At 71.3% G+C, this 52,094-nt stretch carries 46 protein-coding genes and 2 pseudogenes (1 of these 48 only partly in view); 21 read left to right on the forward strand and 27 right to left on the reverse strand.

Annotated features, from left to right (window positions below; translation table 11 throughout):
• Together BMY89_RS08050 and BMY89_RS08055 are read right to left on the reverse strand one after the other, a co-directional pair.
• On the reverse strand, window positions 1-978 hold the 5' portion of the coding sequence (locus tag BMY89_RS08050) for an AAA family ATPase (protein WP_092377236.1). It extends 255 nt beyond the left edge of the window; 978 of the gene's 1,233 nt are visible here — the first part of the coding sequence; its start codon is at window positions 976-978; its stop codon lies beyond the left edge, outside the window.
• A gap of 67 nt (window positions 979-1,045) precedes the next feature.
• Window positions 1,046-2,422: a hypothetical protein gene (locus tag BMY89_RS08055; RefSeq protein ID WP_092377608.1), complete on the reverse strand. Its 1,377-nt coding sequence runs from the start codon at window positions 2,420-2,422 to the stop codon at window positions 1,046-1,048.
• 168 nt (window positions 2,423-2,590) lie between these two features.
• Here BMY89_RS08055 and BMY89_RS08060 point away from each other — a divergent pair.
• Window positions 2,591-3,089: pseudogene (locus BMY89_RS08060) on the forward strand (beta-1,3-glucanase family protein); the annotation flags it as partial.
• Between the two features lie 64 nt (window positions 3,090-3,153).
• Here the strand turns inward: BMY89_RS08060 and BMY89_RS08065 are convergent.
• From BMY89_RS08065 to BMY89_RS31450, 4 genes and pseudogenes are all read right to left on the reverse strand, one after another.
• Complete coding sequence (locus tag BMY89_RS08065; protein ID WP_092377238.1) at window positions 3,154-4,812, reverse strand: ABC transporter permease; 1,659 nt, start codon at window positions 4,810-4,812, stop codon at window positions 3,154-3,156.
• Window positions 4,809-5,726, reverse strand: a complete 918-nt coding sequence (locus BMY89_RS08070; RefSeq protein WP_092377241.1) for an ABC transporter ATP-binding protein — start codon at window positions 5,724-5,726, stop codon at window positions 4,809-4,811. Before BMY89_RS08070 ends, BMY89_RS08065 begins: the two co-directional genes overlap by 4 nt.
• 156 nt (window positions 5,727-5,882) lie before the next feature.
• A complete protein-coding gene (locus BMY89_RS08075; protein ID WP_332455093.1) occupies window positions 5,883-6,356 on the reverse strand; it encodes a hypothetical protein in 474 nt (157 codons plus the stop codon).
• A gap of 33 nt (window positions 6,357-6,389) precedes the next feature.
• Window positions 6,390-6,563, reverse strand: a pseudogene (locus BMY89_RS31450) (TetR/AcrR family transcriptional regulator); the annotation flags it as partial.
• A 246-nt stretch (window positions 6,564-6,809) separates the two neighbouring features.
• On the opposite strand from BMY89_RS31450, the gene BMY89_RS08080 reads away from it, so the two are divergent.
• Genes BMY89_RS08080 through BMY89_RS08090 form a run of 3 tightly spaced genes read left to right on the forward strand, consistent with a single transcriptional unit; the run spans window position 6,810 to window position 9,828 of the window.
• Entirely contained in the window at window positions 6,810-7,034 is a 225-nt protein-coding gene (locus BMY89_RS08080; RefSeq protein ID WP_092377247.1) for a hypothetical protein, read from the forward strand.
• Complete coding sequence (locus tag BMY89_RS08085; protein WP_092377250.1) at window positions 7,031-7,738, forward strand: RNA polymerase sigma factor; 708 nt, start codon at window positions 7,031-7,033, stop codon at window positions 7,736-7,738. The genes BMY89_RS08080 and BMY89_RS08085 overlap by 4 nt, the downstream gene beginning before the upstream one ends.
• Window positions 7,735-9,828, forward strand: coding sequence for a M48 family metalloprotease (locus tag BMY89_RS08090; protein WP_198413974.1), 2,094 nt, complete (start codon window positions 7,735-7,737; stop codon window positions 9,826-9,828). Before BMY89_RS08085 ends, BMY89_RS08090 begins: the two co-directional genes overlap by 4 nt.
• A gap of 42 nt (window positions 9,829-9,870) precedes the next feature.
• Here the strand turns inward: BMY89_RS08090 and BMY89_RS29815 are convergent, their stop codons facing one another.
• From BMY89_RS29815 to BMY89_RS08110, 4 genes are all read right to left on the reverse strand, one after another.
• A complete protein-coding gene (locus BMY89_RS29815) occupies window positions 9,871-10,335 on the reverse strand; it encodes a DnaJ domain-containing protein (protein ID WP_111313851.1) in 465 nt (154 codons plus the stop codon).
• Window positions 10,332-10,937 (reverse strand): hypothetical protein, encoded by a 606-nt coding sequence (locus tag BMY89_RS08100; RefSeq protein ID WP_198414527.1) that lies wholly within the window; start codon window positions 10,935-10,937, stop codon window positions 10,332-10,334. The genes BMY89_RS29815 and BMY89_RS08100 overlap by 4 nt, the downstream gene beginning before the upstream one ends.
• A 286-nt stretch (window positions 10,938-11,223) precedes the next feature.
• Entirely contained in the window at window positions 11,224-12,861 is a 1,638-nt protein-coding gene (gene abc-f / locus BMY89_RS08105) for a ribosomal protection-like ABC-F family protein (protein WP_092377258.1), read from the reverse strand.
• A gap of 207 nt (window positions 12,862-13,068) precedes the next feature.
• The gene (locus BMY89_RS08110) at window positions 13,069-14,340 is read right to left on the reverse strand and encodes an APC family permease (protein ID WP_092377261.1); all 1,272 of its coding nucleotides are present in this window, start codon (window positions 14,338-14,340) and stop codon (window positions 13,069-13,071) included.
• A gap of 71 nt (window positions 14,341-14,411) precedes the next feature.
• On the opposite strand from BMY89_RS08110, the gene BMY89_RS08115 reads away from it, so the two are divergent.
• Window positions 14,412-15,395, forward strand: coding sequence for a GlxA family transcriptional regulator (locus BMY89_RS08115; protein WP_092377264.1), 984 nt, complete (start codon window positions 14,412-14,414; stop codon window positions 15,393-15,395).
• 10 nt (window positions 15,396-15,405) lie between these two features.
• On the opposite strand, the gene BMY89_RS08120 is transcribed toward BMY89_RS08115, so the two are convergent.
• Complete coding sequence (locus tag BMY89_RS08120) at window positions 15,406-16,587, reverse strand: PucR family transcriptional regulator (RefSeq protein ID WP_232521122.1); 1,182 nt, start codon at window positions 16,585-16,587, stop codon at window positions 15,406-15,408.
• Between the two features lie 86 nt (window positions 16,588-16,673).
• Here BMY89_RS08120 and BMY89_RS08125 point away from each other — a divergent pair, with 86 nt between their 5' ends.
• The 3 genes from BMY89_RS08125 to BMY89_RS08135 all read left to right on the forward strand — a co-directional run bounded on the left by BMY89_RS08125 (window position 16,674) and on the right by BMY89_RS08135 (window position 22,740).
• A complete protein-coding gene (locus BMY89_RS08125) occupies window positions 16,674-18,968 on the forward strand; it encodes an aminotransferase class III-fold pyridoxal phosphate-dependent enzyme (protein ID WP_232521123.1) in 2,295 nt (764 codons plus the stop codon).
• Window positions 18,969-18,972: 4 nt separating this feature from the next.
• Window positions 18,973-20,586 (forward strand): xylulokinase, encoded by a 1,614-nt coding sequence (locus BMY89_RS08130; RefSeq protein ID WP_092377267.1) that lies wholly within the window; start codon window positions 18,973-18,975, stop codon window positions 20,584-20,586.
• Window positions 20,587-21,051: 465 nt separating this feature from the next.
• Entirely contained in the window at window positions 21,052-22,740 is a 1,689-nt protein-coding gene (locus BMY89_RS08135; RefSeq protein ID WP_232521124.1) for a hypothetical protein, read from the forward strand.
• A 66-nt stretch (window positions 22,741-22,806) separates the two neighbouring features.
• Here the strand turns inward: BMY89_RS08135 and BMY89_RS08140 are convergent, their stop codons facing one another.
• Together BMY89_RS08140 and BMY89_RS08145 are read right to left on the reverse strand one after the other, a co-directional pair.
• Window positions 22,807-24,270 carry a cation:proton antiporter domain-containing protein gene (locus BMY89_RS08140; protein ID WP_232521125.1) on the reverse strand — a complete coding sequence of 488 codons (1,464 nt, stop codon included), beginning with the start codon at window positions 24,268-24,270 and terminating at the stop codon, window positions 22,807-22,809.
• A 65-nt stretch (window positions 24,271-24,335) separates the two neighbouring features.
• The gene (locus BMY89_RS08145; RefSeq protein WP_092377277.1) at window positions 24,336-24,563 is read right to left on the reverse strand and encodes a cation:proton antiporter regulatory subunit; all 228 of its coding nucleotides are present in this window, start codon (window positions 24,561-24,563) and stop codon (window positions 24,336-24,338) included.
• Window positions 24,564-24,791: 228 nt separating this feature from the next.
• Here BMY89_RS08145 and BMY89_RS08150 point away from each other — a divergent pair, with 228 nt between their 5' ends.
• Window positions 24,792-26,033: a chymotrypsin family serine protease gene (locus tag BMY89_RS08150; RefSeq protein ID WP_111313850.1), complete on the forward strand. Its 1,242-nt coding sequence runs from the start codon at window positions 24,792-24,794 to the stop codon at window positions 26,031-26,033.
• Window positions 26,034-26,100: 67 nt separating this feature from the next.
• On the opposite strand, the gene BMY89_RS08155 is transcribed toward BMY89_RS08150, so the two are convergent.
• Together BMY89_RS08155 and BMY89_RS08160 are read right to left on the reverse strand one after the other, a co-directional pair.
• A complete protein-coding gene (locus tag BMY89_RS08155) occupies window positions 26,101-27,234 on the reverse strand; it encodes a cupin domain-containing protein (RefSeq protein WP_092377283.1) in 1,134 nt (377 codons plus the stop codon).
• A gap of 4 nt (window positions 27,235-27,238) precedes the next feature.
• Window positions 27,239-27,529 carry a hypothetical protein gene (locus tag BMY89_RS08160; protein WP_092377286.1) on the reverse strand — a complete coding sequence of 97 codons (291 nt, stop codon included), beginning with the start codon at window positions 27,527-27,529 and terminating at the stop codon, window positions 27,239-27,241.
• Window positions 27,530-27,821: 292 nt separating this feature from the next.
• On the opposite strand from BMY89_RS08160, the gene BMY89_RS08165 reads away from it, so the two are divergent.
• Complete coding sequence (locus BMY89_RS08165; RefSeq protein WP_092377289.1) at window positions 27,822-29,213, forward strand: helix-turn-helix transcriptional regulator; 1,392 nt, start codon at window positions 27,822-27,824, stop codon at window positions 29,211-29,213.
• Window positions 29,214-29,311: 98 nt separating this feature from the next.
• On the opposite strand, the gene BMY89_RS08170 is transcribed toward BMY89_RS08165, so the two are convergent.
• The gene (locus BMY89_RS08170; RefSeq protein ID WP_092377293.1) at window positions 29,312-30,769 is read right to left on the reverse strand and encodes a glycoside hydrolase family 43 protein; all 1,458 of its coding nucleotides are present in this window, start codon (window positions 30,767-30,769) and stop codon (window positions 29,312-29,314) included.
• 167 nt (window positions 30,770-30,936) lie between these two features.
• Window positions 30,937-31,062 (reverse strand): hypothetical protein, encoded by a 126-nt coding sequence (locus tag BMY89_RS31295; RefSeq protein WP_269766848.1) that lies wholly within the window; start codon window positions 31,060-31,062, stop codon window positions 30,937-30,939.
• 198 nt (window positions 31,063-31,260) lie between these two features.
• Here BMY89_RS31295 and BMY89_RS08175 point away from each other — a divergent pair, with 198 nt between their 5' ends.
• Window positions 31,261-32,040, forward strand: coding sequence for a VOC family protein (locus BMY89_RS08175; RefSeq protein ID WP_198413976.1), 780 nt, complete (start codon window positions 31,261-31,263; stop codon window positions 32,038-32,040).
• A gap of 120 nt (window positions 32,041-32,160) precedes the next feature.
• Here the strand turns inward: BMY89_RS08175 and argS are convergent, their stop codons facing one another.
• Window positions 32,161-33,891, reverse strand: a complete 1,731-nt coding sequence (argS, locus tag BMY89_RS08180; RefSeq protein ID WP_092377297.1) for an arginine--tRNA ligase — start codon at window positions 33,889-33,891, stop codon at window positions 32,161-32,163.
• 419 nt (window positions 33,892-34,310) lie between these two features.
• Here argS and BMY89_RS08185 point away from each other — a divergent pair, with 419 nt between their 5' ends.
• Both BMY89_RS08185 and BMY89_RS08190 read left to right on the forward strand, forming a co-directional pair.
• Window positions 34,311-35,594 carry a hypothetical protein gene (locus BMY89_RS08185; protein WP_092377299.1) on the forward strand — a complete coding sequence of 428 codons (1,284 nt, stop codon included), beginning with the start codon at window positions 34,311-34,313 and terminating at the stop codon, window positions 35,592-35,594.
• Between the two features lie 93 nt (window positions 35,595-35,687).
• Entirely contained in the window at window positions 35,688-36,233 is a 546-nt protein-coding gene (locus BMY89_RS08190; protein ID WP_092377301.1) for a hypothetical protein, read from the forward strand.
• On the opposite strand, the gene BMY89_RS08195 is transcribed toward BMY89_RS08190, so the two are convergent.
• Entirely contained in the window at window positions 36,228-36,854 is a 627-nt protein-coding gene (locus BMY89_RS08195) for a DUF1349 domain-containing protein (RefSeq protein ID WP_092377304.1), read from the reverse strand. The two genes, BMY89_RS08190 and BMY89_RS08195, sit on opposite strands and share 6 nt — an antisense overlap.
• Window positions 36,855-37,109: 255 nt before the next feature.
• Here BMY89_RS08195 and BMY89_RS08200 point away from each other — a divergent pair, with 255 nt between their 5' ends.
• Together BMY89_RS08200 and BMY89_RS08205 are read left to right on the forward strand one after the other, a co-directional pair.
• A complete protein-coding gene (locus tag BMY89_RS08200) occupies window positions 37,110-37,781 on the forward strand; it encodes a winged helix-turn-helix domain-containing protein (RefSeq protein WP_092377307.1) in 672 nt (223 codons plus the stop codon).
• Complete coding sequence (locus BMY89_RS08205; RefSeq protein ID WP_092377310.1) at window positions 37,778-39,103, forward strand: sensor histidine kinase; 1,326 nt, start codon at window positions 37,778-37,780, stop codon at window positions 39,101-39,103. The genes BMY89_RS08200 and BMY89_RS08205 overlap by 4 nt, the downstream gene beginning before the upstream one ends.
• On the opposite strand, the gene BMY89_RS08210 is transcribed toward BMY89_RS08205, so the two are convergent.
• A complete protein-coding gene (locus tag BMY89_RS08210; RefSeq protein WP_092377313.1) occupies window positions 39,054-39,557 on the reverse strand; it encodes a COG4315 family predicted lipoprotein in 504 nt (167 codons plus the stop codon). The genes BMY89_RS08205 and BMY89_RS08210 overlap by 50 nt on opposite strands.
• Window positions 39,558-39,671: 114 nt before the next feature.
• Between BMY89_RS08210 and BMY89_RS08215 the strand changes: the two genes are divergently transcribed.
• Both BMY89_RS08215 and BMY89_RS08220 read left to right on the forward strand, forming a co-directional pair.
• Window positions 39,672-40,826 (forward strand): branched-chain amino acid ABC transporter substrate-binding protein, encoded by a 1,155-nt coding sequence (locus BMY89_RS08215; RefSeq protein ID WP_170147734.1) that lies wholly within the window; start codon window positions 39,672-39,674, stop codon window positions 40,824-40,826.
• A gap of 20 nt (window positions 40,827-40,846) precedes the next feature.
• The gene (locus tag BMY89_RS08220) at window positions 40,847-41,557 is read left to right on the forward strand and encodes a hypothetical protein (protein WP_092377319.1); all 711 of its coding nucleotides are present in this window, start codon (window positions 40,847-40,849) and stop codon (window positions 41,555-41,557) included.
• Here the strand turns inward: BMY89_RS08220 and BMY89_RS08225 are convergent.
• The gene (locus BMY89_RS08225; RefSeq protein WP_092377322.1) at window positions 41,522-42,025 is read right to left on the reverse strand and encodes a VOC family protein; all 504 of its coding nucleotides are present in this window, start codon (window positions 42,023-42,025) and stop codon (window positions 41,522-41,524) included. The genes BMY89_RS08220 and BMY89_RS08225 overlap by 36 nt on opposite strands.
• Window positions 42,026-42,147: 122 nt before the next feature.
• A complete protein-coding gene (locus BMY89_RS08230) occupies window positions 42,148-42,597 on the reverse strand; it encodes a MarR family winged helix-turn-helix transcriptional regulator (RefSeq protein WP_092377324.1) in 450 nt (149 codons plus the stop codon).
• A 56-nt stretch (window positions 42,598-42,653) separates the two neighbouring features.
• On the opposite strand from BMY89_RS08230, the gene BMY89_RS08235 reads away from it, so the two are divergent.
• Both BMY89_RS08235 and BMY89_RS08240 read left to right on the forward strand, forming a co-directional pair.
• Window positions 42,654-43,793, forward strand: coding sequence for a bifunctional NAD(P)H-dependent oxidoreductase/GNAT family N-acetyltransferase (locus tag BMY89_RS08235; protein ID WP_092377327.1), 1,140 nt, complete (start codon window positions 42,654-42,656; stop codon window positions 43,791-43,793).
• Between the two features lie 27 nt (window positions 43,794-43,820).
• Window positions 43,821-45,029: a DUF2254 domain-containing protein gene (locus tag BMY89_RS08240; RefSeq protein ID WP_170147733.1), complete on the forward strand. Its 1,209-nt coding sequence runs from the start codon at window positions 43,821-43,823 to the stop codon at window positions 45,027-45,029.
• Window positions 45,030-45,087: 58 nt separating this feature from the next.
• Here BMY89_RS08240 and BMY89_RS08245 read toward each other — a convergent pair whose 3' ends face one another.
• The 3 genes from BMY89_RS08245 to BMY89_RS08255 all read right to left on the reverse strand — a co-directional run bounded on the left by BMY89_RS08245 (window position 45,088) and on the right by BMY89_RS08255 (window position 47,278).
• On the reverse strand, window positions 45,088-45,510 hold the full coding sequence (locus BMY89_RS08245) for an OsmC family protein (protein ID WP_092377332.1): 423 nt from the start codon (window positions 45,508-45,510) through the stop codon (window positions 45,088-45,090).
• Window positions 45,511-45,695: 185 nt separating this feature from the next.
• Complete coding sequence (locus BMY89_RS08250) at window positions 45,696-46,487, reverse strand: MBL fold metallo-hydrolase (RefSeq protein WP_092377335.1); 792 nt, start codon at window positions 46,485-46,487, stop codon at window positions 45,696-45,698.
• On the reverse strand, window positions 46,484-47,278 hold the full coding sequence (locus BMY89_RS08255; protein WP_092377338.1) for an alpha/beta hydrolase: 795 nt from the start codon (window positions 47,276-47,278) through the stop codon (window positions 46,484-46,486). The genes BMY89_RS08250 and BMY89_RS08255 overlap by 4 nt, the downstream gene beginning before the upstream one ends.
• A gap of 383 nt (window positions 47,279-47,661) precedes the next feature.
• Here BMY89_RS08255 and helR point away from each other — a divergent pair, with 383 nt between their 5' ends.
• Window positions 47,662-49,800: an RNA polymerase recycling motor ATPase HelR gene (helR, locus tag BMY89_RS08260; protein WP_198413991.1), complete on the forward strand. Its 2,139-nt coding sequence runs from the start codon at window positions 47,662-47,664 to the stop codon at window positions 49,798-49,800.
• Between the two features lie 95 nt (window positions 49,801-49,895).
• Here the strand turns inward: helR and BMY89_RS08265 are convergent, their stop codons facing one another.
• Window positions 49,896-50,894 (reverse strand): glycoside hydrolase family 11 protein, encoded by a 999-nt coding sequence (locus BMY89_RS08265; protein WP_092377344.1) that lies wholly within the window; start codon window positions 50,892-50,894, stop codon window positions 49,896-49,898.
• A gap of 515 nt (window positions 50,895-51,409) precedes the next feature.
• Between BMY89_RS08265 and BMY89_RS08270 the strand changes: the two genes are divergently transcribed.
• Window positions 51,410-51,760, forward strand: a complete 351-nt coding sequence (locus tag BMY89_RS08270) for a UBP-type zinc finger domain-containing protein (protein WP_092377347.1) — start codon at window positions 51,410-51,412, stop codon at window positions 51,758-51,760.
• A 49-nt stretch (window positions 51,761-51,809) separates the two neighbouring features.
• On the opposite strand, the gene BMY89_RS08275 is transcribed toward BMY89_RS08270, so the two are convergent.
• Window positions 51,810-52,094 (reverse strand): transposase family protein (locus BMY89_RS08275; RefSeq protein WP_139217923.1); only part of this gene is annotated, 285 nt, incomplete at its 5' end.

Below are 52,094 nucleotides of genomic sequence, written 5' to 3' on the forward strand. Positions count from 1 at the left end.
GATCTGGCGCAGGTCACCCCGCTCGGGCAGCACCGCGGCGGTCGGATCGGCCAGCAGCACCTCCGGGTCCGGCAGGTCCATCCGGTCCAGGCTGGCCAGCAGCTCCAGCCCCGGCCCGTCCCCCACGGTGCCCCGTACCAGCATCGACAGGACCTCTCTGGAGGTGTCGGCGGCGGTGGCGAAGGCGATCAGGCGCAGGGTCATCTCCCAGCTGCGCGGCGACGGCCACGGGCCGCCCCGATCGGCCTCGCCGGTGGGCAGCCGGTGCACGAGCGTCGGGCGGGCCGAGAGGAGTCCGCACACCGCGCGGCGGGCGAAGGTGACCGCCTGCGGCAGTTGGTGCGGGTCGAGCCGGGGCAGTGTCGCCTGCGGCCAGGTGCCGGCCATGCCACGTACGACGACCTCGTGGTCGTGGGTCCACCGGAGGTGCACGAAGCGGTTGGCCAGCGGCGGGCTGAGTTCCCAGCCGTCGGCCGCCGAGGATCGCGGATTGGCGGCGGCCACGATCCGCACCTCGGCCGGCAGGCACAGGCTGCCGATCCGCCGTTCCAGCACGAGGCGGAGCAGGGCCGCCTGCACGGCGGGTGGGGCGGTCGACAGCTCGTCCAGGAACAGCAGGCCACGGCCGGCGTCGACCAGGCGAACCGCCCAGTCCGGTGGTGCCATCGGGACACCCTGGGTCGCCGGATCGTCACCGACGACCGGCAGTCCGGAGAAGTCGGAGGGCTCGTGGACGCTGGCGATCACCGTCGTGAGTGGCAGGTCCAGGGTGGTGGCGAGCTGCGTGAGCGCGGCGGTCTTGCCGATTCCCGGTTCACCCCAAAGCAGCACCGGCAGGTCGGCGGCGACGGCCAGGGTCAGTGCCTCCAACTGCGGGTCGAAACGGGGCTCGGTGGTCGTGTCGGCGAGCAGCGCGAGCAGGTCGGCGGCGACGTCCAACTGCCGGGTCGGGTCGGTCGAGGTACGGGTGGCACGCATGTGGGATCACCTTGTGGTCGCGACGGGGCCGACCTCAGGCCGGCCGTGAGGAAGAGGTCTCCGCTGGTCAGCGGAGAGTGGTGTGGCGCGGGTGGGAGCGACAGTCGCGCTTGGCTGTCCAGTCCCGGACGGAGGGGGGAGGTGCGTGTCCGGTCAGCCCGGCCCGGAACATTCCGTACGCGAGTCGCCGCTGCGCGGCGTTCTCCAACTCCTGCCGCAGGTTTCCGTCCCGCAGCAACGCGTCGGGTCCGAGCAGGGCCCCGACGGCGGCCAGCGCACCGGTGATGTCCCCGTGGTCCAGCCGGGCCCGGACGTCGGGAAGGCAGGCCGGGTTGCGGTGCGCCTCGTCGATCGCCCGGAGGCAGGCCAGCGGGGTACCGGTCAGGGCGGCCAGCAGCTCCTCCCGGTGGATCTCGGCCCGGTCGTGATCCAGGGGGGTGAGTACCCCGTCCACCAGGCCGATCCGGTGCCAGCCGCCCCCGCAGGCCACCATCGGCTGCGCGACCACCGGGTCCGCAGGTGATCCGGTCGGCTGGATACCGGGCACGAGCGCCGATGCCACCAGCGGGTGGAGTTGGTCGACGTCGATCAGTCCCCGGCGCAGCAGTTCGAGATCGGGCGGTATCCAGGTCGCGGCGTCCGGCAGCACCGGCAGCGTCGCGGGAGCCGCCCGGCCGGTCCGGGCCGTCCGGATGCTCGGCGAGCGGTTGGCGGCGGCCGGTGCGACGTCCAGCACGAGTCGACGTCGTGCCCCCAGCCGCACCATGACCGAACCGCTGGTCAGGCCCTCGGCCCGGAGCAGCAGGTCAGCCTCGGCCGCCCACTGGCGCACGGCGTATCCGCGGGCCCGCAGGTCGGCCCAGCACGGGGCGGGACTGTCCGCGGTGGGTACTGGCTGCACACCTGACCGGCTGGCCAACTCGTCGGCCCGGCGCACGTCCCAGAGGTGTCGGTGCAGGTCGAGACGGAACCGACGATCTGGGCGGGAGTGCGGATGCGGGCTGTGGTTGTCGTCCCGGCCTCCGGTCCACAGCGCCAGGCTGAATCGTTGGCCCGCGTCTGCCCAGGCCGGTGGCGTCCGGGCCACGAGGTGCACCGGCTCGGCGCCGTCGCGTTCGGATACCGGGTACCGGGCCAGCGAGACGGTCAGTGCCGGCCGCAGCAGCCCGTCCGGAGCGACTCGCGGCAGGTGCCAGCGCAGCAGGTCGGGTGCGAGGTGTCGGAGATCGGTTCGGAGGACGGCGGCCAGCTGCCGGCCATGCTGACGGGCCACGGCGCGCAGGTTCAGGTCGACGTCGACGCGGGCAGCGGCGCACGCCCCGGCCCAGTCACCGGTACGGCGACGAGCCGTCGCGTCCTTGATCATGGAGGGCGGCACGGCGTACTCGCGTACCTGCCGCCAGAGGGAGAGGCGGGATTCCGCGTTCGCGGCCGGGGAGCGCATCAGCACTCACCATGCACGAACGGGACCCCCAATCTGAGAGAGAGGTTCATCGCGCCGGAGCCTAACGCCTCGCCGTGGACTTCGCCACACCCTTCGGGCCGGCGGCGACACCGCGAACCCCCCGACCTCCCGATATCGCCATGCATCTATTGACAGACCAGGTTACCGGCCAACGGCGTCACCAACCGGACCGGCGACGTGGTGGCCAACGGCCGCAACGCCATCATCAACGGCATCCGCGCCCAGTCCGGTTGGGCGAGCACCGTCCACACCCGCGTCGACGGCACCGTGCTGCGGGTGCTGGCACCGGGCAAGGCGGCCGGCGCCGGCCTGTTCAGCCCCATCTACCTGGACCCGTACATCGCCTCGGCGTGGAACGCGTACACCACCCGGACACTCACCGTGGCGCCGTTCGGCGACCGGCCCGACCCGGACCCTGTGCGCGGCGCTCAACCGGGGCACCCTCGGCACCATCCACACCCAGCCCAGCACCAACACGGCCGAGTTCTACCGGAGCAACCCGACCACCCACTACGCCCGGATCATCCACGCCAACATGCGCGACGGCAAGGCGTACGCGTTCGCCTTCGACGACGTCGGGGCCTTCGAGTCGCTGGTGCACGACGGCGACCCTCGTGCGGCCGGTCTGATCCTCAGCCCGTTCTGACCGCGCAGGCCCCGCCGATCCGCCCGCCGGTGTGCCGAACCGACACACCGACGGGTCCGACGCGTCAGGCGCCGCCAGCCAGATCGCGTCGACGGAACACGGTCACGGCGGCCTGGACCAACCCGCCGGCCAGCACGGCCAGCACCACGACCGCGACCACGCTGACCTCCTCCAGGGGGTACTCCCCGACGTGCTCGAACGGCGACAGCCGCAGCGCGCCCTCCGGAATCTCGAGGATCGGGGCGAAGTACCCGGCGATCAGCCCGTAGCCGAGCACCACCCAGACCACCGGCAACGCCCTCGGGGCCGCCGCGTACAGCAGGGCGGCTGCGGCGAGGACCAGCCAGACCGCCGGGGTGTGCGCGAGGTGGCCGAGCACCAGGTCACCGAGGAGCCCCGCGTCGCCGGTGCTCACCGCCGCTCCGATCCCCATGCCCAGGCCGGCGACGAGCAGCAGCCACGGTACGCCGAGCGCCGCCACCGCCACGTGGCTGCCGAGCCAGGCCCGGCGGCTCACCGCGGTGGCGAGAACCGACTCGGCCCGTCCCTCGGCCTCCTCGGCGCGCAGGCTCTGCACCGCCAGCACCGCGTAGACCCCGACGGTGAGCGCCATCGTCAGGCCCAACATGCCGAGGAATCCGGCCAGCAGATTGTCCGCACCGCCAATGATGGCCACCAGGTCCTCGGGTGCGTTCTCGAAACCGTCGAGCATCGGCTGGGTGAACGAGCCGTAGGCCAGGCCGGCGACCAGCAGCGAGGCGCTCCAGCCGATCAGGCTGGCCCGGTGCAGCCGGAATGCCAGCGCGAACGGGCTGGCCAGCCAGGCCGCGGCCCGCGGCGAGCCCGGGCGCGGCGGCACCAGGCCGGCGCCGAAGTCCCGGCGCGCCGACAGCGCGAAGCCGATCGCGGTGGCGGCCGCCGTGAACGCCAGCGAGACGGCCAGTGGCCACCAACGATCATGGACGTACGGCGCGGTCTGCTGGGACCAGCCGATCGGGGACAACCAGGACAGCCAGGACGGGCCGCTGCCCTGCACCGCCGCCATGTCGCCCAGTCCGCGCAGCACGAACGCGGCGCCCAGCGCGGCGCCGGCCATGCCGGAGGCGGCCCGTGGGTACTCCGACAGTTGGGCGGTGACCGCGGCGACACCCGCGAAGGCGAGCGCCACCGCGCCGACGGAGGCGCCGAACAGCAGCGATCCGCCCGGGTCGTACCCCCGGCTGATCAGCAGCCCGCCGATCAGCAGCGCGACCAGCAGCGCCATCGTGGCGGCGAGGGCCAGCGCGGCGGTGAGCTGGGCGTACCGGCCGACCACGTTGGCGCGGACCAGCTCGGCCCGGCCGGAGCGCTCCTCGGCCCGGGTGTGCCGCACCACGGTGAGCAGGCCCATCAGGGCGGCTCCGACCGCCACATAGAGGCCGTACTGGCCGGCGAGGAAACGTTCGAGGGTCAGCTCGTCGAACCCGAAACCGCGCCCACCGAAGAGTGCGCCGGCGGGGCTGCCGGTGAAGGCGGTCATCCCCGCCAGGTCGGCCGGGCTCTGCACGATGGTGTCCAGCGCGGTGGCGAAGTACGTCATCAGCAGGGTCAGGCCGAGCGTCCACGCCGGGAAGCGGATCCGGTCGCGGCGCAGCATGAACCGCAGCAGGGTGCCGGTGCCGGTGACGGCGCTCGCCCGGCGGGCCAGGGCGGGCACCGAGCGGCTGGCGGTCGCGGTGGTCATGACCGCACCTGCGCAGCACCGTCGCGGACGCGCTGGTCGCCGTAGTGGCGCAGTAGCAACTGCTCCAGCGTCGGCGGCCGGACGGTCAGCCCCTGCACCCCGAGTTCACCCAGCTCGCGGACCACGGCCGCGAGCTGGTCGCCGTCGACCTCGAAGCGGACGTGGCCGTCCTGCGTGTGCAGCCCGTGCACGCCGGCCAGGCCGGCGAGATTGTCGGCCGGTCGGTCGGTCACGGCGTCCACCGAGGTACGGGTGAGGTGACGCAGCTCGGTCAGCGAGCCGGTCTCCACGATCTGCCCCTGCCGAATGATCGAGATCTGGTCGGCGAGCACCTCGACCTGGGCGAGGATGTGGCTGGAGAGCAGGACGGTCCGCCCGGCGTCCTTGGCCTGGCGGATGCACTCCTGGAACACCGCCTCCATCAGCGGGTCCAGCCCGGCCGTGGGCTCGTCGAGCAGGAGCAGCTCCACGTCGCTGGCCAGGGCCGCGATCAGGGCCACCTTCTGCCGGTTGCCCTTGGAGTAGGTGCGGCCCTTCTTGCTCGGGTCCAGGTCGAAACGCTGGCAAAGCTCGTCGCGGCGGACCGGGTCGGTGCCGCCACGCAGCCGGGCGAACAGGTCGATCGCCTCCCCGCCGGTGAGGTTGGGCCACAGTTCGACGTCGCCGGGCACGTAGGCGAGTCGGCGGTGCAGGGTCACCGCGTCGGCCCAGGGGTCGCCGCCGAGCATCCGGGCCTGACCGGCGTCGGCGCGCAGCAGCCCGAGCAGGATCCGGATGGTGGTCGACTTGCCGGCGCCGTTGGGGCCGAGGAAGCCGTGCACGGTGCCGGTCTCGACCCGCAGGTCGAGACCGTCCAGCGCCTTGACCCGCCCGAAGGACTTGTCGATGTGTTGGATGTCGATGGCAGCAGTCATGGTCGTTGACCTCGTTCGAGGAAGCCCAGGGCAGCCTGGGGTCCGGTGTGGTCGATCGCGGCGGGTACGCAGGAGGTCCGCATGCTTCGCCGTTCACGTGATTCGCGGTGTGGTTCGCGTGTTCCTGGATGAAGAGGCCACGCGGGAGCGTGGTGGCTAGCCCGCAGTGCGGTCCGGGTCGCCGGCCGGCGGCGGATCCGGTACGTACATCAGGTATTCGTCGAGCATCGACCGGTCGACGAGCAGCCCCTCGGTGAACAGCTCCAGCGCGGGCAGCGCGAGTTCCTCGACGTACCGGCGGAACAGGGCGGCGAACTCCTCAGCGGGCACGTCCGCGCCGTGCAGGGTGAACCAGAGCAGCATGCTGCCGGTGGCCTGGTAGGCCAGGTAACGGGTGCGGGCCGGGCGGTTGCGGCTGGGCCGGACCACCCCGGCGGCCTCCCCCGCGGACAGGTACGCCTCAGCGTCGGTGATCATGTGCTCGACCAGCTTGAGCGCCAGCTCCCCGCCGGCCTGCATGCTGCGCAGCAGGTACTGCACCATCGGCGCGTACTGCTCGACCCCGGCCATCTGGGCCAGCAGCATCGCCGCCGTGCCGTCGGTCAGCGCCTTGGTCTTCTCCTGGCGCATGATCTCCAGCACGCGCTCGTCGCAGGCGCGACGCAGCCCGGCCTTCGAGCCGAAGTGGTGGATGACCAGACCGGCGGTCACCCCGGCGTCGGCGGCGACGGTGCGCAGCCCGGCGCGGAAGCCGTCGCGGGCGAACCGCCGGATGGCAGCGTCGCGGATCCGGTCGGCGGTGGCGAACTCGCCACCGCTCCCCGATCCCACGCCCATCGACGTCACGACACCAGATTAAACACTCGTTCAACCGCTCGGCAAGGCCCGTCCGCCCCGACCTGCGGGGTCGGCCGGCAACGGGAACGTGACTTCGCTCACCATCAGCGACCGCGAGGGTTCCGACCTGCCCGGACGCGTCGACCTGCGGACCCCGTACGGGATCGGGCCGTCCGAGTAAACCTTCCGGGCCCGGCTGGCTGTATTCGGGTGTCGATGTCGGTAGGCGGAGAAAGGACGCGGTACATGGTGGACACTGTCGTATTGGTGATTGTGGTGGTGGGTGCCCGGCTGGCCTACTCGCTGGTGTCGCTCTACACCTGGCCGGCGAGGGCCCGCGCACGGGCGGAGAACATGGCCGTCCTGCTGTGGGTGGCCGGACCGGGCGGGGTGGTGGAGACCACCGGGCCGGACGGAGCGGTGATCGTGCGAAGGGCGCCAGTCCTACCGGCATCGGAGGTCGGCCGATGAACGCCGAGCCGGTCGGGCGGCAGCGCGACTTCACGACGTTCTTCGCATGTACCTACTCCTCCACTTTGGCGCAAGCGATCATGTTGTGCGGCGACCGGGCGGACGCCGAGGACGCGACGCAGGAGGCGTTCGTCGAGGCGTACCGGGTGTGGGACCGGATCGCCGCCTACGACACGCCCGAGGCGTGGACTCGCCGGGTCATGGTCCAGCGCCTGTGGAAGGCGTACCGCAAGCGCAAGGCCGGCCAGCAGCGGCTGCTCCACCTGCCCGTACCGGTGCAGGCGGGCCCGGAGCAGACCGCGGAGGCGCGCGAGGTGCTCCGCCTGCTCGCCACGCTGCCGCCCCGCCAGCGAATCACGCTGGTGCTGTTCTGCCTGGAAGGCCGGTCGCAGCAGGAGATCGCAACAACGTTGCGGATGAGCCGCGGCGGGGTGGCCGCCAACGTGGCCAAGGCGCGTCAGACGCTGAGGGAGGCGCTGGGGATGGCGGCCGACGAGGTGAACGGACGAGCGCCGCTGGTGGCCGGGATGAGCGCGGTATGGCGGGGCCGGTTCGAGGCGCAGCGGATCGGTGCGGGCCAGGACCAGCTGGTCCGGGTGTTGCTCGACACGCAGGCATGGCTGCGGGCGGCCGTCGAGGCCGATCCGCAGGCGCTGGAGCGGGCCCGCGCTGCTCTGGCCCAGCGACTGGCGGAGGACGGGTGAGCGGCGGCGGCCGCCCGGCGGAGCACCACAGCCGCGCCTGGAAGCCAGGTCCGGCAGGCGCGCTGCTGGCCTGGCTCCGGGGGGTGCTCGCGGTCGCGCTGCTCGCCGGGGTGTACGTGTTGGCGTTCATCCTCGTCACGGTGAACACGGCGCTCGTCGCGCTCGCCCTCTGGGCCGCGTTCGCCTCGCCGACCAGCGGCGGCAACTGGTCGCTCGTGGTCGGTGGCAGTATCTCGGCCGTCTTCGCACTGCTCTACGGGGTCGCGTCGGTCAGCCGGGTGGAGGAGCCACCACCCGGCGCGGTTCTCGTGCCCCGCCGCGAGGCTCCCGCGCTGTGGCGGCTGATCGAGGAGTTGGCCGGCCAGTTGGACACCCGGCCGCCGACCCGCATCTACCTCACCCCCGAGGTCAACGCGGCGGTGTCGGAGGAAGCCCGGATGCTCGGCTTCGCCGTCGGCGAGCGGACCATGTACCTCGGTGTGCCGTTGCTGACCCAGCTGACACCGGCGGAACTGCGGGCGGTGCTCTGCCACGAGTTCGGTCACTACGCCGGCCGGCACACCCGGTTCGGTGCGGTCACCTACCGCGGCGCGGCATCGCTGCACTCCGCGCTCTTCCGGCTGCGGATGACAGTGCAGTCGGGGCAGGGTATGACCGGGTACGCCTGGTTCTACCAGGCGGTGGTCGGCGCGTACACCAAGATCTTTTTGTGGGTCTCGCTCGCGGTGCGCCGCCGCCAGGAGCTGGAGGCCGATGCCCGCGCGGCCGCCATGGTCGGACCGGCCGTGACGGCCGAGGCGCTACGCAGGGTCCACGCGCTCGGGCACGCCTGGACCGGGTACCTCGACATGTTCGTACGTCCGGTGCAGCGGCTCGGCTTCGTGCCGGAGGATCTGTTCGGGACGTTCACCGTCATGCTGGACGATCCGTTGGTCCGGGAACGGCTGGCGGACCTGCGGGCGCACCCGGTCGAGACGAACCGCTCCTGGCTGGACTCCCACCCACCGCTGGCCCACCGACTGCAGATGATCGAGACGCAGCCCGCAGGCGACGCCGACACTGCCGAGGAGGGGCCGCTGCTGGCTGACCGGGCGCCGGTGCTGCGCGTACAGCGGAAGATGTTCGCGCAGGCAACGAGCCGGCCGACCGGGTTGCCGCAGGCCACCTGGGCCGACGCCGCCGCCGAGGCGTTCGCGGTCGAGCTCGCGAGCCTGCTGCTGGAGGCCGCGCGGGGCACCTCGGTGTCCGCGCGACCCACCCTCGACACGGTCCTCGATCTGCTGGAACAGGGCAGGCAGGCCGAGCTGGCCCGCCGGCTGACCGACGCACCCGAGCCCGAACAGCAGCTCGCCGAGGCGCTGTACGCGCTGGTCGGCCAGGCGCTGGCCGGTGCCGGACGGGCGCAGTGGGTGCTCAGCTGGACCAAGGGCTACCTCCTGGTCGCGAGCGAGGAGACCGGCCAGGAGCTGGAGGAGCTGGTGGCCGCCGCCGCCCGCAACGGTTCGGCCGTGCGCGCGCTCCGCCGGGACCTGGCGGACCGCGGGGTGGACGTCCGAGCCCCGGTGCCGCTGCTGCTGCGGACCGTGTCGGCCCCGGCCGGGCGGACCACCGGCGTGGACATCGCCGCCGGACTGCCGGACTTCGTCGCCGAGGAGGTCGCACGGCAGCGTGCCGTCCGCAATTTCACGGTGGTGGTGCTGGTGGTCCTCGGTGGAGCATGGGGGATCGCGCTGATCGGGTCGGACGGCTCGGAGCGCTACCCGCCGACCGCCGCCAACATTCCGGGCAACTGGCCGAGCTCGCCCAGGCCGACGGCGTGGACTCCGCTGCTGCCCACCGACGCGCCACCCGTCCCGTCCTGGCCGCAGCCCCTCCCCTCGCTTGTGCTGCCGTCCATTCTCCTGCGCTACGACACGGTCGTGGTCAGGCGCGGCGACACCCTCAGCGAGATCGCCTGTGAGCACCACACCACGGTGAAGAAACTGCAGGAGATCAACGACATGGGCAAGCGGACCGCCCTCAATGCCGGCCAGCGCCTCCTGGTGCCGGCCGGGCTGGGCCCCGGCGTGGTCGATCTGTCCTGCAAGTGAACCCCGGACCGCACGGTGCGATCCCCGTCGCCACCGCCACCATCACTGGGGCTTTCCCTGCCACCAGGCGAACCGGTCGCTGCGCCGCCACGAGTAGCCAGCCTGGTATGCCGAGAACGGGTCGTGGTACGCCTGCGATCCGGCGGTCCGGCGCGACCGCCCCTCGCTGCTCGGCCCGGCGCCCTGCGCCCACTCGAACGGATCCGCGGCGCCCGGCGCCCACTCGAACGGATCGGCGGCGCCCTGCTCCGGGCCGGGCGGCGGCTCGGACCGGCCCGGCGCCGTATCCGCACTGCGCCGCCGCCGGTCGTGCGCGCTCCGCCGACCCGGGTTGAGCAACGTCTCCCGGGCGCGGCACAGCAGCCGGAAGGCGTGGGCGTCGCCGCCCCGGTCGGGATGGTGGACGAGCGCCTGCAGGCGGAACGCGCGGAGGATCTCGGCCTCGGTGGCGTCGGCCGCCACGCCCAGCACCGTGTAGAAATCCGGCTCGTCCGGGGAGCGTCTCATCGTCCGGCGACCTCGGCCTGCCGGCAGATCAGCCGCCACGAGGCCCGGTGCACCGGCCCGGACAGCCCGATGCCGTGGCCGGACACGAACGTCACCCACCTGCGTCCGGCGAGGTAGGCCCAGACGTCCAGCTCGTTGCTGCCGCCATGGTAGTAACGATCGCTCTCGTCGAGCACGTCACCATTGACGAACGGCCACTGCAGTCGCGCCTGCGCCTCCGCCGGCAGGTTGCCGAGCAGGTCGCGCAGTTGCCGGGGCAACGGCACCTCTCCCACTGCCGAGGGTGCCGAGTGGCCCGCCGGCAGCTCCGGACGCCCGGCCACCCGCCGCGTGGGCTTCTGCACGACGACCGCGTGTCGCAGCGACGACGGCACGAACGGGACGACGGTGATCAGCTGCGCTGGCCCGCCCCGATCGTTGACGGTCGGCTTGGCGACGGCGAGCCCCCGCGCGCCGAACACGACCGCGTACGGGCGCCGCACGTCGGTGTGGTGGCAGTCCGCCCACCACTCGACCACCGGGCCGACCCTGGCCACCATCCGATCGCGCACCTGCTCACCGAGCTGCTGCCACCAGTGGTCGCGTCCAGGCCGGTCGACCAAGCCCAGCGTCCCGGCGTCGTGGACGGGAGTGGGAACCCCGGCGACCCGACTCGGCACCGGCTCGGCGCCGGCCCGGCCGACGAGCGGGCCGGGCGCCGTCCGGGACGCTGGCCGGCCAGCAGATCGAGGATCTGGCACGGGTAGGTGATTCGACGCCACGGCCGCCTCCCCGATCACACAGCGTCAGTACCGTCCACCTTACCGCCGTCGTGCCCGCCTCCGGTCCCCCTGCACCGCCGCGTTCTGTCCCAGGTGCGCCCGGCCAGCCGCACCCGCCAGGTACCCCTCACTCGGTCTCGGGCGCGGGAATCTCCCGCAGGTCGCCGGCGTCGAGGCGCAGCCACCGCCGCACATCGACGTCGTGCAGGAAGTGTTCGTCGTGGCTGACCACCACGAACGCGCCCCGGTAGGCGTTCAGCGCGTTCTCCAACTGGCCCACGCTGACCAGGTCCAGGTTGTTGGTGGGCTCGTCGAGCAGCAGCAGGTGCGGCGCCGGCTGGGCGTACAGGACGCAGGCGAGGGTGGCGCGCAGGCGCTCCCCACCGGAGAGGACGCCCACCGGCAGGTGGGCGCGGGCGCCCCGGAACAGGAACCGGGCCAGCAGGTTCATCCGCTCCGACTGCGGGCGGTCCGGGGCGTACGCGGTGAGGTTCTCCGCCACCGTGCGGTCCTCGTCGAGCAGGTCCAGCCGCTGCGACAGGTACGCCACCCGACCGTCGGCCCGACGCACCTGCCCGCCCTCGGGTTCCAGTTCGCCGAGCAGCAGCCGCAGCAGGGTGGACTTGCCGGCCCCGTTGGGCCCGGTCAGCGCGATTCGTTCCGGCCCCCGGATGGTCAGGTCGACACCGTCTCCGGCGAACAACGCCCGGTTGCCGTGCCGCACCTGCATCCGGTCTCCCTCGACCAGGGTCCGGCCGGCGGGCACGTCGGTCTCCGGCAGGTCCAACGTCAGCGCCTGGTCCTCCCGCAACGCCCGGCTGGCCTCGTCGAGGCGGCCCTGCGCGTCGCCGACCCGGCTGGCGTGTGCCTGCTGGGCCCGGCCGGCCGACTCCTGCGCGCTGCGCTTGAGTCCACCGGCGACGATCCGGGCCAGACCGGCGTTGCCGAGGTTACGGGCGGCGTTGCCGGCGCGACGCTCGGCCCGCTCACGAGCCTGCTGCATCTCCCGCTTCTCCCGCTTGACCTCCAACTCGGCGCTGCGCACGTTGCGCTCTGCGAGGTCCCGGGCCGCCCGCGCCGCCTCGGCGTACGCGGTGAAGCTCCCGCCGTACAGGCGCAACTGCCCGCCGTCGAGCTCGGCGATCCGGTCCATCCGATCCAGCAGCATCCGGTCATGGCTGACCAGCAGCAAACAGCCCGACCAGTCCTCCAGGACCGCGTACAGCCGGTGCCGGGCGTCGATGTCCAGGTTGTTGGTCGGTTCGTCGAGCAGCAGCACGTCGGGGCGTCGGAGCAGCTGCGCGGCCAGGCCGAGAGAGACCACCTGCCCGCCGCTGAGGGTGTGCAGGCGACGGTCCAGGGCCACCTCGCCCAGACCGAGCCGGTCGAGTTCGGCGCGGCTGCGCTCCTCGACGTCCCAGTCGTCGCCGACCGCGGCGAAGTTCTCCTCGCTGGCATCGCCGGCCTCGATCGCCCGCAGCGCCGCCAACGCCGGGGCGACGCCCAGCACCTCGGCCACGGTCAGCTCCCCGGCCAGCGGGAGGTTCTGCGGCAGGTAGCCGAGCACACCCTCGACGCTCACCCCACCGCCGGTCGGGGTCAGCTCACCGGCGATCAGCCGCAGCAGCGTGGACTTGCCGGCGCCGTTCGGCGCGACCAGACCGGTCCGGCCCGGCGGCACGGTGAAGGACAGGTCCCGGAACACCGGAGTGTCGTCGGGCCAGGAAAAGGACAGGTTGGTACAGACGACGCAAACGTCAGACATCGCAGGAGACCTCGGGAAGGATGCCGGGAACGCGATCGGCGCCCCGGACAGGCAGACAGGGCCACGACAGGACAGGCCGCCGGACGGGCGGCGGGGCGGCTCACCCCGAGATGTCGTCGTCCCCCGAAAGCATGTCGCGCTCCTCGTTCCCCCATCGCGCGGTTGATCCGTGCGAGCGCCCCCAGCGTAACAACTGCCCGCCGCGGTTCAGGAGCGGATCCGGCCGCGCAGCCGGAGGTAGAGCAGCGCGGCTCCGGTCACCACCACCGGCCAGATCAGGTAGACGCCGGTCATGAGCAGCAGGAGCAGCACCACCCCGATGGTCGCGGCGGCGGCGTACCAGGCTCCGCTGCGCCGGGGCAGCAGTCGCAGTGCCGCCGCGACCCCGATCAGGTAGACGGCGATGAACGAGCCGGTGGCGACCAGCACCAGCGGCCGGGTGCCGAGCCCGGCGGCCACCACCGCGGCCAGTGCCAGGAAGGCCAGGATGGCGGTGACGGCGAGGCTGCGGCGCGGCACCTCGCCGGCCACGCTTCCCCGTGCCAGCCAGCCGGGCAGCGCACCGTCGCGGCCCAGCGCCGCACCGAGCTTCGCGGCACCGGCGTAGTAGGCGTTCATCGCGCCGAAGGTGAGCAGCAGCGCCGCACCGGCGGACAGCCAGCGGGCGTCCCCGCCGAGCGCCACCGCGAGCAGCTCGCCCAGCGGCGCATCGGATTCCGCCGCCGCCGAGCCGAGCACCGCGATGGTCGCGAAGGCCACCGCCAGGTACAACACGCCGACCACCACGACCGCGGCGGCGGTGGCCCGGGGCAGGTCCCGCGCGGGTCGACGAAACTCGCCCGTCAGATGGGTGATGGCCTCCCAGCCGACGAAGCTCCACATCAACAGCGCCGCTGCCGGACCGATGGCCGTGACGCCCTGCGGGGCGAACGGCTCAAAATTGCCAACGGACGCGTGCGGCAGCGACAGCAGCACCGCCAGCAGCAGAAAGGTGACCAGCACGCCGGCCAGGGCGAGCTGCACCCGTCCCGCCAGTTGCACGCCCGAGTGGTTGGTGACGGTGACCGCCGCCATCAGCAGCATCGCGGTGGCCGCCACGGTGACCGTGCCGCCACCGAGCGCGGCCTCGACGTAGGCACCGCCGAACAGCGCCGCCGCGGAGGCGCCCGGCGGGACCGCGAAGTAGAAACACCAGCCGACGACGGCCGCCGCCCGGGGCCCGAAGGCCATTCGCGCGTACGTCGAGACGCCGCCGGCGTCCGGGTAGCGGGAGCCGAGCGCGGCGAAGGTCGCCGCGAGCGGAGCGGAGACGACCACGAGCAGCAGCCAGGCGAGCAGGGACGCGGGTCCGGCGGCCTCGGCGGCCAGCGCGGGAAGCGCGATCACCCCGGTGCCCAGCACGGCGCCGACGTAGAGGGCGGCACCCTGGGCGGCGGTCAGCCGGCCACCGGTCACCGGGGTGGGGTGGGTCTGAGTCATGAGATCACCGTCGCCCGCGGGCGGCCAGAGCGGACAGGTGGATTGGCGCCGGGCTGCGTTAGATTTCTGCCATGCGTACGCACGTCGTCGCGGTGGCGGTGACCGACAACCTGCCGATCTTCGAGCTGGCGGTGCCGCAGGAGGTGTTCGGCACGGACCGGCGGGACATCGTCGACCCCTGGTACGAGATGCGGCTGTGCGCTGCCGAGCCCGGTCCGCTGCGTACCACCGGCGGCTCGTGGCTCGACCCGGCGTACGGCCTCGACGACCTCGTCGAGGCCGACACGCTGCTGGTGCCCGGTTGTGCCCGAGCCACCCAGATCGACCCCCCGCCCGCCCTGATCGAGGCGTTGCGGATCGCGTACGCCCGGGGCAAGCGCATCGTCGGCATCTGCACCGGCGCGTACGCGATCGCCGCGGCGGGGCTGCTCGACGGCCGCCGCGCCACCACGCACTGGATGAACGCGCAGGACTTCGCCGGCCGGTTCCCGCTCGTCGACCTCGACCCCCGAGTGCTGTACGTGGCCGATGGCGACATCTTCACCTCGGCGGGTACGGCCGCCGCCATCGACCTGTGCCTGCACCTGGTGCGGCAGGACCACGGTGCCGCGGTGGCCAACGAGGTGGCCCGGCGGATGGTGGTCGCACCGCAGCGGGCCGCCGACCACACCCAGTACCCCGCGCCCCCGGTACGCGGCGCATCCCCCGCCGACCTGAGCCCGGTGCTGGAGTGGGCGCGTGACCGTCTCGACCGGCCACTGTCAGTCAACGACCTGGCCCGCGAGGCCAACCTGAGCCCCCGAACGCTGGCCCGACGGTTCCGGGACATCCTCGGCACCACCCCGTTGCAGTGGCTGCTGGAGCAGCGGGTCCGGCTGGCGCAGGAGCTGCTGGAGACCACCGAGGATCCGGTGGAGCGGATCGCCCACCGCACCGGCTTCGGCTCCGGCGCCAACCTGCGCCAGCATTTCGGCCGGATCAGCGGCATGACACCGCAGACCTACCGCCACGTGTTCCGCTACCGGGCGACCGCGTCGGCAGGGCGTGCCGGGTAGGCACGGGCCGCTACGGGTGGTGGGCCGGGGTGTGCAGGTGGTTGGCCAGGACCACCAGGAGTTCGAACCGGGCGGCCGGGTCGTCGAGGTCGGCGCCGTACAGCTCGCGCAGGCGCTTGAGCCGGTAGCTGACCGTCTGCGGGTGGACGAACAGCTCGGCGGAGACCTCGGCTCGCGAGCCCCAGTGCCGCAGCCAACTGTGCACGGTCACCAGCAGGTTCTCCCGCTGCGCGGGACGCAGGTGGGCCAGCGGCGCCAGGCGGCGGGCGGTGAGCACGGACAGCGCGCCCGGCTCACCGCGCAGCGCCAGCGCGACCAGGTGGTCGTCGGTGAAGACCGGCTCCGGGACGGGCCCGAGCAGCCCGGAAGTCAGCTCAGCGAGCCGGACCGCCACCGGCACCTGGGGCCAGCTCAGTGCCGGTCCGACCACGGCCCACCGCCCGGCCAGCGCATCGGCCAGCGACGCACGCAGCGCCCGGGGACCGGCCCGCAGCAGCAGCACCGCGTCCCGGGCGCGCTCGATGACCAGGCCGTCGGCGCCGTACCGGAACCGCGCGTCGCGGGCCTGGTCGGGCGGCAGCAGGACGGGCACCACGACGTCCAGCTCGGGCCAGCCGATCCGGGCGGCTGCCGCCTCGACGGCGCCGGGCATGGCGTCGCCACGCAGCAGCAGTTCGGCGAGCTGCCGACGGCGGTCACCCTCACCGGCCTGCTCGCGCACCTGAAGGGCGTACCCGTCGGTGCTCGCCGCCGCCAGCTCGGCCACGTACGCGCTGACCGCGTCGGAGAGGTCGATCAGTTCCTCGGTGTCGACCGGCCGCAGCCGGGCCAGTGACTGCGACGCGGTGCGCAGCAGCAACCGCGCCGCCATCCGTAGCGCGGCCAGCAGCGCCTCGGGGCCACGGTCCTCGCGTGCCTCGGCGGCGCCCAGCGCGACGAAGACCTCCCGGAACCGGGGTGGCAGCGCCGGATCGGCGGTGCCGACCAGGTCGAGGAAGCGTTCGAGGGCCACCTGGACGGCGGCGTGCACGTCCCGGGTGAACTTGTCGTCGGCGATGGCCGCGAAGGCGGGCGTGGCCTCGGTGACCGCGACCGCCACGGCGGCCACGGTGGCAGGCAGGTGCGGGCGCATCGCGGTGGCCAGGTCGGCGGGCAACCGCCGCCAGGGAGTCACGACCACTGGCTCACTCACCCCGCGATCTTGTCACGGCGGGATAAGAATGGCCCGGATTCTCGCTGCCGGCGGGACGGTGTTTCGACCGGAACACCCACGCGACGATGGACCCGACGCCGATGGACCCGACCGAGGAGAGCGCCGTGCAGCACCGCCCGTCCCGCCAGCACGTCGTCGACATGTGCGCGACGATGCTCGCCCGCGGCTACCTCAAGGCCACCGAGGGCAACGTCTCGGTCCGGGTACCCGGACATCGGCTGTACGCGGTGACCCCGAGCAACTACGACTACGACCGGATGCGGGTCGAGGACATCTGCATCGTCGACTTCGACGGCAAGCACGTGCCCGACGACTCCGGGGCCGGGTTGAAGCCGTCGATCGAGTGCGGGATGCACGCCAACATCTACCGGGAACGCCCGGACGTCAACGCGATCGTGCACACCCACCAGCCGTACGCCTCGGCGCTGGCCTTCCTGCGCAAGCCGATCCCGGCCCTCACCGACGAGCAGGTGCGCTTCCTCGGTCGCGAGGTGGCGATCATCGACTACGCCCCCTCGGGCACCGGGTTCCTGGCCCGCAACGTGCAGAAGAAGGTGAGCAGCGGCGACAACGCGTTCATCATCGCCAACCACGGGGTGGTCGCCGTGGGCACCGACCCGGACCGGGCGGTGTTCAACATGGCGTTGCTGGAGAAGGTCTCCATCGCGTACCTGCTGGCGCTGACCAGCGAGGCGGGGAAGGTGCACACCATCCCGACCGCGATCCGGGAGATCGCCTTCGGCAAGCTGCGGGCCGACGAGAAGCGGATCGCCGCGCAGCTCACCGAGGCGGTCGAGCCGGTGCGGGTACCCGCCGGCGAGCAGTTGCCCAGCGCCGACGCCGTAGCCGCCGAAATCGGCGCCGCCAGCCGCACCGCCGAGCCGGACGAGGCGCCGGGCGTCGAATCGGCTCGGCTCGGGTACGCCATCAGCGCGTACCCGGACGTCGACGACGTGCTGCGCCGGCTCAGGGCGCTGACCGCCCAGCCGCTACGCGGGCTGCGCCACGACGCGCTGCTGGACGTGCTCAACTACTTCGACACCAAGTGCCGGGCCAGCAAGGAGATCACCGACCGGGCCAGGAGCCGCATTCCCGGCGGCGTGCAGCACAACCTGGCCTTCAACTACCCGTTCCCGCTCGCCGTCGACAGGGCCGAGGGCGCGTACCTGGTGGACCGCGACGGCAACACCTACATCGACTTCCTCCAGGCCGGCGGGCCGACGATCCTGGGCAGCAACTACGCCCCGGTAAACGAGCGGGTCGCCGAGGTGGTCCGGCAGTGCGGGCCGGTGACCGGCCTGTTCCACGAGTACGAACTCAAGCTCGCCGAGATCATCCACCGGTTCATGCCGCACGTGCAGATGTACCGCTCCCTCGGTTCCGGCACCGAGGCGGTGATGGCCGCCGTCCGGGGCGCCCGCGCCTTCACCGGCAAGAAGATGGTGATCAAGGTCGGCGGCGCGTACCACGGCTGGTCCGACACGATGGTCTACGGCCTGCGGGTGCCCGGCACGTACCGGATGAACGCCAAGGGCATCCCGTTCGGCGCGACCAGCCGCACCCGCGAGTCCTTCCCGCACGACCTGGGCCAGCTCAAGCGCAAACTGATCGAGAACCGGCTGCGCGGCGGCACCGCCGCCGTCATCGTCGAACCGGTCGGCCCGGAGTCCGGCACCCGCCCGGTACCGCGCGACTTCAACGCGCACGTCCGCCAACTCTGCGACGAGTTCGGCGCACTGCTGATCTTCGACGAGGTGGTCACCGGCTTCCGGCTCGGCCTCGGCGGCGCGGCCGGCTACTTCGGCGTCACCCCCGACCTGACCGTGCTGGGCAAGGCGGTCTCCGGCGGCTACCCGATGGCCGGCGGCGTCGGCGGGCGCGCCGACGTGATGGCGGTCTTCGGCTCCGGGTTGGACGGCAGGAGCGGGGCGCACATCCAGGTCGGCGGCACGCTGTCGGCCAACCCGCTGTCCTGCGCGGCCGGCTACTTCGCGATCGAGGAGATGGCCCGGACCAACGCCCCGGTGATCGCCGGCCGCGCCGGTGACCGGCTCACCCGGGGCCTGCAACGGCTGATCGACTCCTACGGCCTGCCGTACGTCGCGTACAACCAGGGGTCCATCGTGCACCTGGAGTGCAGCGGCGTGATGCTGCTGGACATGCGCAACCCGGTGAAGTTGCTGCGCGAGAACAAGGCCCGCAAGCGGCTGATGGAGCAGATGGGCGCGGCGTACACCGCGCACGGCATCATCACCCTCGCCGGCTCCCGGATGTACACCTCGATGGCCGACACCGACGAGGTCATCGACGACGCGCTCGCCCGGTTCGACCAGGTCTTCGCGTTGGTCGAGGGAGTCTGACCCGGTGGCCGCCACACCACCGCAGATCCTCGCGATCGACCTGGGCACCTCGGGGATGAAGGCCGCCCTGGTCGCCGCCGACGGCACGGTCACCGGCTGGGCCGAACGCCCCGTCCCGCTGCGCTTGCTGCCCGGCGGCGGCGCCGAGCAGGACCCCCTCGCCTGGTGGACGGCGCTCGGCCAGGTCGCGGGCGAGCTGGGCCGGGCCCACCCCGAGCAGATGCGGGCCGTCGGCGCGGTCTGCGCCTCCACCCAGGGTGAGGGGACCATCGCGGTGGACGCCGCCGGCGAGCCGCTGACCCACTGCATCAGCTGGCTCGACATGCGCGGCGCGCCGCACCTGCGCCGGCAGTTCGGCGGCTTCCCCGCGTACCAGGGGATGTCGGTGCGCCGGATCGCGCGCTGGCTGCGGCTCACCGGGGGGATGCCGTCGCCCACCGGCAAGGACCCCGCCGCCCACATGCTGCTGGTCCGCGACACCATGCCGCAGGTGTACGCGCGGACCGCGGCGTTCCTCAACGTGCTCGACTGGATCAACCTGAAGCTGACCGGACGTGTGGTGGCCACCGTCGACTCGATCCTCACCTCGTGGGTGACCGACAACCGGCGGCCCGGCCACATCCGCTACTCCCCCGCCCTGGTGGCCGACTGCGGCATCGACCGCGACAAGCTGCCGCCGATCGTCGCCTGCACCGACGTGATCGGCACCCTGACCCCGGCCGCCGCCACCCACCTGGGGCTGCCCGGTTCCGTCCAGGTGGTGGCCGGCGCGATCGACAACACCGCGGCGGCGATCGGTGCCGGCACCACCGGCGACAACGAACCGCACCTGTACGTCGGCACCTCGTCGTGGATCGCGGCCCACGTACCCCGGAAGAAGACCGACGTCGCCGCCGGCATCGCCTCGGTGCCCTGCGCCATCGGCGACCGTTACCTGATGACGGCCCTTCAGGCCACCGCCGGGGCCAACCTGACCTGGCTGCGGGACAAGATCGTCGAGTATGACGATCCACTGCTCGGCGCCGGGCACGTCAGCCGCGACGAGGGCACCATCTTCGACGCGTTCGACACGATCATCCCGACGGTGCCGCCGGGCGCCAACGGGGTTCTCTACACCCCCTGGCTGTACGGCGAACGCGCGCCCGTGGACGATGCGAACCTACGGGCCGGCTTCCTCAACATCTCGCTGGACACCAACCGGTCGGACCTGCTGCGGGCGGTCTTCGAGGGGGTCGCCCTCAACACCCGCTGGCTCACCGGCGCGGTGGACCGGTTCCTCGGCGCGCCGGTCACCTCGATGGCCATCACCGGTGGCGGCGCGCTGTCCGACTCCTGGTGTCAGATCTTCGCCGACGTGCTCGGCGTCGAGATCCGGCGTGATGCCCAGCCGATCGCGGTCAACGCCCGGGGCGCGGGCTGGATCGGCGCGGTCGGGACCGGGCAGCTCGCCTTCGCCGACATCCCCGCACTGATGCGCACCGACCGGGTCTTCACGCCGACGCCGGCCCACCGGGCCACCTACGACGAGATCTTCCAGACCTACCGGGAGCTGCACAAGCGCCTCGCCCCGGTGTACCGGCGGCTCAACCGTCCCGCACGCCTCCACCGGGAGCCCTGACCCACTGAGCCCTGACCTGCTAAAACGGTTCCCCACCGGGTCGCTCCTGGCGAGACTGGGACCATGGTCGACCTCAGACGGTAGGCACGCCCCGGCCGGCCGGGCGCTGACGCGCGAAACCATCCGGCCCTTTTCCTCAACCCAAGCCGTCATTGACGTTCATCGACTCGCACGGTTGTGCGTCTTCGCGCGTTCGATCAGCTTGTCCGCCGCCTCCCACTGAGTGGGATTGGTGATTGACCGACCATCCTGGAAGTTTCGGTAGCCATCGATGATGGCGTTTACCCTTACATCGATGCGACGCTAGGACGTCAGCGCCGGTCATCGACGGGAGGGTACGTGCAGACGCTACGCCGGAAGCTTCTCGGCACCTCTTCCGCTGACCGCCAGCGATCCGACCCGGACCAGGCAGAATCGGAGCTCGAGTCCCGCCCCGGACAGGGCCGGCTGGCGGCGACCGCCCGGATGGCGTCGCGCCTGCTGCGTCATGAATGGACATTGGCGGCGATCGCTGGCGTGGTGGTGGCCGTCATCCTCACCTGGCCGACGCTGAAGCATCCGTGGACCACCATCCCAGGCGACATCGGCGATCCCACATTGCAGGCGTGGCAGGTTGCCTGGGCCGGGCATGCCCTGGTCACCAACCCACTTGGTCTCTGGCACTCCAATACGTTCTTCCCGGAGTTGTACACGTACGCCTACACCGACAATCTGCTCGGCTATGCGCCAGCCGGCCTGCTCGGCCACGGCGTGGAGGCGGCCGTGTTCCGCTACAACCTGCTCTTCGTCCTGGCCCACGCACTAGCCTTCGTCGGGGCGTACGCCCTGGTCCGCCAGCTGGGAGGTATCCGGACGGCGGCGGCCGTCGCGGGCGTCGCCTGGGCCTTCGCGCCGTGGCGGCTCGCCCACAGCGGCCATCTGAACATCCTCTCCATCGGCGGCGTCGCGCTATGCCTGGCGATGCTGGCTCGCGGCCACGGCTGGTCCCTGCGAGACGGTCACCGACCGGCGCTGCATCGCCCCGGGTGGATCGTGGCCGGCTGGCTGGTCGCCGCCTGGCAGGTGAGCCTCGGCTTCGCGATCGGCCTGCCGCTGGTGTACTTCCTGGCCGGCACCGCACTGGTGGTCCTCACCGCGGTTGGTTGGGCCCGATGGCGGACCGGTACGTGGGTCCTGGGCCGCCGGGTGGTGCTGGCCAACCTGTTCGGTGGTGCCGTCTTCGGCGGGGTGTGCCTCTGGCTGGGGTCCGCCTTCCTGCGGGTGGTGGAGTTGAATCCGCAGGCTCGCCGGGATCTGTCCTGGACGGAGATGTTCTCCCCACCCCTGCGGGGATACTTCGTCGCGCCCGCGGACTCGTGGCTGTGGGGCGACTACTTCCAGGCGGCCCGCGCCCAGTTGTCCTGGCCGCCGGAGATGGCGCTGCTGCCCGGGGTCACGTTGATCGTGCTGGCCGCGGCCGGGCTGAGCTACTCGGTGTTCCGGGTTCGTCACCGGGTGCTGCTCGGGCTCGGTGTGCTGGTCAGCGGTGCGCTCGGCCTGGGCAGCAATCTCGTCGGTCAGGGCGATCCGGGATATCTGACGTTGTCGCGGCTGCTCCCCGGCTGGGAGGCGCTACGAACCCCGGGGCGGCTCATGGTGTGGACGAGCCTGCTGCTCGCCATTCTCGCGGCGGGAGCGATCACGGAGTTCGGGCGGCAACTTCCCAGTCTGAAGTGGCCGCGGCCGGCCGGGAGGATCCTGCTTCTGATCCCGCTGCTGCTGGTCCTGGTCGAAGGCGTCAACCGCACCCCCCACCCCACCGCGCCAACCGCCCCGGCAGCGATGCGATCCGCGGCCGAGCCGCTGCTGGTCCTGCCCAGCGACGGGGTGTCCGAATCCCACGTCATGCTCTGGTCCACCGACGGGTTTCCCCGCGTCGCCAACGGTTCGATCACCTTCGTGCCGGCCTGGCAACAACAGATCCGCACGATGAGCACGACCTTTCCCGATCCGGGCAGCGTCGCATTTCTCCGGCAGGCCGGCATCCGGTCGGTGGTCGTCCTGCCGGATCGGCTCGCCGGTACGCCCTGGAACGGCGTCGCCACCCGACCCCTGGACGGCCTCGGCATCACCCGGGAGGAGATAGACGGCGCGTTGGTGTACGACCTCGACTGAGGCGGATCGGAGCCGGCGGCCGGAGTTGCTACACGACAGCGCTTCTTCGGCCGTGGAAAGCGCCCGTCACTCCCGGGTGGCGCCCATCGGCTCGCGGACCAGGGCGCCGTCGATGTAGCAGTAGCGCCAGTCCTCGCCCTCCTCCAACGACCGGATCAACGGATGGCCGGTCTGCCGGTAGTGCTCCTCGGCGTGGTTGTTGACCGAGTCACTGCAACAGCCCACCGCGCCACAGGTCAGGCACATCCGCAGCTGCACCCAGTCGTCGCCGCTCTCCACGCACTGCGGGCACGCCTGCGCGTCGGACTCGGTGATGTGGATGCGGTCCAGATGGGTGCAGGCGGTGCTGATGGTCTCCTCGCGCACGTACCGCCAACTGGCGTGCAGCAGCCGGTCCGGGATGATCCGGGCGAGGTAGCGGGAGTTCGCGGCGAGCAGCGGACTCACCACGGCCAGGATCAGCACGTACAGGGCGATGAACGGGCCGAGTCGCCCGTCGAGGCCGGCGGTGAGGGCGAGGGTGGCGAGGATCAGCGAGAACTCGCCCCGGCCCAGCACCGTCAGGCCGACGTTGGCCGCGCCCCGCTGGTTGAGCCCGAACAACCGGCCGGCGACCAGGCCGGCGAGCACGTTGGTCACGATGGTCATGGTGACCGCCAGCAGCACCGGCAGCGCCACCGAGCCGAATTCACCGACGTCGATGCTCAGCCCGAACGCCACGAAGAAGACCGCCGCGAAGACGTCACGCAGCGGCAGCACCAGGCGTTCGACCCGCTCGCGGATGGGGGTGCGGGCCACCACCAGACCGATCATCAGTGCGCCGATGGCATCGGAGACACCGATCTCGGCCGAGACGCCGGCGACGAGCACCACCAAGCCGACCATGAGGATGGCCAGCAGCTCGTCCTCGTTGCTGTCGATCACCTTGCTGACCAGGCGGGCACCGAAGCGGGCCACGGCGAAGAGCACGACCAGGTACGCGAAGCTGAGCCCGATGCGCAGCGCGAGCTCCCCGGCCGTTCCGGCACCGGACAACAACGGCGAGAGCAGCGCCAGGTACAGCGCGAGGAACAGGTCCTCGATCACGATGATGCCGAGGATGACCGGGGTCTCCGCGTTGGCCAGCCGGCGTAGCTCGATGAGCAGTTTGGTGACGATGGCCGAGGAGGAGATGCCGAGCGCGCCGGCGATTACGAACGCCTCGTGGCCACCCCAGCCCAACGCGAAGCCGAAGAGCAGGCCCGCGCCGACGTTGAGCAGGATGTAGGAGCCGGCCGCGACGAACAGCCGCTTGCCGCTGCCGAGCACCTGCCCGACCGGAAACTCCACCCCCAGGTGGAACAGCAGCAGCACCAGGCCGAGGGAGGCGAGCAGACTCAGGTCCTCGGGGTGGGCGATCAGCACGGGGCCGGGGGTGCCCGGCCCGAGCAGGATGCCGGCGAGCATGAAGAACGGCACGGTGGGCAGGTTGATCCGACGTCCGAAGCGGGCCAGCAGGCCCGCGATCAGCACGAGGGCTCCGAATCCCACGAGGTCAGCGTGCACGGTGAGGACTCCTGGAGTGGGGCGGGGCGGTCTTTCGAGAGCGGAGTCGACTACTCGGAGAAGTAGGTGCCGGCCAGCAGGGCACCCACCTTGCGAGCCTGCTCCTCCGACATCTCGATCACCGCCACCGGATCATCCGTCCCGGCGGCGAAGACATACAGGTCGCGGGCACCGTCGCGGCGTACCACGATCGAGATCCGCTGGGTGTTGCTGCCCAGGTCGACGTCGTACCGCTTGCCGATTCCGGGCAGTTCCTGCACATAAATCCCCTTGCCCATGGCCCCTCCCCGCTGCGCGATCCACGATCTCTGCGCAATGGTACGAGTCCAGCGTCCGCCAGGGGCGGATCCACCTCGGGGTGGACCCGGGACCTGAGGTCCACCGTGGCGGTGACGCCGGCACTCGCCCGCCGGGCGGACGCGTCAGGGCCGGCGCTTGCCCAGCATGGAGGCACCGCCAAAGCGGTGGTCCGCCAGACGCGCACCGCCGCTCGACAGGAGGAAACCGTGTCCCGAGTACCCATCCGCCGGCTGCTCACGGCGGCCCTGGCTTTGACCCTGTCCGCCGGCCTGGCGACCCTGACACCCGGCGTGGCGACCGCCGAGGACAAGCCCGAATGGACCAGCGACGACCCGAGCGCCGGCTCGAACGCCGCCGCGGAGATCATGGCCGCCCAGGTGCCCTTGGTCGAGTTCGCCACCCGGATCACCGAACTGGACGAGAAGTTCGCCGCCCTCGGCGGGGTCCGCCTGCGGGTGGAGCGGCGCACCGTCGACCTGTGGTGGAGGGGCGAGGTGCCATCCGAGGTACGGGAGGAGGTCGCCCGCGCCGAGGCCGACGGGATCCGGGTCGTGCTGGGTGAGTCGAAGTTCAGCCAGCGCGAGCTGATCGAGCGGACCACCGACCTGCCGGAGAACTGGAAGAAGTACCCCGGGCTGGTCGACGTCGGCCCGGCGGTCGACGGCAGCGGCCTGCTGCTCGGGGTGACCAAGGACGCCGACCCGTCCGAGTGGGATTTCGGCGTGCCGGTCACGGTGGTACGCACCGAGGAGATCACCGCTTTCAGCCGGCGCGACGACCGCGCCCCGTGGTGGGGTGGCGCGGAGATCATCGCTCCGGTGGCCGGCGCCAACCTGCGATGCAGCACCGGCTTCGCGGTGGCCCGGTACTTCCTGTGGTTCGAGATCAGCCGGGGCATGCTCACCGCCGAGCACTGCGCCCCGGGTGGCGGCGTACGCTTCGTCGACCCCACCGGCGAGCAGATCGGTGTCGCCGAACCGGCGCCCGCCCGGCGGTTGTCCGACTCGCTCTACATCCCGACCCGCTCCGCCGCGCGGATCTACGACGGTGGCGTCGGTGTCGGCGAGTTCTCCAAGCCGGTGGCCGGTGCCGTCGGCAACTTCCCCGGCCAGTTCGTCTGCACCTCCGGCGCGGGCACCGGAGTGCACTGCGACATCCGCACCGACCGGATCAACCTGCTCTTCTTCGCCAGCGGCGGGTCCTTCGTCAGCAGCGGGGCGCTGGGCCGCCAGGTGAGCGGACGGGCCGCGGTCGGCAGCGGCGACAGCGGCGGGCCGGTGTTCACGCTGACCCAGAACTTCACCAGGACCCTGGCCGCCGGGCTGATCGTCGGCGGACGCGGGGCGGTGCCCTGCGGCCAGTTCGGCGTCTCCTGCGCCAACGAGGTGGCGTTCGTCGACATCGGCTTCGTACTGCTGGCCCAGGACGCGAAGCTGCTCACCTCCTGATCGAGGCGCTCCGGGGGGACACCGGTGGGCCGGTCCGCACCGGACCGGCCCACCGGCCGCCGCACCCCTAGATGACCACCTGCTTGCCGCGGGGCAGCGCGTCGATCAGCGACTGCGACACGTTGATCGTGTCGGCGATGACCTCGTGCGGGGTGTTGGCCATCCACTGCATCACCGAGATGTCCTCGAACCGGGGGTGGCGGAACATCTCCAGGAACACCAACGGCTCGTCGCCGATGTTCTCGATGTAGTGCCCGTAGGCGAACGGCACGTAGCCGACGTCACCGGCCTGGAAGTCGAACGTCCGGGCGGCGGCCGACGCGGCGAACACACCCATCCGTCCCCGGCCGGAGATGTAGTACTGCCACTCGTCGGTCGTCGGGTGCCAGTGCAGCTCCCGCATCCCGCCCGGCTCCACCTCGACCAGGGCGGCGGCCGTCGTCGTCGAGGCGGCGAAGTTGGTCGAGTCGGTGATTCGCACCGTGCCGCCCCGGAAGTGCTGCGGGGCCTGCGCGAGCATCCGATGCTTGAAGCTACGCGGCACGTCGCCGGTCGGGCTCACCACCCGGTCCGCCGACAGCGGCGGCGGGACGTCGCCGGCGAAGATGTACTTCTCCCGCTGGGCCAGATCGGCCATCTGCTCCATCGTCCAGCCGAAGTTCTTCGCCAGCACCGACTTCGGCGTGTGCGCGAAGAAGTCGCTGAGCAGGAAGGTGTTGTTCTCCGAGAAGGTGCCGTCGTTGAAGACGAGCAGGAACTGCGCACCGTCCTGCAGAGCCTGGATGTGGTGCGGAATGCCCTGCGGAAAGAACCACAGGTCGCCCGCCTGCACGTCCTCGGTGAAGTTGCGCCCCTCGTGGTCCACCGCGCTGATCCGGGCGCTGCCGCTGAGCATGTACGACCACTCCGACTCCTGGTGCCAGTGGATCTCGCGGTACGCGCCGGGCTCCAGTCCGAACTGGACGCCGGCCAGCTGGGTTGCCACCGGCAGGTCCCGCATGGTCACCTCGCGGGTCCAGCCGCCCTTCTCGACCCGGGTGTGCGCCTGGGAGAAGGAGAACTTCAGGTTGGGCACCAGCCGGCTGTCCGTGGTCGGTGGCACCAGCAGATCCGGGTTCTGCCGCTCCATCTCGACGTTGCGCCCGGCGAAAGGCGGGGCACCCTGGTCGCCGCGACGCGGTTCGGGATCGTTGTTCGCCATCGGGTCAGCTCCTCACACGGCTCGGGAAGGCGTCGGTACGCCGGGTGGGCTCGGCTGCGCCGCCGGGCAGCCCCAGCAGCCTGCGGGCCGCTGCCCGGCCGTGCTGCCACGCCACCGCGCCGGGGATCGCCGCGGCGATGGCGGCCAGCAGCAGCCGCCCCCACACCGGGACCTGGACGAGCGTCCCGGCCGCGGCCAACACGACCAGCGCGACGAGCGTGACCCGCAGCCGGAGCAGGCCCGGTGGTCCGGCCGGTTGAGCTCGGCCCCTGGGCGGCACGACGGTCGGCGTCATACGGCCACCCCGGCAGGCGTTCGCGGCTCAGCTGCGGTCGGCCATCTCGTTGCCATGCTCCGATACTCGGCTCCGTGCCCCTTCCCACAACATCACGTGATCGCGCCATTTCGGATTGGGCGATCCTGGACGGCCGGGACGTTGCGTCGCAAACGGCGACGCCGTCGGGATCAGGCTGCCCGCCGGGCCCGCCCTGGCTAGGCTCGATGCCGGGACGGCCAGCCAGTACACCGGGTGACCAGCGGAGGGAACGCCATTGTCCGACTCGCCCGGATGCGACGAGCCAGTCGCCGTGCCTCCCGACCGGCCGTCGGTCGCCTTCGCCCGCCTGCGTGCCGCGCTGGCCCGGGAACTGCTGGACGAGCCGAGCCGCGCCACCCTGCTGGCCATGATCGGCGCACTGGCGGCCCGGCTGGGCCACCCGGACACCGACGCACTGCTGCGGGAGGCGGGCCGCGCCCATGCCACGGGCGGCACCCCCACCTCGGCGATTCACCTGGCCCTTGGTCGTGCCGCCCGCCACCTGTCCCGCGGTGACCTGCGGGGTGCCCGCGCTGTCCTGGGCAACCTCGATCCGGACGTACCGGCAGCCCGGCGGGAGGCAACGCTGATCCGGACCGAACGGATCTTCACGCAGCTCAGCCTCGGCCGGTTCGAGGACGCCCGAACAGCCATCGGCCAGGCGGTCGACAACGCGACGACGACCGCCCCGACGCACGGGATGATCATCGCCCTGGACTGCCAGCGGATGATCGCGGTGGGGGAACTCTCCGAGGCGGCGACCCTGGCCACCATGACGCTCGGACACCGCGCGCAAGAGATCAGCCAGGAGGTACGTGCGTGGCTGATCGCGGTGCTCGCGGAGGTGCGCTACCGCCGGGGCGAGCCGGAGGCGGCGCGCGCCGCGCTGCGCGAGTGCCTCGACGACCGGCAGTGGCCGGACGGCGCCTTGTGGACCGGGGCGGTCTGCCTCGCCGCCGGTGATCCTGAACTGGCCCGGCAGCACCGGATGCTGGGCACCGCCGTCGCCGAGCTGCACCGGTCCGTTCGACCCCTGCTCGCCGTACCGCAGGCCGGCCCCCGGCTGGTCCGCGCCGCCCTGGCCGGCGGCGATCCCCGTGCCGCCCGGCGGGTCGCCGACCTCGTCGGGTCGGTGGCGACCCGCACACCGGTGCCGCTGTGGCGGGCGCTCGCCGCCCAGACACGCGGCCTGGTCGAACGGGACACGGCGGCGCTGGTCTCGGCAGTCGACGCGCTGCGCGCCACCGCCGCCCGGCCAGCGCTGGCCGACGCGCTACTCGACCTTTCGCGCAGCCCACAGCTGCCACGGGCACAGGCGCGGCAGGCGGCGCTGGAGGCCGCCGGCCTGTCCGGACGGATCGGCGCTCTGGGCGATCAGCGCGCGGCCGAGCAGCGGTACGCCGAGTTGACCGCCGCCGGCGGGGCGCGCCGACCACCGGCCGATGGTCGGCTCCCTACCGGGCTCGGCTCCCTCACTCCGGCGGAGGTGCGGGTGGCGGAGATGCTTGCCTCGGGCGCCACCAAGCAGCAGGCGGCCGGGAGCCTGTTCGTCTCCTTCCACACCGTCGACACCCACCTGCGGTCGATCTACCACAAGCTCGGCATCCGCACCCGCGTGCAGCTCGTCCGCGCCTGGGATCAGCATCAACGGGCCGGCGGCTGAGACCCCAGAGGTCGCCGGCGCAGGAGTACTTCTGGTCACGAGCGCGATGTCAGACGGACATGAGTATGTCCGTCTGACAGCACTCCGGTGATGCCCGGCTACGAGGTCAGGCGGAACGTGGCGTCGTTGCGCGCCTGCGCGTCGTTGATCGGGTCGAGTCGAAGCTGGTAGTCGTAGTGCCGGATATGCCGATCCGGGTAGTTGTACGACTGGAACGACGACCAGGACGAGTTTCCCAGCCCGGCGACCTGTCGGAAGGTGGCGTCGGCAGCGAAGACCGCGCTTCCGTCGTTGGCCGCCAGCACGAAGTCGAACCCCCAGTGCCGCAGGTAGTGGCCCGGGTAGTTGACCGACTCGAAGGACACCTGGCCGGAGCCGCCGGCCAGGCCGGGCACCACCCGGAACTGGGCGTCCTGGGCGGGGCTGACGTTCGGGTCGATGCGCACGTCGTAGTTGGCGTGCCGCACGTACCGGTCCTGGTGGGTGTACGACTGGATCCGGTTGACCGGGGTGGTGGTGCCCCAGCGGGCGAGCACCCGGCTCTCCTCGGCGGCGGTCAGGTTCAGGATCGAGCCGTGCCGCTTGCGGCTGCCGCCCAGGTTGTAGTCGGAGCGGGTCCGGAAGTTGTTGACGCTGCCCAGGTTCGTCGAGGTGACCGGCATGTATCCCCGGCCGGTGGCGTACTGGTCCAGCCACAGGGCCCACTCGTTGCGGCCGTTGAACTGCATCCACATCGGCCCCTCGACGACGTTGCCACCGCCGGTGCCGTTGGAGATGCCGAGGTGCGAAAGGTTCCCCAGGTTGGTCCACGAGCCGAGGATCGAGTTGCTGGCCTCGATCGTGATGTGCCCGTCGGCCGACGCCCGGTAGTAGCGGTATCCGCCGACGCTGCCCGGCACCTCCACGATCTGGGTGTCGATGATCCCCTGGCCCCCGCCGGGGCGCTCGATGTAGAGGGCAGGCGCGGTGAAGCTGCGGAAGTCGCTGGTACGGACGTACCAGATGCGGTGCTTGGTGACGCCGCTGCGCAGCGAGTTCGTCGCCCAGTAGACGACGTAGTCGCCGGTCGCCTGGTTGTAGATGGCCTCCGGCGCCCAGGCGTTGCCGGCGCCGGGGATGGCGCCCGCGACGTTGATCAGCCAGGGGGCGGACCAGTTCACCAGGTCGCGGGACTCCCACACCACCAGCGACGTGCTGCCTCGGTTGGCCGCGTCGCCCCACGATGTCCCGCTGGCGATCCGCAGGTCGGTGGCGACGATCCAGTAGCGGTCGCCGGCCGGTGAGCGGACCAGGGACGGATCCCGTACCCCTCGGGTGCCAAGGGTGGAGAGCAGGACGGGCGCGCCGTTGTTGAGGTCGCGCCAGGTCAGCCCGTCCCGACTGTGGGCGAGGTAGATCTGCTCACCGGTCGCCGACTCGCCGGTGAAATGCGCCATCAAATATCCGGTGAACGGGTCGAGCGCGGCTGCCGCGGCCCGGGGTGCCTGCGCCGCGGGCAGCGACAGCAGGCATACGGCGGCGAGCAGCGCGCTCACCCTGGCTAGGACTCTCGGCATGGCGGCTCTCCTCAGCTGCGTCACGGCAGTACAAAGTGAGCGCTAACAATCACCGGCAGACCGATCGGCAGCGGTCACTGTTTCGGGCTTGTTTCGCAGTCTCGACTCCGGTCCCGCAGCTGTCAAGACGGGACGTAGGCCGCCAGCGGCCAGCCGGACCTCCGTCGTCAGCCGGGCCAGTCCTTGAGGTATTCGACGAACGGGGTGTCACCCTGTTCGTCGCCGCCGATCTCCCGGAAGTGGTCCAGATCGTCGTAGCCCGGTGTGCACTGCGACCGCTTCCCGTCGGTCACCGACTTCCAGAGTTTCCGGGTGGGACCACCGGGCCTGCGGTGCGCCCGGCTGGGAGGCCGTGGCTGACCACGCCCTGGAATGGGCACTGCGCGGCACCCGGATCCCACGCCGGCCTGACCGTCAGATCACACCCCCGCACGGCCACCGCCGACCCGGTCACGGCAGGACTGCGGATGGACGTTGGCACACTGGCCGGGATGTCGATCCCACCAGGGGGCCAGCTCATGACGACCGTCGAACGCGTCCAGCCCAACGAGACCACGGTGCCGCTGCTGCCCTGCGCGGCCGTCGAGGAGACCCTCGCCTTCTGGCGGGCGCTCGGCTTCGTGACGACGTACGAGCAGCGAAAGCCGTACGTGTACCTGGCCTTGCGGTGGAGCGGGTTCGAACTGCACTACGGTCCCGCGCCACGTGACCTCGACCCCTCGGCCGAGAGCAGCGGCGGCTGCCTGGTCATGGTCGACTCGGTGGCGCCGTACCACGCGGCGTTCACCGAGGCGATGCGCCGCACGTACGGCAAGGTGCTCGCCCGGGGGTTGCCCCGGATCACCCGCTACCGTCCCGGCGCCTCACGGTTCAGCGTCGTGGACCCCTCCGGCAACACCGTCGTCTTCATTCGCCGCGACGAGCCGGACGATCTGGAGTACGGCGGTTCGCCGCAGCTGACCGGGCTGGCCCGCGTGCTGGACAACGCGCGGATCCTGCGCGAGTTCAAGAGCGACGACCGGGCGGCGTTCCGGGCGCTCAACTCCGGGCTGCGCCGCCACGGCGAGGCGGCGCCACCGGTCGAGCAGGCAATGGCGCTCGCCGCGCTGGTCGAGTTGTCGATCGCGCTAGGTGAGCCGGAGCGGGTGCCCGAGTGGGCTACCCGGCTCCGAGCGCTGACCCTGACGTCGACGGAGCGCGACCAGGTGCGCGAGGCGGTCGGGGATCCGTCCTCCCTCGACCCCTGGCTGCCCGACGCTCGGCCGCACTGAACCGGCACGCGCCGGCTCAGTCGTCCGTGCGGGACGAACGAATGCCGTTTCGGCGGCATGGCGGTCTTCCGGCCGCCATAACCCCGCCACTTCGCCGAAACGGAGTCGACCAACGCGCACCTACAGCTGGTCGGGGGCGTCGATGCCGAGAAGTTCCAGGCCGGTCCGGAGGGTGTCGCCGGTGAGCCGGCACAGCGCAAGCCGGTTGCCGCGCGTCGGCGCCTCGGCGCGCAGCACCGGGCAGTGCTCGTAGAACGTGGTGAACGTCTGCGCCAGCCGGTACAGGTAGCCGCAGAGCCGGTGCGGTTCGTAGCCGGCGACGACCTCGGTCAGGGTGTCGGCGAAGGTGTCGAGGTCGAGGATCAGCGCCCGCTCGGCCGGGTCGAGTGCGGCCGTCGGGTCGACCGCCGCCTCGGCTCCGCCCGCCCTGCCCAGGATGGAACGGATCCGGGCGTGCGCGTACTGGAGGTAGACCCCGGTGTTGCCGGCCAGCGCCAGCATCCGCTGCGGGTCGTAGGTGTAGTCGCGGGTCCGGCTGGTGGCCAGGTCGGCGTACTTGACCGCGCCGACACCGACCTGCCGGGCCCGCTCGTCCAGCGCCGCCCCGGTCAACCCGGGGTTCTTCGCGGCGACCACGTCGCGGGCCCGGTCCACCGCCTCGGTGAGCAGGTCGACCAGGCGCACGGTGTCGCCGGCCCGGGTCTTGAACGGCCGCCCGTCGGGGCCGAGGACGGTGCCGAACGCCACGTGCACGGCGGGCACGGTCGGCGGTAGCCAGCCGCTCCGCCGCGCGGTATCGAAGACCATCCGGAAGTGCAGCGCCTGCCGGGCGTCGACCACGTAGAGCAGCCGGTCGGCACGCAGCTCGGTGACCCGCTGCCGCAGGGCCGCAAGGTCGGTGGCCGCGTAGCCGAACCCGCCGTCGCGCTTACGGACGATCAACGGCGTCGGTTCACCGTCCGGTCCGCGTACGTCGTCGAAGAAGACGCAGAGCGCGCCGTCGCTGGTCACCGCGACCCCTTGACGTTCCAGGTCGGCGGCGACGTCGGGCAGCACGGCGTTGTACGCGCTCTCGCCCACCGCGTCGGCGTCGGTCAGCCGGACGCCGAGTCGGTCGTAGACGTCGGTGAAGTAGCGGGTCGACTCGGCCACGATGTCCCGCCAGGCGGCTACGGTCTGCGGGTCGCCGGCCTGCAACGCCACCACCCGCTGCCGGGCCCGGTCGGCGAACCCCGGGTCGGCGTCGAACTTTGCCCGCGCCCGCCGGTACAGCGCGGCCAGCCGGCGCATCGTGGTGACATCGGTCGTGTCCACCGGCTCGGGGTGCTCGACCCGATGCTGGATGAGCATGCCGAACTGGGTGCCCCAGTCTCCGATGTGGTTGCGCCGCACCACCGCGCCGCCGAGGTGCTCGAGGATCCGTACCAGCGCGTCCCCGACGATGGTGGAACGCAGGTGACCGACGTGCATCTCCTTGGCGATGTTCGGCTGCGAGTAGTCGATGACCGTGGTGACGCCCGTCTCGGGCGTGCCGACACCGAGCCGGGGGGCGGCGAGTCGGTCGGCGAGCTGCGCCAGCAGCGCCCGGTCGGTCAGGTCCAGGTTGACGAAGCCGGGCCCGGCGACCTCGGCGGCGGCCACCAGACCGTCGGCGGGCAACGCCGCGACGACCTCGGCCGCGACGTCCCGCGGACGCCGCCGCAGGATACGCGCCGCCGCCAGCACCCCGTCGGCCTGGAAGTCAGCGTGCTCCGAGCGTCGGACCTGCGGCGCGAGCTCCGACAGCCCGAGGCGGGCCGCGGCGGCGGTGACGGAGTCGGACAACGACGAGGCCAGCGAGGGCAGGGTCACGGGTACTCCCGGGAGTGGGATGAACGGGATCGTCACGAGGCTTGCCGGCCGCACCAGGAATGCGGGCACGACGGGAGGAACGCGCGAAGGTGCGGACGACTATCGTCGTCGCAGGCGCGAACGGCGGACCGCGGCAAGCACCACGTCCATCTCCACCGCCTCGCGCGAGGGCCGCGATCCGAGCGCGGCCGACCGCCAGGCAGTGTACGCGCCCCCGGCTACCGCCCGGTGCCATTTCCCGTCGGTGCGGGCGGCAGCGCGGCTGCCATGCCCCCACGGGTCTCTGGTAGCCAGCTACCTGCTGCCGCATTGCTTACAGAACGCGGAGGGCTACGTGGACAACGCGTAGCGTCACCGGACAGAGGAGCGGCAGAACGATTCCCGCCGGCCTCGACCACCCCCTCTGAGACGGAGACCTCATGCCCTTTGAGAAGGGTTGGACCGCCCACCCGCAACCATTCGCGTTGGACGGCGCACCGCTGAAGAAGTACGACGAGATCCCGACCTATGCGGTGGGAGACGGTCACCAGGTCGGCGCGCGACTGACCGATCAGATCGAGTACCTGATGCCGATCGTCATCGGTAGCACCGGTATCGACGAGTCCGTGTGGGCTGCGGCACCTGACGGCCAAGCCCTGGTGCTCGCCCTGGCACCGGGAGATGTGCGGGTCTGGGCGGCCCGCGAGTTTCTGCGCGATCCCGCCTACCGAGTGACCGAACTGAACATTGAACTGATAGCCGCACAATCGAAGGGACAGTTGCTGGAGACGTTCTGGGCCGGGAAGCGTCAGCACTACGGGGAACTTGCCGAGATCGTGTTGAAGACCGAGGTGAAGGGCACCACCTGGACCGATGCGCCGGATGTGGTCACCGTCCCGCCGGGCCGATATGCCAAGCAGTTGGTCGTCGACGACCCGACCTGGCAGGATCAACTCGCGCCGTTCTCCATCCTGCTACCCATCGACGACGTGTACGTCTCGGTCTCCCCCGACGACGTCGAAGGCGTCGACGACTCGCACGTGATCGAGGCTCAGGAGCGGGGCACGGCGACCCGTTTGTCGGCCGCGACCGTCACAGCCCGCTTCGCCACCACCGCCACCCTCGTCAAGCCCTACGTGCCTGGCACGGTGTGGCTCACCGACCAGCAGCTCCACTACCCGACCCCGCGTGAGATGGGCGCGGTCTTCGTGCTTCGCCGGATGCCGGTCGACGACGGCGAGATCGAGCAGGCCCGCCTGGATCGCCCCGAACTCTTCCAGCAGGGGTTGACCAGCCCCGGGGTACGCCTCGACGAGCACATCTACGTACGCGTCGACCATCTCGGCACCGGCACCGAGTACCACGAGGCCATGCACAAGCTCTCCCACCGCTCGTTCCGTGCCGTACTGGGCTGGGACTTCAACGAGGGAGCCACCGAGTACTTCACCCGGCTACTGCTGGCGGAGTCGGCCGACACGGCGGTCCGCAACGACGCGCAGTACGCCAGCCAACGGGCGGGAGTCGAGTTTCTGGTCGACCGTGGGCTGATCACCACACAAGACCTGGCCAACGCCTACTTCCGGGGGGTGCTGGAGCCGTTGTTCACCAAGGTGAGAAAGGCCACCTCGGGGACGGAGTTGGTGAGCCTCCAGGGTTACGCCCACGCCCTCGGCGCGACATCCTACGACGCGCAGAGCTACCTCGACCGAGTGCTCGACAAATAGGTCCGTCCAGCTCGCCCGCGCGGCAACGCGGGCTGGTGCAGGGACAGCAGGTCGGCTACCGGTCAGCTTTGACCCGGGTTCTAGGCTGGCCGCATGTCACTCCCGACGCCCGACCCGCACTCGGCCGGCAAGCTGAGGTGGGCCTCGGCCGAGGTGATCGCCGGCATCGAGCAGCAGGTCCAACCGCAGGTCAGTCTGCCGAGCAGGATCGGGCAGGCGGCGGTTGCCGCCGTGGTCTTCACCTGGCCGCCGGCCTTCGTCGTGTTCGCGGCCGCGACCGTCGCCGTGCCGGCGGTGACCAACGACGCCAGCGTCGGGACGACTGCCCTGTGGGCGCTGAAGTTCGCCATCCTGATCGCGATCACGGCGATGGTCACGCCGCTGAGGCGACGGTCCGGCAGGCCCGCCACCGCTGACGCCACCAAGCCATACGTCGCCGAGCTGGATCCGCCGGCTCACCGGACCATGCTGCGGCTCGTGATCCACGCGCTGGTCTCCGGCGCGGGCGCGTGGTTGGTGCTGGCACTGCAGGGGCTTTCCGTCAGTCAGATCGCCCCGCTGACCGTGCTGCTCGTTGTCGTGCTGCACCTGCTACCCCTGATCGTGGCGCGGTTGCTGCAACGACGTCGACGGTCATGAGCCGTCGCGGAGCTCGGTGAGCCGCTGCGAGGTGAAGCTGATGTGGTCGAACGTGACGGTGCAGCCGTCGCCGCTGGGCGACTGGGCTTCCAAACCGATCCGGTGGTCGGCGATCTCGTCGTCGAGACGGAAGACCCGGACCAGCTGCCAGGTCGTACCGTCGGTCGAGGCGTGGTAGGCGTAGGACCGGTCGATGCGGGAGACCCGCAGCCACACCGTGCGGTCGTCGACGACGAAGGCGTTGGCATCGTCGGAGACTCCTCGGGTGACGACGGAGACGATCATCGGTGATGAGGACGGGGAGAGCTCGAAACAGAATTTCGCCCAGTGCCGCTCGTCGGCCCACAGCATCAGCACGCCGGCGTCGTACTGGGATCGGAAGTCGACGCTCACCCGGCAGCTGAACTGGAAGTCGCCGGCGGGCGGCAAGCCGAGCAGGGTCGCGCCGGTGAGCGTCGTCTCGGCGTCCGTGGAGTCCGCGCCGCCGGGGTTGATGTAGAAGTCGGTCTGCGCGGGGGCGGTGGCGATGACGGCTGCCGACTGCTGGTCACGTCGCCACACTCCCGGATGCGACGCGGTGACTGGGAAGGGAAACTGGGGCACGTCCAGCAACTCGCTCATGGCAGGGCTCCCGATCGGTATCGACGTGGACGAGACGCGATGGCGAGTGTAGGTCCATCCGGTCGCCGAGTCGCCCGGCTCCGGTGGCACGATATGGTGGCCAGCGCCGGTCGACGACCACCAGCAGGTGGTTCACCCAGGAGCTATGGAGAATGCCATGACGGGGGCGTACCACTCGACGAGCGCGGTGCCGACACGGCCGCCTCGGCTCGGGTCACCGCGCCGACGCGGACGCCGAGCCTATCCCCGCCGCGCATGCGAGTCCTGGTAATCGAGGACGACGGGCAGGTACGCGACGCGGTCGTCATCGCGTTGCGGTCCGCCGGGCTCGCCGTCGACGAGGCTGCCTGCTGGAGCCACGCCGAGCTGAACCTGACCATGAACGCGTACGACTGTCTGGTGCTGGACCGGATGCTCTCCGACGGCGACTCCGCCGACCAGCTGTACCGGCTCCGGCGGCGCGGGCTGGCGGTCCCGGCGTTGATGCTGACCGCGATGGACGACGTACGGGACCGGGTCGCCGGCTTCGAAGCGGGCGCCGACGACTACGTGGCCAAGCCGTTCTCCACCGCCGAACTGGTCCAGCGGGTACGCGCGTTGTGTCGGCGCAACGGTGCCACCCGCCCGACGGTCCTGCGGGTGGACGACATCGAGGTGGACGCGGCTCGCCGGCAGGTACGCCGGGCGGGTGTGCTGCTCACCGTCACGCCCAAGGAGTTCTCCGTCCTCGAGATGCTTCTGATCCACCATCCGGCGGTGGTGAGTCGTAGCGAGCTGATCGAGCACTGCTGGGACGAGATGGCCGATCCGGCGTCGAACGTGGTCGACGTGATCATCGCCCAGCTGCGTCGCAAGCTCGGCGAACCGCAGATCATCACCACCGTACGGGGGGCGGGGTACCGGCTCGCGGCCACGGAGCGGAAGTGAACCTCCGGCGCGGCCGGGCGGACGGCCGGCGACCGACGTCGCTGCAGAGCGCGGCCCGCCTGGGCCGGTTGCGGACCTGGTTGACCGTGCTGCTGCTGGTCCTCAACACGGCCGGGCTCGTCGGCATGGGCGGGGTCGCGCTGCTGATCCACGCGGAGCAGCGCGAAGAGGTGGAGGCGGCGGAGTTGCTGCGCGCGGCCAGCACCGCCGTGGCGTTGCTCTCCTACGACTCTGGCGCGCTCGACCTGGGAAATCTGAGCACCGATCCGACCGCGCAGGGTTCGGCCGGGGTGTTCGTCTTCGAGGGGCTGCGTGACGACGTCACACTCGTCTTCGCCCACCCGGCCCAGCTGCCGGTCATCCCGGCAGCCGAGCTGACCGGGCCGGCCCGGTCAGTGTGGCGCACCGGGGTCGGGTTGAGCACCGACGTCGCCGACGGGTACGGCGAGCGGCTGCGCCTACTGGCGATGCCCTTCCGGCACCCGGTGACCACCGGGGTGGCTGGCACGGTCATCGCGGTGGGCGACCCCCGCCCGGGGCAACAGGCCCACCGTCGGCTGGCCGGCTCGCTGGTCGCCGGCGGTGTCCTCTTCATGCTGGTCACCGGCGTCGGCGGTCACCTGCTGGCGCGGCGCGGCACCCGTCCTGCGGTGGAGACCCTGGGGCAGCAGGAACGGTTCATCGCCGACGCCGCGCACGAGATGCGCGCCCCGCTCACCGCGATGCGGCTGCTCTCCGAGGCCGCATTGACGGATCCGGGTCGGCAACCGGAGACGCTGCGCCAGGTGTTGCGCTCCACCGAGCGGCTCGCCGACTCGGTCGATGCCCTGCTGACCCGGGCCCGGCTGGTCGCCGGGCTACGGGACCTGGAACGCCAGCCCTTCAGGTTGGACCAGCTCGCCGAGGAGGTGGTTGCGGAGCACGTCCAGCCACCCCACACGGCGCACATCGTGACGGAGCCGGTCGTCACCAACGGTGATCCCACGCTGGTCCGGATGGCGGTGCAGAACCTGGTGACCAACGCGATCCGGCACGGCCGGATCGACCGGCGGCCGTGCCAACTGACGCTGACCGTGAGCCAGGGCGAGGTCCGGGTCGGCGACGAGGGGCCCGGGCTCGGTGACTGGTCCGTGGACCCGACCCGCCAGCGGTTCCGTACCGGGGCGGCCGACGGGGTGGGACTGGGGCTGGCCATCACCGCGTGGGTGGCCATCCTGCACGGTGGCGAACTACGGCTCGAATCCGGCGCGGCCGGTGGGACCGACGCCGTGCTCACTCTCCCGGACCGGGTCTCCCGTTGGCGGCGGTACCGTCGGGTCTGACCACCCGCCAGACGCCGTCGACCTCCTGACCGGTGGCGTCGCCGGGTGCCCGGTCACCGACGTAACCGTAGAGCGGCCACCCGTCGAGGGTGAGCTGCACCTGCCCGTCCGGGCGCGCCAGGGTACCGACCAGTTGCCGGTTGATGCCCACCACCCGCAGGTCGGACGCGGCCGGTGCCGGCAGCCAGCGCTGGAGGCAACTGCCGGTGCACCGCGACCGGGACGGCGACCGACTGTCCCGGTCGGACCGGTACAGCACGTAACCCTGACCGTCGATCACCACGGCGCCCAGCGTCCGCGAGGTGCTGGCGAACAGCCCCGACGGGTGCGCCGACAGCGTCGAACCTGCCGGCGGCGTCGGTGCCGCGTCCGGCAGCCGGTCGCAGCCGGTCAGCAGCAGCGTCGTGGCCACCGCGACCGACACGCGCCGGCCGGCGGCCGCGACAATTCTCATGACGCCTCATCAAATCCTCATTCGCGCCGGACCACAATGCGAGTCGCACCACGTGTGTCGGTTGCGCTGACCGGCGCCGGGGGTGGCAGGCACGGCGGACGGCGTGAGGGGCGAATGGCGGCAGACAGGTTCGGCGGAATCCGGCGCACGGTACTCGCGCCGGTGGCGCTGCTGTCCGTGCTCTCCGGCTGCGTGAGCACTCCCGTCGCCGGCACCGCGGCCGTCGACGCCTGTTCCGCGCGGATCGCGGTCTTCGGCCCACTCAGCGGCGAGTCGGCCAATCTCGGTCGCAACATCGGCGAGGGCGTACGCCTCGCGGTCGACCAGTACAACCGCGACCGGCCCGACTGCCCGGTGCGGGTCGTGGACTTCGACTCCCAGGGCGACCCGAAACGGGCCCCGGCGCTGGCCCAACAGGTCGTCGCCGACCAGCGGATACTCGGCGTGGTCGGGCCGGCCTTCTCCGGCGAGTCGGAGGCCGCCAACCCGCTGCTCGACCAGGGCAGCGTGGCCACCATCAGCGCCTCGGCCACCGCGGCCAGTCTCAGCGAACGCGGCTGGGCCACCTTCCACCGGGTGCTGGGTAGTGACGACACCCAGGGGCCGGCCGCCGGCCGGTACATCGACACCGTCCTGGCTGGCCGGAAGGTGTTCGTCATCGACGACGCCGGCGCGTACGGGCAGGGTCTGGCCAGCAAGGTGATCGAGGTGCTGGGTGACCGGGTGGTGCAGAGCATCACGATGCCGCCCGGCCGCGCCGACATAGGCGACATCGTCACCCAGATCCAGGCAGCCGCCCCGGACACCATCTTCTACGGCGGCTACTACGGCGAGGCAGGGCGACTGCTGCGCCAGGCCCGGGCGGCGGGCGTGACGGCGACCTTCGTGGCCGGCGACGGGGTCAAGGACGACGGGTTCGTTGCCGAAGCAGGGCTCACGGCCGCCCAGGATGCCGTCATCACCTGCCCCTGTCGTCCCCCGGAGACCGTCGGCGGTTCGTTCACCCGGGACTACCACGACATGTTCGGCCGGCCGCCCGGGACCTTCAGCGCCGAGGGGTACGACGCGGCGACGGTCTTCCTGCGCGGCATCGAGGCCGACCGGCTCAGCCGGCGCGCCATGGTTCGTTTCGTCAGTTCCTACGAAGGACCCGGCCTCACCACCACGGTGCGGTTCACCCCGTCGGGCGAGCTCGTCGACTCATCCGTCACCGTCTGGTCCTACCAGGTCCGAGGCAGGGCGCTGGTGGCGGACCGGCCCATTCCCTGAGATACCCCGGAGTCGCCACAATGACCATCGTCAGCCCGGCCAGCATCGGTCACCATCGAACACGGCGCCCGCCGCCGGACACCCGGCTGCTGCTGCGCGAGGCACCGCTGAGTGAACATGGCATCGTCGAGGCGGCCCTGGCCTGGCGCCAGCTGCGGCCCACCACCTTCCGCTCCCCCTTGCAGACCGGCTCGCCGGTACGCCAGCCACACCTTCCGTTGGCGCAGACCGACCACGAGCCGGTGGCGTCCCGGCTGGCCCGGGCCCTCACCGGCTTCACCTGGGCGGTGGTGGCGGAATCCGGGGACGGCGGGTCGCCCCGCTTCTCGGTCACTGTGCCCCGCAACGACTACCACCGGGTGCTGCGGGCGCTCACCGTGGTCTGGCGCGGCTGCCGGCGCGATTTCGCCCCCGGCACCGGCCAGGGCAGCCCCGGCGCGGCGGTGGCGCTGTGGCGGATGGCCCTGTTGCTGCATCCGGTCCGGCCGGGCGAGCGGGCCGTCCAGGTCCGCACCACGGTGCCGTTCGCGGCCGAGATGCTGTGCGAGGCGGCGGCCGTGCTGCGGATCGACACCTCGCACCAGCGGACCGGTGCCGCCCATGCGGTGGTGATCCGCGACCTACGCGGGGTCCACCGTCTGCTCACCTTGACCGGCACGCCGGACCGGCCGGCGACGGTCGGCGCGGCACGCCGGTCAGAGTGGCCCGCCGTCCTCGGCGTCGGACGGTGACGATCGGGCCGGGTCGGTACCGAAGCCGTCGAGCGCGGCGCGCTCGTCGGGCGTACGCAGCTCCTGGAACACGGTGATGTGCAGCCCGGCTGGGGCGTCGAGGCGGGCGTTGACCGAGTGCCACGGCGTGGTGGTGGGTGCTGCCACCTGCTCGGCGCCGGCGGCGACCAGCCGGTCGGTGGTGGCGGCGGTGTCGTCGACCTCGAACGCGACTCTGATGTGCGGTGCCACCTGTCGCCCCACCTCGACGTCGTCGATCATCCGCTGCTGCGCCGGGTTGGCGATCTCCAGCGTCGCGCGGCCCGCGTCCAGGATCACCACCCGGGCACCGTCGCCGCTGGAGAATGCCGCCTGTTCCGGCAGGCCGAGCACGTCGCGGTAGAACCGCACCGCCGTCTCGTAGTCGTCCGCCGCCACCACGAGCCGCAACTGGCGTACCGGTGAGGCGGGTACCTCTGATGAGCTCACCGCTGTCGACCTCCTGTCCGTGTCGGTGAGCGCCGCTGCCGACCCTCACGATCATCCGATGGCCTGGCCGCCCGCACCGCTACGGCCTCCTCGATCAACTCTCGGTCGGTGAAGTTGATTCCTCAGTCGGGCAGGTCGGCGATGCGGGTCGAGAGCTTGCGCAGCATCGCGAGTTCGTCGCTGCTCACCTGGTCGAGGAAGCGGGATCGGACGGAGACGACGTGGTGTGGCGCCGCTTCGGCGAGGACCCGGTAGCCGACGTCGGTCAGGTGCAGGATGCAGCCCCGGGCGTCCTGCGGGTCGGGCTCCTTGTCGATGAGCCCCCGGGCCTGCATGCGGGCCGCGTGGTGGGACAGGCGGCTGCGCGACCACTCCATCTTGGCGGCCAGGTCCTTCAGCGCCCACCGCCGGTCGGGCTTCTCCGACAACGTGCTCAGCACCTCGTAGTCCGCCGGTGACAGCCCCGAGTCGTGGGCAAGGTCCCGGCCGATCCGGGCGGGCAGCGCGACGAGCAGGCGTCGGAAGGCACGCCACGCCTGCTCCTCGTCCGCACTGAGCCAGGGGGCGTCCACTCGGCGATCATACAACTCGTTGACACATCATCAAACGGCACAGTACTTTCGTTGACATGTCACTGAGATTTCCTGACACACCGCTGCGCGTCCTCGTCATCGTCGCGAGCACCCGCCCCGGTCGGCTCGGACCCGCGATCGCCGACTGGTTCGCGCGGACGACCCGACCGCACGCCGCAACCGATGGGCTGGTCGTCGACATCGCGGATCTGGCCGACGTCGGACTGCCGCTGCTCGACGAGCCGGAACACCCCTCCAGCGGCAGCTACGTACACGAGCACACCCGCCGGTGGAGCCGGACGGTCGCGGCCGCCGACGCGTTCGTGGTGGTGACACCCGAGTACAACTTCGGCATGCCCGCCGTGCTGAAGAACGCCCTCGACTTCCTCTACCAGGAGTGGGCGTGGAAGCCGGTGGGCTTCGTCAGCTACGGCAACACCTCAGCCGGCACCCGCTCGGTGCAGATGACGAAGCAGGTCGTCACCACCCTGCGGATGATGCCCATCGGCGCCACCGTCGCCCTGCGCATCGCGGACAACACCCGCGAGGGCCAGGTGACCGGTTCCGCGGCACTGGATCGAGCCGCCCGTGGAGTGCTCCTCGAACTGGGCCGGGTGGCCCGTGCGATGCGGCCGCTGCGCATCGAGACCGAGGGCGAGCACACCGGCGTCCGCGGGCCGGTCAACGCCCTCGCCCTGGCCGAGGGCCGCGCTGAGGACCTGGCGGAGTTGCTCGTACTCCAGCGCTGCTGCTGGGTGCAGGAGGCCCTCGCCAACGACACCCTCGACCTGGCGCCACTGCGGGAGACCCTCGACGAACTGCGCGCATCGATGTCGACCTGGCGGCTGTGGTGCGTACGCCGCGACGGTCGCCTCGTCGCGGCGGTCCGCGCCCGGGCGCACGAGCGGGCATGGCTGATCGGTCGGCTCATGGTGGCGCCCGACCAGGCCGGCACCGGCATCGGCTCCTGGCTGCTCTCGCACGCCGAGGGGCAGGCTCCCGAGGAGACCACCCACTTCGCGTTGTTCACCGGCCATCGCAGCACCCGCAACATCAGGCTCTACGAGCGCGCCGGCTACGCCGTCACCACCGCCGAGGACACCCCGGACGGCAGTGTCCACCTGGTCAAGCCACGGCTGTCGACCGGACCGGGTCGACAGACTGGGTGTCCGGAACCCCAGCGTGCGCCAGGATGATGGCATGACATCGGAATTTGGGGCGTCGTGAGTCGGACCGGCACCGCGTCCGCGCGGCTCACCGAGGTGCGGGATGGCTTCTGGCTGCTCCCTGCGGTCTTCGCGGTGGGCGCGGTGGCATCGGCGATCGGCCTGTCCGCACTGGAGTTCCGGCTGAACCTCCCGTTCGGGGGGATCCTGCCCGGCGGCCCTGCCGGCGCCCGGTCGCTGCTGTCATCGATCATCACGGCGATGATCTCCTTCACCGCGCTGGTCTTCTCCATCACGATCGTGGCCCTGCAACTGACCAGCAGCCAGTACTCCCCACGGGTCCTGCGGACCTTCCTCCAGGACCGGATCATCCAGGCGACGCTCGGTACCTTCGTCGCCACCTTCCTGTTCGCGATGGTGGTGCTCGCCGCACTGCCGGCCGAGGAAGACGAGGGACTGCCGGAGCTGTCTCTCGCGGTGTCGATGGCGCTCGTCCTCGCCAGCAGTGGCATCTTCATCTACTACCTGCACCACATCACCACGGTGATGCGGGTGTCGCAGATCATCGCCTCGATCGGCGCGCAGACCCGGCGCTCGATCGAGCGTCTCCCCCCGCCGGACGAGCCGCAGGCGGCCGTGCTCGGCGAGGTCACGCAGACCGTGCCGGCCGTGGAACCGGGGATGCTCAGTCACGTCGACCTCGCCCTGCTCGCTCGACTGGCACGCCAGTACGACTGCGCCATCACCGTCCTCCCCGTGCCGGGTGACTTCGTCGTCGAGGGAGCGCCGTTGGTGCGCGTCCACCGGGCCACCGACAGCCCGGCGGCCCGGTCGGTGCCGGCCGACCGGATCAACCAGGGGATGACCATCGGAGTGGAACGCACCCCGGGACAGGACCTCGGCTTCGGCTTCCGGCAACTGGCCGACATCGCCGAACGCGCGCTGTCCCCGGGGATCAACGACGTCACCACGGCGGTGCGGGCCCTGCAGGAAACGCACGACCTCCTCCGCCGACTCGCGATACGCCCCGATCCGACCCACGTCGTCCGGGACCGTGACGGCACGGTCCGCGTCCGGATGAACGGCATCGCGTACGACACCCTCCTGGCCATGGTCATCGACGACGTCCGGCTCCTCTCCGGTCAGCAGCCTCGCGTCGCACGGCTGCTGGACGAGATCGTCGGTGACCTGGCGACAATCGCGCTCCCCGCCCACCTGACGGCGATCGTGCGTCGTCTTCCGTCGTCAGCCGGCGACAGCGACTGACGGCCCGCCGACGCCCGGTCACCGTCTCCCCCGCGCAGCAGACCCGGCCACGGCAGGCTCAGACCAGGTCGAGCTCGATCTCCGGCGTGATCGTCACACTGTTGTGCACCGTGCAGTGACCGGCCACCGCTCGCAGCGCGGGCCACTTCTCCGGTGGCAGGTCCGCCGGTGGCCGCAGGGTGATCCGGATGGCCGCGACCCGGGCAGGGCGGTCGGTGGCCATCTCGAACGAGGCCGTCACCTCCAGCCCGGTCCGGCCGTACCCGTGCCGGCTCAGGTAGCGTCCGGCGTAGTACGCGACGCACGCGGCGAGCGAACTGACGAACAGCTCAGTCGGGGTGGGCGCGGTGTCGGCGCCGCCGGCGTCGACGGGCTGGTCGGTGCGGAGGCAGTGCCCGCGCACCTGGATCTCGTACGCCTCACCGGCGTTGAACCGCACGTCGACCGTGTCCAGGCCGACTTCGCTGCTCGTGGACGACATGGCCCCTCCTCGTCGGTACCTCACCTCCCCTCCATCCGATCCCGGCGCGGCAACCGACGGCAGGGCCGTTGGACCCGCCGGGACCGGCAGGTTGGCACCGACCGGCCCAGCCAGACCGTCGAGGCGACGTGACGACCGCAGTCCCGCAGGCCCCCGGTGGCCGAGGGCCGCCACCGGGATGCCGGTCAGACCGTGACGTACGTGGCCGTGCCGGGCGCGAGCCAGCGCAGGCTCTCCCGTACCCTGCCCGGGGCAACGGCGAAAGCGGCCTCGATCGCGGCCCGTCCCTCGGTGAAGTGGCCCCAGCCTTCGTAGTGCACCGGCAGCACCGTATGCGCTTTGACCAGGGCGCACAGCTCGGCACCGTCGGTGGCCGTCATCGTGAAGCGCAGCGGGCCGGTCAGACCGAACTGCACCGCGCCCAGGTGCAGCACCATCGTGCCGATGGCGAACCGGTCGGCCACCTGCCGCACGCCGGGGTAGAGCACCGTGTCACCAGTGATCCACAGCCGGCCGTGCCGCTGGCCCTCCCAGCGCAGCACGAAGCCGGTGACCTCGCCGGCAACCGGCCGGCTCAGCGGCGGTCCGTGCCGGCACGGCGTCGCGGTGACCTCGATCGTCGGCCGGCCCGGGGCGGTCAGCTCGGTGCCCTGCCAGGCCCCGAGCCCGACGGCCCGCCCGCCGAGCCGGCGGCCGCCGGCCACGGTGGTGACGACCTGACCCGCCGCCGGCAGCAGGGCCCGGCCTGCGTCGTCCAGGTTGTCGGCATGGTGATCGTGGGTCAGCAGCACCGCGTCGATGCTGCCGAGCGAGTCCGCCGGCACCGCCGGACCGGTCAACTTCCGCGACGCCGTCCCCCAGCCGAACCGGTAGGTCCGGCCGGGGGCGTCGAAGGTCGGATCGGTCAGGATCCGCCAACCGGCCACCTCGATGAGCGTGGTCGGACCGCCGATGTGGGTGATCCGCAGGTCACTCATCGCGCGTGCTGCACAGCCCAGTCGAGTACCTCGTCGGCGATTCGCTCCCAGCCCTTCTGCGCAGGCAGCAGGTGCGCATAGCCCTGGTACTCACGGCGCTCCGTGACGGTGTTCGACTTGTAGTGCTTGGCGTTCGACTCCTGGATGGCCGGTGGCATGATGTGGTCCTCGGATCCGGAGACGAAGAGCAGCGGCGCACGGCTGTCGTTGTGGTAGTTGACCCAGGTGTCCTGGTGCCCGGGTCGGAAGTTGGCCAGCACGCTGCCCCAGAGGATGCCGCCGTTGGCCGGGATGGCGTAGCGCTGCCACAGCGCTCGGCCCTCCTCCTCGGTGAACGTGTTGGTGAAGGCGTACTGCCACTGCTCGAAGGTCAACGGCACCGCCTTGTGCCGGTTGGCTGGGCTCTTGAGCACCGGAAAGGTCGACTTGACCTGTGACAGCGGCACCACTCGCACGCCTTCGGTGGGCGCGGAGTTCAGTGCCACGCCGGCCGCGCCGAAGCCGTGGTCGAGCAGGATCTGGGTGAACGCCCCGCCGGCCGAATGGCCGATGATGATCGGAGGGGTCTCCAGTGCCCGGAGCACGCTCTCGTAGTGCTCGATGATCTGCGGCACCGTGGAGTTCAGGATCGGGGTGGGGTCGGCGTTGAGGGCCTCCACCTCGACCTCGTAGCCCGGGTAGGAGGGAGCGATGACCCGGAAGCCCTTGGCCTCGTAGTGGCTGATCCAATTCTCCCAGCTGCGCGGAGTGACCCAGAATCCGTGGACCAGCACGATCGTGTCGGGTGCCATGTCAGGCGTCCTTTCCGGACAGGAGTGGGCAGGTAGCGGCTGAGCAGTTCCTGGTACGTGTCGAGGATGCTGTGCGACGGCCCGGCGCACCCGAGTATTCGAGCATTCTCGATGCGGGTCGCGGAAGCCTCGCCACCCAACTGTCGGAGTTGCGCGGCCGCCCCGATTGGCCGGCACCGGGCCAGCAACATCACGCCAGGGCGGCGGCAGGAGTGTTCCGGAGATCCGTCCCAGCGGACCGGCGCAGGGGGAGGAAAGACTCGCTCCCCGCCATTCTCAACATATACCGCGTCGGGGGGCTTGCGGCAAGACCCGGGTCGTGCCGCAGAATCGCTGGCCGCGGGCCATGACCTGCGGAAATAGGAGTTGGCGCCGTGAACCAGCTGACCACCAGTGCGTTCGACCTCCCCGAACGTCTCTCCCCCAAGGCCGACCCGGCGCTGATCGCCGTCGATGAACAGCACTTCGCCGCCATCGGGGAGAGCCTCGGACAGCTGTTCGCCGACCTGTCCGGCCGCCTCGACGCCGCACTCAGGGCACCCGGCGGCGTGGGCCGACGGGCGATGGACCGGGACATGGAGGTCCACCGACTCACCGCCCGCCTGCGCGCCCTGCGCCGCTTCGGTCTGGACCTGTGCATCGGACGCATGGTCGGCGCAGCAGACCCCGATCCCGTGTACGTCGGACGACGTGGCCTCTCCGACGGCGCGGGGCGTCGGCTGTTGCTCGACTGGCGCTCTCCCGCAGCTGCGCCGTTCTTCGCAGCGACCCATGCCGACCCGATGGGGCTGGCCAGCCGCCGCCGGTATCGCTGGACCGGTGGCCGGATCAGCGACTACTGGGACGAGGTGTTCACCCTGGACGGGCTTGACGGGCACGCCGCACTCGACGACCAGTCCGCCTTCATCGCCAGCCTGGGCAGCAACCGGTCGGCCCGGATGCGAGACGTCCTCGCCACCATCCAGGCCGACCAGGATGCGATCATCCGCGCGGGATCGAGTGGCGCACTCGTCGTCGACGGCGGCCCGGGCACCGGGAAGACCGTCGTCGCGCTGCACCGCACCGCCTATCTCCGGTACGCCGATCCCCGTCTCGGTCACCGACGGGGCGGTGTGCTGTTCGTCGGCCCGCACCAGCCCTACCTGGCGTACGTCGCCGACGTCCTGCCCAGCCTCGGCGAGGAGGACGTGCAGACCTGCACCCTGCGGGACCTGGTCCCCGAGGGCGCCACGGCAGCCATCGAGACCGACCCGGCAGTTGCCCTGCTGAAGTCGTCGGCGGAAATGGTGCAGGCGATCGAGGCGGCCGTTCGGTTCTACGAGGAGCCACCCACCGCTCCGATGACGGTCACCACCGACGAGTCCGACATCCTGCTGAGCGCCGACGACTGGGCCGAGGCGTTCGAGGCGCCAGGGCCCGGCACCCCGCACAACGAGGCGCGTGACGAGATCTGGGCGGAGTTGCTCACGATCCTGACGGACAGGTACGACGGCGACGAGCCGGATGACCTGGTCCGCAGGTCGCTGCTGCGGAACAGGGATCTGCTGGCGACCTTCAACCGCGCCTGGCCGCTGCTCGACCCGGCCGACCTCGTCGGCGACCTCTGGTCGGTCCCCGCCTACCTACGCAGATGCGCTCCCTGGCTCAGCGTGGACCAGGTCCGCAAGCTACAGCGTGGCGCCCCCCATGCCTGGACGGTGTCCGACCTGCCCCTGCTCGACGCGGCGCGGCAGCGGCTCGGCGATCCGGAGGCGTCACGACGTCGGCGTCGGCACGATGCCGCTCTCGCGGCCGAGCGCGAGCACATGGACAGGGTCGTCGAAGACCTGATCGAGGCCGATGACGACCCCGAGGGCGTGATGCCGATGCTGCTCGGGCAGGACATGCGGGATGCCCTCGTCAACGACGCGGCACTGTCCGGCACCGACCCCGACCGGCTCGTCGGCCCGTTCGCGCACATCGTGGTGGACGAGGCTCAGGAACTGACCGATGCGCAGTGGCAGATGCTGCTGCTGCGTTGCCCGTCCCGCAGCTTCACCATCGTCGGGGACCGCGCCCAGGCCCGGCACGGCTTCCCGGAGTCGTGGCCGCAACGGCTGGAGCGGATCGGGCTCGACCGGATCACACTGGCCCGCCTGAGCATCAACTACCGGACGCCGGAAGAGATCATGGCGGAAGCCGAGCCGGTCATCCGAGCCGTGCTCCCGGATGCCAACGTGCCGACCTCCATCCGTGGCAGCGGCCTCCCCGTCGTACACGGAGCTCTCCGCGAACTGGGCTCGATCCTCGACACCTGGCTCACCGAGCACGCCGACGGGATCGCCTGCGTCATCGGCGATCCCACCTTCCAGGCGACGTCCCGCGTCCGATCGCTGACCCCGGAGTTGTCCAAGGGTCTCGAGTTCGACCTGGTCGTCCTCGTCGACCCGATGAACTTCGGCCATGGCATCGAAGCAGCGGTCGACTATTACGTCGCGATGACCCGAGCGACTCGGCAACTCGTCATCCTGACGAGTCGATGAGGACGCTCACGCGAACGTGCGGTGGTCTCGATACGGCACGGAAATGAGGGTGGGGTGCCGGCGGTTGCCGGCACCCCACCCCTTTGTTCGTCAGGCTACGCGGAGCAGGTGGCGGTGGGTGTGGTGTTGTTGCCGTTCTTGTAGAGCGTGATGCCGAAGTTGTTGCCGTTGCCGTTCGGGCGTGCCGTCAGGGTGCCGCTGCTGCCGCTGACCGAGGCGTTCCAGCTGTTCTGGAGGCTCTGGCTGCCGTTGGTGCGGATGCTGACGGTCCAGTTGCTGCTGCCGCTGACCGAGAAGTTCACGTTGAACCGGTCGCTCCACTCGTCGGCGCGGCTCACGCTGACCGAGCAGTTGCCGTTGCCGGGCGGCGGGGTGGTGGGGCCGGGGTTGGAGGCGCCGGTGCCCACCGTGATGTTGGAGCTACCGCTGCTCTGGTATCCCTCGGTGGCCATGATCTGGTAGTAGTGGTTGCCGAGGTTCATGCCGCGGCTGGCCCACGCGTCGAAGTGGTTGCCGGTGGTGATGGTGCCGCCCACCCGCTTCGAGGTCCGGACGCTCCAGTACTGGTAGAACGTCTGGGTGCCGTCGATCGAGGGCTGGTTGACCCGCTGCGTGCGGTAGATGTCGTACGTACCGCCGTCGGTGTTGACCGTGCCCATCGAGTTGGCGCCCGGGGGCCGCCACGAGCCCCAGCTGTCCACGATGTAGTACTCGACCAGCGGGCTTCTCGTCCAGCCGTAGAGGGTCAGGTACGAGTTGCCGTTCGGGCTGTAGGTGCCCGAGTAGGTCACGCTCCGTCGCGTGCCAGGGTTCCAGCCCTTACCGGCGACGAAGTTGTTGACGTTGCTCCACTGGGTGCTGTACTGGCCGCCGTTCCCCATGGTCATGGAGACGTTGCCACTGTCCTTCCAGAAGGAGAAGAAGTAGCCGTTGTGGTTTCCCTCCTGGTTCGACGTGACGGTCTGGGCGTGGGCGGGGCTGGTCGCGATCGCCACGGTTCCGGTCGTGACCAGCGCTACGGCACAGGCCGCGCCGATGAGCGACCTGAGGCGTCCGCGCCCGCGACTCCTCAGTCGGACGGGGCCGTCGTTCATGCTTCCTCCTCATGACGGCTGGCCGGCGGCCAGCAGTGCGCTACGAACCGGCGGGTCTCGGTGGCTGGGCGGCCGCCATTGACTGTCGGCGTCGCACCGCGTGGTGGTGGTGGTGTGGACCGGTCGCCCTGCACGATGACCGGCGGAGTAGGTCGCGATGATCGACAACAATTGAGCTGCGTCGATGGTCAGAAGTATTGGTCGGTCGCGGTCGAACCGTCAACAACTTCCGGAAATACTCTGGAAACCTGGACCCGGCGGCCTGCCCGCGTCGGGATGCGTTGATGCTGCTCAGCAGCAACACCTGGGGGGATTTTCGCATGACGCGGCTGTGCGGCTCGCCGGCTCACGACCAGGATGTGGGGCTGCCACCAGCGGAAGTTTCCAAAACCTTTCGGACGACAGGAGGTGGCCGGAGACCGGACGACGGCGGCGGGACCGTGCACCCGCGCCGGTTAAGGTGGGGCCGAACTGTTCGATGGCATCGACCCGCGGCAAAGAGGACGGACCCATCCATGGACGGCATTGATCCTGCGGTGCCGCCCAGTGGCACGGGGTGTGCCGACTGTGAGGCTGCCGAGCCGCCCGGCTGGTGGTTCCATCTGCGGCGGTGCGCCCAGTGCGGCCACGTCGGATGCTGCGACTCCTCGCCCGGCCAGCACGCCACTGCGCACGCCGGCGCGACCGGACACCCGCTGGTGCGTAGCTTCGAGCCGGGCGAGGAGTGGTTCTGGCACTACGACGAGCAGGTGATGTACGAGCAGGGTCCCGCGCTCGCGGCACCCGTCCACCGCCCGCTCGACCAGGGCGCCCCGGGGCCGACCCAGCGAGTGCCCGCGGATTGGCAGCGGCACCTGCACCGCTAAAGGACGTCTCGTAACTCGGTGAAGGCGTTGCCTGGCAACGGTGCTGGTGTCAGCCGAGCAGGATGATGTTGTGGAGGTGGGCGATGCCGGAAGCGGTGTCGGTCAATGTGTGGGCGGCGCGGCGGTAGTCGCGCAGGATCTTGAAGTTCTTCATGCGGGCCAGGGCGTGTTCGACCTGGGCTCGGACGGTGCGGTGCTGCTTGTTCAGGTCCTTCTTCCACTCGGGGAGTTCGCTGCCGTCGGTGGGTTTGCGGTAGGGGATGATCACGTCGGGGTTGCCTCGGTAGGCGCCGTCGGCCATGACCGCCCGTCCGGCCAACTTCTGGTCGATGCC

This window comes from Micromonospora phaseoli (assembly GCF_900109115.1).
Taxonomy (GTDB): domain Bacteria; phylum Actinomycetota; class Actinomycetes; order Mycobacteriales; family Micromonosporaceae; genus Micromonospora; species Micromonospora phaseoli.

What these genes read in the sequence shown, in the direction of transcription:
- BMY89_RS08055 (WP_092377608.1), bottom strand. Translation starts at nt 2,422, where the DNA reads ATGCGCTCCCCGGCCGCGAACGCGGAATCCCGCCTCTCCCTCTGGCGG.
- BMY89_RS08065 (WP_092377238.1), bottom strand. Translation starts at nt 4,812, where the DNA reads ATGACCACCGCGACCGCCAGCCGCTCGGTGCCCGCCCTGGCCCGCCGG.
- BMY89_RS08070 (WP_092377241.1), bottom strand. Translation starts at nt 5,726, where the DNA reads ATGACTGCTGCCATCGACATCCAACACATCGACAAGTCCTTCGGGCGG.
- BMY89_RS08075 (WP_332455093.1), bottom strand. Translation starts at nt 6,356, where the DNA reads ATGCGCCAGGAGAAGACCAAGGCGCTGACCGACGGCACGGCGGCGATG.
- BMY89_RS08080 (WP_092377247.1), top strand. Translation starts at nt 6,810, where the DNA reads ATGGTGGACACTGTCGTATTGGTGATTGTGGTGGTGGGTGCCCGGCTG.
- BMY89_RS08085 (WP_092377250.1), top strand. Translation starts at nt 7,031, where the DNA reads ATGAACGCCGAGCCGGTCGGGCGGCAGCGCGACTTCACGACGTTCTTC.
- BMY89_RS29815 (WP_111313851.1), bottom strand. Translation starts at nt 10,335, where the DNA reads ATGAGACGCTCCCCGGACGAGCCGGATTTCTACACGGTGCTGGGCGTG.
- abc-f (WP_092377258.1), bottom strand. Translation starts at nt 12,861, where the DNA reads ATGTCTGACGTTTGCGTCGTCTGTACCAACCTGTCCTTTTCCTGGCCC.
- BMY89_RS08110 (WP_092377261.1), bottom strand. Translation starts at nt 14,340, where the DNA reads ATGACTCAGACCCACCCCACCCCGGTGACCGGTGGCCGGCTGACCGCC.
- BMY89_RS08115 (WP_092377264.1), top strand. Translation starts at nt 14,412, where the DNA reads ATGCGTACGCACGTCGTCGCGGTGGCGGTGACCGACAACCTGCCGATC.
- BMY89_RS08125 (WP_232521123.1), top strand. Translation starts at nt 16,674, where the DNA reads ATGGACCCGACGCCGATGGACCCGACCGAGGAGAGCGCCGTGCAGCAC.
- BMY89_RS08135 (WP_232521124.1), top strand. Translation starts at nt 21,052, where the DNA reads ATGGCGTCGCGCCTGCTGCGTCATGAATGGACATTGGCGGCGATCGCT.
- BMY89_RS08145 (WP_092377277.1), bottom strand. Translation starts at nt 24,563, where the DNA reads ATGGGCAAGGGGATTTATGTGCAGGAACTGCCCGGAATCGGCAAGCGG.
- BMY89_RS08155 (WP_092377283.1), bottom strand. Translation starts at nt 27,234, where the DNA reads ATGGCGAACAACGATCCCGAACCGCGTCGCGGCGACCAGGGTGCCCCG.
- BMY89_RS08160 (WP_092377286.1), bottom strand. Translation starts at nt 27,529, where the DNA reads ATGACGCCGACCGTCGTGCCGCCCAGGGGCCGAGCTCAACCGGCCGGA.
- BMY89_RS08170 (WP_092377293.1), bottom strand. Translation starts at nt 30,769, where the DNA reads ATGCCGAGAGTCCTAGCCAGGGTGAGCGCGCTGCTCGCCGCCGTATGC.
- BMY89_RS08175 (WP_198413976.1), top strand. Translation starts at nt 31,261, where the DNA reads ATGTCGATCCCACCAGGGGGCCAGCTCATGACGACCGTCGAACGCGTC.
- BMY89_RS08185 (WP_092377299.1), top strand. Translation starts at nt 34,311, where the DNA reads ATGCCCTTTGAGAAGGGTTGGACCGCCCACCCGCAACCATTCGCGTTG.
- BMY89_RS08190 (WP_092377301.1), top strand. Translation starts at nt 35,688, where the DNA reads ATGTCACTCCCGACGCCCGACCCGCACTCGGCCGGCAAGCTGAGGTGG.
- BMY89_RS08195 (WP_092377304.1), bottom strand. Translation starts at nt 36,854, where the DNA reads ATGAGCGAGTTGCTGGACGTGCCCCAGTTTCCCTTCCCAGTCACCGCG.
- BMY89_RS08200 (WP_092377307.1), top strand. Translation starts at nt 37,110, where the DNA reads ATGCGAGTCCTGGTAATCGAGGACGACGGGCAGGTACGCGACGCGGTC.
- BMY89_RS08210 (WP_092377313.1), bottom strand. Translation starts at nt 39,557, where the DNA reads ATGAGAATTGTCGCGGCCGCCGGCCGGCGCGTGTCGGTCGCGGTGGCC.
- BMY89_RS08215 (WP_170147734.1), top strand. Translation starts at nt 39,672, where the DNA reads ATGGCGGCAGACAGGTTCGGCGGAATCCGGCGCACGGTACTCGCGCCG.
- BMY89_RS08220 (WP_092377319.1), top strand. Translation starts at nt 40,847, where the DNA reads ATGACCATCGTCAGCCCGGCCAGCATCGGTCACCATCGAACACGGCGC.
- BMY89_RS08235 (WP_092377327.1), top strand. Translation starts at nt 42,654, where the DNA reads ATGTCACTGAGATTTCCTGACACACCGCTGCGCGTCCTCGTCATCGTC.
- BMY89_RS08245 (WP_092377332.1), bottom strand. Translation starts at nt 45,510, where the DNA reads ATGTCGTCCACGAGCAGCGAAGTCGGCCTGGACACGGTCGACGTGCGG.
- BMY89_RS08250 (WP_092377335.1), bottom strand. Translation starts at nt 46,487, where the DNA reads ATGAGTGACCTGCGGATCACCCACATCGGCGGTCCGACCACGCTCATC.
- BMY89_RS08255 (WP_092377338.1), bottom strand. Translation starts at nt 47,278, where the DNA reads ATGGCACCCGACACGATCGTGCTGGTCCACGGATTCTGGGTCACTCCG.
- BMY89_RS08265 (WP_092377344.1), bottom strand. Translation starts at nt 50,894, where the DNA reads ATGAACGACGGCCCCGTCCGACTGAGGAGTCGCGGGCGCGGACGCCTC.
- BMY89_RS08270 (WP_092377347.1), top strand. Translation starts at nt 51,410, where the DNA reads ATGGACGGCATTGATCCTGCGGTGCCGCCCAGTGGCACGGGGTGTGCC.